Source organism: Amycolatopsis sp. NPDC052450 (assembly GCF_044547565.1).
Classification (GTDB): Bacteria; Actinomycetota; Actinomycetes; order Mycobacteriales; family Pseudonocardiaceae; genus Amycolatopsis.
This window is the reverse complement of record NZ_JBIUAQ010000035.1, coordinates 1-57,671: the sequence shown is the minus strand read 5'-3', so window position 1 is coordinate 57,671 and position 57,671 is coordinate 1. Positions and strand designations below refer to the sequence as shown.

Here is a 57,671-nt window from a genome sequence, read left to right as displayed (position 1 = left end):
CAACGAACCGACCCCGCAGGACGCGTTCTGGCAGAACGTCCGCGACACCGACGATGTGGTCGACGGCGACCTCCGCGGTCCCGTGGGCGCGACGGTCGGCGGCGGCCGGTTCCGGCCCGAAGCGACGATCTTCGCCAGCTCCCAGCGGCTCGACAACGGCTCCGGCGCGATCCGGCCCGCCGCGGCCTGGTCGGGAGCGCCGTGGCCCGGCGCCGTCGGCGGCGGTGGCGGCACGGCCGCGCTTCCCACCGGTGGTGGCGGCGGTATTCCGGTGTTCGGCCAGTACAACCCGTCCGCGGGCAATCCGGGCGACTCCATGTTCACCTCGGGCGGGCGGAGCCCCATCCAGGTACCGAGCCGCCGGGTCGACACCTCGCCGGTCGCCGACCGGCGCTGGAGCGACGAACCGGAGCCGGTCGTGGTGCCGTCGCGGATGAACACCGCGGGCGGCGGCTACACCACGCCCGACCACTCTGGCGCCGTGCCGGTGCAACCGGGACCGTCGACACCGCGTCCGCGCCGCGTCGACCCGGAAGTCGTCGCGGGCAAGCCGGTTTACGTGCTGTACCGCCCTTCGCGCGGGCTCGAGGTCCGCGAGGAAGTCCGCGACACAGACCACGCAGTGGGTCGGTGACCCATGCCGATCCGGACCAACCGCGGGCGCACCGCGGTCTACCGCAGACTGTGGGGCTGGCCGCTGCGCTCGCCCCGCCACCTCATCGGCACGCTGGTGATCCTCGCGGTGGTGCTCACCGCCGTGGGCATCCTGCTGCCCAAGGCCATCGACAAACCAGGGCAGACGGCAGGCAGGCCGGGTTCGTCGGCGACCAGTACCTCGCGTCCGGGCGTCGCGGCGCCGGTGACCGTGACGTCGACGCTGCCGCCGAGGATCACCACCCAGCCGCCGCCGTCTTCCGCGCCGGTCGACCAGGACGGGGTCCGGGTAGCCAAGGAGTGGGTGACGGCATGGGCGAACCATCCAGACGGCACGACGACCGAGCAGTGGCTGAACGGACTGAAGCCGTACACCACCGAGGAATACCTGGCCGGGGAACTGACCACGGTGGAGCCCGCGAACATCACCGCGACCAGGGTCTCCGGGGAGCCGCAGGTCGCGTCCTCGCTCGCCGGATCGATGGAGGTCGACGTCCCGACGGACGGGCCCAAGGTCCGGGTCACCGTCGTCAAGACGAACCCGGGGTGGCGAGTCACCAAGTTCACGCAAGCGGGCTGACCCGATGAAGATCGGGATCATCGTCGGCGTGCTGATCGCCGCGGTCTTCGCCGCGGTGGTCACCACGAGCAAGGTCACCGAGGTGGTGACCGACCACATGGAGGCCCAGGCGGGCGGCGTCGTCAAGACCTCTTGTGACGCGTCGATCGGGCCGACCCTGCCGGGGCAGGCCGACCGCGGTTCTTCGGACGTGAACAAACTCGACGAAGAACAGAAGGGGATCGTCGCGCTGATCATCTCGATCGGCAAGCAGCGGACGCTGTCCCCGCGGGCGTGGCAGGTGGCGATCCAGGCCGGGATGACCGAGTCGAAGCTGCGCAACCTGACCTACGGCGACCGCGACTCGCTCGGCATCTTCCAGATGCGGCCGTCGATGGGCTGGGGCACCGTCGCGCAGGTCACCGACCCGCCCTACCAGGTCAACAAGTTCTACGACGTGCTGCTCGCGGTGCCGGACTGGGAGAACATGCGTCCCGGTGACGCCGCGCAGCGGGTGGAGCGGTCCGGCTTCCCCGACCGGTACCACAACTGGGAGCCGATGGCGGCCCTCCTCGTGCAGAACGAGGGCCAGATCGTCGACGTCGTCGGCTGCGGTTCGAGCGTCGGCAGCGTGGTTCCGCCGAGCCAGGCCGCCGCGCAGGCCATCAAGTTCGCGCTCGCCGAACAGGGCAAGCCGTACGTCTGGGGCGCCACCGGGCCGAACAGCTACGACTGTTCCGGGTTGATGCTGCGGGCGTACGAGTCGGCCGGGATCATCATCCCGCGTGTTTCGCGGGACCAGTACAAGGGCGGCGCGATGCTGCCGGTCCGCCAGGCGCAGCCGGGCGACCTGCTGTTCCTCGCCACCGTGCCGTCGAATCCGGCGACCATCCACCACGTGATGATGTACCTGGGCGACGGCAAGATCGTCGAGGCGCAGCAGACCGGGGTGCCGGTGCACATCCGGGACTTCTCCTTCGACGAGGCCGAAGTGGTCGCGCAGGCGGTCCGTCCTGGCGTTTAGCATGGTGAAAGCGTGGTATCGCGATCGCGAGACCATCGGATTCACCCGAAGTGGCGGCCTGTCCACCGGCAAGCGGCCGCACACTGGCAGAGGATGAAGAACGTGGCACGGAAATTCGGAAGGCGAGGCAAGCCCGCGGCGGCCAACGGCCCGGAGGTCGATCCCCGCGATCTTTTCGGTACCGCCCAGCCCGCGCGGCACGCCGCCCGGCCGGCGTCGAGCACACCGTTGGCCGACCAGCTGAACCAAGGCTGGCCGGGCGTCGACCCCGGTTACGTCGTGTTGCCGCGTTCGCTGGCCGAGGGGATGTCTCTGCCCTGGCAACAGCAGATGGCCGCCCTGCTGGCCCAGTTCCATCACGAGAACGCCCGCCTCGCCTGGCCGATCTACCGTGTCGTCCCGTCGCGCTACGAAAAGCTCGTCGACCTCGACGAGGAACAGCTGGCGGAGGCCGGCTACCTGGTCGAGATGGACACCGAAGGCGAGATGATCTACCGCGAGCGCAGCGGCCGGAAGATCGAAGACCCGGCGAACACCACGGTGCTCGTCTCGTGCCTCGACCCGATCCCGAAGCCCGCACAACGCCAGGCGCCTCCGCCGCCTTCGCAGGCCGCGCCGCCCGCGACCGGGCAACCGCCGCGCGCCCCGGCGCCGATGAACATCGGACCCGCGCCGGTGTGGCGCACGGTCACCCCGTCCGTGCCTCCCGCCCCTCCTGCTCCTCCGTCCGGTGGGCCTTCCGCGCCGCTGGGCGGGTCTGTGCCGCCTGCTCCGCCTGCTTCGGCCGCTCCGCCTGCTTCGGCTGGTGGGCCGCCTGCGCAGTCTGGCGGATCGCCTGCTCCGTCCGGGGGGTCGCCGCTGCCGGGCGGCCAAGCGGTACCTCCGGCGCCGGCTCAGCCCTCTGCGCCCGGTGGGCCTCAGGCATCCCCGCCTGCCTCGCCTCCGGCTCTGCCTCAGCCCACTCGGATGCAGTCTCCGGCGACCAACCAGACTCCGCCTCCGCCTCCGCCTCCGCCGATGACCGCGCCTCCGGCCACTCCGGAAGCGCAGTCCGCCGCGCCGTCCCAAGCCGAACCGGAGCCGCCCGTCACGACTCCGCCGTCGTCCGCGATCGCCCCACCTCTATCGCAGCCCGCTTCGCCTCCGCCGGAACCCGCGACCCCGCCGCGCGGCGTCCCGATGAACCGTGGCTGGTTCGACGAGCTCGCCGAGAACGCGCCGGAAAGCTCGAAGGTGGACCAGCCAGAGGGCGCCGAGTTCGGCCCGACCGGTGATCCGACGGAGATCCCGTACCGCTATCGCAAGTGATGACAGGACGTCCGGGTGATGTCACGCTTGTCGTATGTCGAGCGACCCGAACCCGGATCAGGGCTGGTACTTCAACACCAAGACGAACCAGGTCGAGCACCTGGAACGAGGCCGGAGCGTCGACCTCCTGGGCCCGTACCCGGACGAGGCGACGGCCCGGCGCGCCCTGGACATCGCCAAGGAACGCACGCGGCAGGCCGACGCCGAGGACGCCAAATGGAACGGTGACTGATCCTCGGCTAGAACGGTTAGAACAAGGGTGTCTCAGGTACCTACGAGGGTTCCGGCCGCGGTTGGTGCCAGGCCCGGTCCGTGAAGGCCTCCTTGAGGGACTCTGGGTCCCTCAAGGAGGCCTTCACGGACTCGGTAATCGCCACGTTCGTCCCACGAGTACCAGTGGTCACAGCGCCCGCGCGTGAAGGCCCCCTTCCCTCGGCTCAACCGAGGAAACTCGACCTTCATGTCTTCCCCAGTACATGAAGGCCCCTTCCTTGCGCCAGGCGCAAGGAAGGGGGCCTTCATGTACTTCGCGAAGGCAAGGTCACAGGTGTCGAGCCGGTCAAGCCCTCGTGAGTGGTTAGGACGGTTCGAACCGTCCTCCACACTCGCTCGTGCACCAAGACCGGTCGCCGACGATGAAGGATTCGGGACACTCAACGTCCCGAATCCTTCATCGTCGGCCACTCGCCCGCGCCCGTGATCAGGCGGGAGAGCAAGGGACCTTTGCTAGCGTCGCTTAGCGTATGCAACCAAGCGATAGCAAAGGTCCCTTGCTCCCTCCGCCGCTAAACCAGCAGGTCAGGCGTCTTGCCGCGCCAAAGCCGGGCCCAGCACGAACTCCGGGTCCACCTGCGCTGTGAGGTCTTCCCCGGCCCGCCCGCTGCCCCACGCCCGCGCGTTGCGGAGGTGGAACTCGACGCCTTGCCGCTGGTAGCGCGCCCAGTCGCGTTGCTCGCCGTCGACGGTCGCGAGCATCGAGTCCAGCGTCGCGAGGTTGTGCGGCTCGAGTTCGCCGATGGGGCGTGCGCGGCCGCGTTCGGCGGCGCGGACGTGCCGCGAGTTCTCCATCCAGCCCAGCAGGGCGTCGCCGACCTCTTCGCGCAGGAACTCGATGTCCTCGTCTTCGGTGACCTTGTTGCCCACGACGACCAGCCGCACGCCGAAGTCGCGCGCGTAGTCGGCGTATTGCCGGTACACGCCGACGCTGCGCACGGTCGGTTCGCACACCAGGAACGTCACGTCGAACCGGGTGAACAGGCCGGACGCGAACGCGTCGGCGCCGGCGGTCATGTCCATGACCACGTATTCGCCCGCGTCGTCGATCATGTGGTTCAGCAGCAGTTCCGCCGCGCCGACCTTCGAGTGGTAGCACGCGACGCCGAGGTCGTCCTCGTCGAACTGCCCGGTGACGCCGAGCCGCACCCCACCGAACTCGCGGAAGCACGCTTGGAAGATCGGGTTGTCTTCGAACGGCCGGACCAGCCGTGACCCGCGTCCCGGCGGGGTCGTCTTGATCATCGAGGCCGCGTCGGCGATCCGCGGGTTGTCGCCGCGCAGGTATTCCTTGATCAGGCCCATGTTGTCGCCCAGCGTCGGCCACGCGATGGCCTCTTCCTCGCTCGCGCCGAGCGCGACGGCGAGGTGCTGGTTGATGTCCGCGTCGATCGCCAGTACCGGTTTCCCGCCGCCGGCCAGGTACGCGGTGAACAGTGACGCCAGCGTGGTCTTCCCGCTGCCGCCCTTCCCGACGAACGCGATCTTCACGCCACGGACCTTCCTGTCGTTTTGAAAAGGGTATCGGTTTTCATTTCGGCCCGTAACGTACACCCGACCGGCCCGCACCCGAACGGGCGATCAACGGCGCCGGATCGGGATAGGGTTGGGTGGTGCCTCCACTCGTGATCAGGACACACGCGGCAGGAGGGGACTTCGGTCACCTTCGAGCCGAGTTTTCGCTGCCGGAGTCGTTCGGGCCCGACGTGCTCGCCGAGGCGGAGGCGGCGGTCGTCGACCCGCTCGAGTCGGCGGGGGAACGCGAGGACGCCACCGGTCTGCCCTTCGTCACCATCGATCCGCCCGGTTCGAAGGATCTCGACCAGGCGGTGCTGATCGAGCGCGCCGAGGGCGGCGGGTTCCGTGTCCACTACGCGATCGCCGATCTGGCCGCGTTCATCCCGCCGGGTGGCGCGCTCGACAAGGAGGCGCGCCGTCGCGGGCAGACGCTCTACCTGCCCGACGGGAACGTCCCGCTGCACCCGCCGGTGCTGTCCGAGGGCGCGGCGAGCCTGCTGCCGGGGGAGACCCGGCCGGCGGTGCTGTGGACCATCGACGTCGACGCGGGCGGCGAGCCGACGGCGACCAACGTCCGCCGGGCGCTGGTCCGGTCCACCGAACAGTTCGACTACGAGACCGTCCAGGCTTCGATCGACGCGGGCGAACCGCATCCGTCGGTCGCCGCGTTGCCGGAGCTGGGCCGCCTTCGCCGCGAGCTCGCGATCCGGCGCGGCGCGGTCGAGCTGCAGTTGCCGGAGCAGGAGATCAGCGGCGATCCCGACGGCGGCTGGGCGCTGATCCAGCGGCCGCGCAACGACGTCGACGCGTGGAACGCCGAGATTTCGCTGCTCACCGGGATGGCCGCGGCCAAGATCATGATCGGCGCCGGGATCGGGGTCCTGCGCACGCTGCCCCAGCCCGACGCCGAAGCGGTCGAATGGCTGCGCCGGTCCGCGCAGGCGCTGAACATCGACTGGCCCGAGGGCAAGAGCGTGTCGGAGTTCCTGGCCGCGCTCGACCCCGGCCAGCCCGCATCCATGGCACTTTTCGCCGACACCACAAGGCTTTTGCGCGGCGCCGGGTACACCGCGTTCGACGGCGAACTGCCCGCTTTGACCACGCACGCCGGGATCGGCGGCGCGTACGCCCACGTCACCGCGCCGATCCGGCGGCTGGTCGACCGGTTCGCCACCGAGATCTGCCTCGCCGTGAGCGCCGGTCGCGAAGTGCCCGAATGGGTCCGCGCGGCGCTTTCGGAGGTGCCGGAGCAGATGACCGCGTCCGACACGCTGGCGGCGAAGGTCGAACGTGCCTGCATCGACCAGGTCGAGGCGTGGGTCATGGTCGAGCACATCGGCGAGGAGTTCGACGCGATCGTGCTGCGGGCCGACGAGACCAAGTCGGAGATCCTGATCGAGAATCCGCCGGTGATGGGCAAGTGCGCGGGCGCGAAGCCGCCCGAAGGCGAGCGGATCCGGGTCCGGCTCACGGCGGTGGACGTCGACAAGCGGAAACTGTCCTTCGAGCGCGCATGATCGACGATCTCGGCGAAGTGGTCCCGCTGCGCGAACCGGCGTCGCGGGTGGTGTCGCTCGTGCCGTCGCTGACCGAGGCCGTCGAGGTGAGTGCGCCGGGACGGCTCGCGGGCGCCACGGATTACTGCACCCATCCGGTCGATCTGAACGTCCCGAGGGTGGGCGGCTCGAAGTACCCGAACGTGGACAAGGTGCTCGAACTCGAGCCGGACCTGGTGCTGGCCAACTCCGAGGAGAACCGGCCGGAAGACGTGGAACGCTTACGTGCCAACGGGATTCCGGTCTGGGTGATGGAGGCGTCGGCGACCGTGCCCGGTGCGCTCGCCTCGATCCGGCGGATCCTGACGCAGGCCTACGACCTCGCGGAGCCGGAGTGGCTGGTCGAGGCCGAAGCGATCTGGCGGGAGACGCTGCCGGAGCGGTTCCGGGCGGTGGTGCCGGTCTGGCGGAAGCCGTGGATCGTGCTCGGCAGGGACACCTTCGGCGGCGACGTCCTGCATCGCGTCGGGATCGGCAACGTCTACGCGGACGACGAAGAGCGCTACCCGCGTCCGAAGCTCGACGAGCTCCAAGCGCGCTTCGCGGACGGAGACGCGAACCTGCTCGTGCTGCCCGACGAGCCGTACGAGTTCACCGCGGACGACGGCCCCGAAGCGTTCCCCGCCGCGAAGCACGTGCTGGTCTCCGGGCGCTACCTGACCTGGTACGGCCCTTCGCTCGTCGAAGCCCACTCCCACCTCACGCAACTAGTCACCTGGTTGCGATAGTTCGCGCACGAACCATCGCAACCAGGTGCCGAATTGCGAGGGGGATCAGAGGGTCAGGCCGGTCAGGACGGTGACGCGTTCTTCGGTGAAGTCCGCCATCGCCGACGCGGGGCCCTCACGGCCGACGCCGGAGTCCTTCACGCCGCCGTAGGGCATCTGGTCGGCGCGGAAGCTCGGCACGTCGCCGACGAGCACGCCGCCGACACGCAGCTTCGCGGACACGTCGAACGCCGTCGGCAGGTCACGCGTGAACACGCCCGCCTGAAGACCGAAGCGCGAGTCGTTGATCCGGCGCACCCCGTCTTCCACCGACTCCACGCGCGTGATCGACACAACCGGCCCGAAGACCTCGTCGGCCATCACCGACGCGTCCTCCGGCACGTTCGCGAGCACCGTCGGCTCGACGGTCGCGCCGTCGCGCTTCCCGCCGGTCAGCAGCTCGCCACCGGCGTCGACGGCCGCGGCGATCCACGACTCCACCCGGGAAGCGGCGGCGGTGTTGATCAGCGGCCCGACGTCCACGCCGTCCGTCCGCGGGTTGCCGGTCCCGAGCGCGCGCACCTGCTCCAGCACCTTCGCGCGAAGCTCGTCGTAAACGTGGGCGTGGGCGTACACGCGCTGCACCGAGATGCACGACTGGCCCGCCTGGTACATCGCGAACGTCGCGATCCGCTGCGCCGCGAAGTCCAGATCCGTCCAATCAGGACAGACGAGCACCGCCGCGTTGCCGCCGAGTTCGAGCGCGACGTGTTTGCGCGGCACGCTGTCGCGGATGCCCCAGCCCACCGGCACGGAACCGGTGAACGACACGACCGGCAGTCGCGGGTCCGAAACCAGCTTGGCCGATTCCTCGTTGCTGACCGGGAGAATCGACCAGCTCCCGGCGGGCAGGCCGGTCTCGGCGAGGATCTCGCCGAGCAGCAACGCGGTCAGCGGGGTCGCGGGCGCGGGCTTGAGCACGATCGGCGCGCCGACCGCGATCGCCGGCGCGACCTTGTGCGCCACCAGGTTCAGCGGGAAGTTGAACGGCGTGATGCCCAGCACCGGCCCCTTGGGCACGCGGCGGACCAGCGCGAGCCGTCCGGTGCCGCCCGGGTCGGTGTCGAGTCGCTGCAGGTCCCCGGAGAACCGGCGGGCCTCCTCGGCGGCCCAGCGGAACGTCGACGCCGCGCGTCCGACCTCGCCGCGCGCCCACTTCAGCGGCTTGCCCGACTCGGCGGTGATCAGCTGCGCCAGCTCTTCGGACCGCTCACCCAGAACTCGGGACACGTGGTCCAACGCGCCCGCCCGGACATGCGCGGGCAGCGTCGCGAACTCGTCGGAGACGTCGTGCGCCGCCTGCACGGCGGTCTCGATGTCCAAAGTGGACGGAACGTGGTGCGACCCGGCCTCGCTCCCGTCGAAGGAGTGACGGACGACGACGGTTTCGCCGTTGGTGACCGGCTTTCCGGCTACCCAGTAAGGGAATGTGGTCACTTGGAAGCCTCCGTGCGGACAGCGTGCTCGAGGACGGACAGGCCCTCGTCGAGCAGTTCGGTGGACAGGGACAGTGGCGGCAGCAGGCGGACGACGTTGCCGTAAGTGCCGCAGGTGAGGACGACGACGCCTGCCTGGTGGCAGGCCTGCGCGATCCGCTTGGTCAGGTCGGCGTCGGGGTCGGTGGTGCCCGGCTTCACGAACTCGGCGGCCAGCATCGCGCCGCGGCCGCGGACGTCGCCGATCACGCCGGTCTCCTCGGCCAGCGCACGCAGCCGCGGCAGCACCGTGTCCTCGATGCGCTTCGCCGACGCCGCGAGGTTCTCCTGGCGCATGACCTCGATCGACCCGAGCGCCGCGGCGCACGCGATCGGGTTGCCGCCGTAGGTTCCGCCGAGCCCGCCCGGCGGGACGGCGTCGAGCAGTTCCGCGCGGCCGGTGACGGCGGCGAGCGGCAGCCCGCCCGCGATGCCCTTGGCGGTGGCGATCAGGTCGGGGACGACGTCTTCGTGCGTGGACGCGAACCACTCGCCGGTGCGGCAGAAGCCGGTCTGCACCTCGTCCGCGACGAACACGACGCCGTTTTCGGTGCACCAGCGGGAAAGCGCGGGCAAGAAGCCGGGAGCGGGCTCGATGAAGCCGCCTTCACCCTGCACCGGTTCCAGCACGACGGCCGCGACCTGGTCGCCGCCGATCTGCTTCTCGATGCGGTCGATGGCGATCCGCGCGGCTTCGGGACCGGACAGCCCGTCGCGGTACGGGTACGAGCCGGGCACGCGGTAGACCTCGGGCGCGAACGGGCCGAATCCGTGCTTGTAGGGGATGGATTTCGCGGTCAGCGCCATCGTCAGGTTGGTACGGCCGTGGTAGGCGTGGTCGAACACGACGACGGCCTGACGTCCGGTCGCGGCGCGGGCGATCTTCACCGCGTTCTCGACGGCTTCGGCGCCGGAGTTGAACAGCACCGAACGCTTCTCGTGGGTGCCCGGCGTCAGCTTGTCGAGTGCCTCGCACACCTCGACGTAACCCTCGTACGGCGTGACCATGAAACACGTGTGCGTGAACCGGCCGACCTGCTCGCGGACGCGGTCCACGACGGCGGGGGCGGCGTGGCCGACGTTGGTCACCGCGATGCCGGAACCGAAGTCGATCAGGACGTTGCCGTCGGCGTCGGTGAGCAGGCCGCCCTCGGCGGAGGTGACGTAGACGGGCAGCACCGAACTCACGCCCGCGGCGACGACGGCGGCGCGTCGCTCTTGCAGGGCGCGCGAGGCGGGGCCGGGGATCTCGGTGCGCAGCCTGCGCTGGGTTTCGGTGGTGACGGTCACGGCCAGACTCCTGCGGACGCGAGGGACGGGGTCGCCCTCCAGAATGAGAGCCCGGCCCCTCCGCGTCAGCTCGACATCTTGTCGATATCGAGGCGTAGAGTTGGACAACATGGCACTGACCCTCGCCGCACTGGCGGCCGAACGCCCGCTCGGCCTGCGGGTGCGCGCGGCGGAGGCCGGGCTCGACCGGCCGATCGGCTGGGTCCACCCCACCGAACTGACCGATCCGCAGGCCTTCCTCGAAGGCGGCGAACTCCTGCTGACCACCGGCCTCGCCCTCGATGAGACCACGTCGCCCGGATACGTCCGGCGGCTAGTCGACGCCGGCGTGGCGGGGCTCGGTTTCGGCGTCGGCCTCAGCCACGACAGCATCCCTCAGTCCCTTGTGGACACCGCGGAAGAGGTCGGGCTGCCGGTGCTCGAAGTGCCGAGGAAGACGCCGTTCATCGCGATCACGCGGGCGGTCTCCCGTGCGGTCGCCGCCGACGAGTACGCCTCGCTCGTGCGTACCGGCAAGGGGCAGCAGGAGCTGACCAGGACGGCCGTCGGGAAGGGCGGTCCCGGTGGCGTGGTGCGCAAACTGGCGAAGCTCGTCGACGGCTGGGTGCTCCTGCTCGACTCCTCGGGCGCGGTCACCGAAGCTTCGCCTTCCGCGCGACCCTTCGCTGACGAACTCCAGGACGACTTCGCGCGGCTGCGCGCGGGCACGCTGGTGACGGTGGCGGGGGAGTACGAAGTCGTCCTGCAGACGCTCGACACCCGAGCTCGGGGAGTGCTCGCCGTCGGCACCCACGAGCCGCTCGATGCCGCGGGGCAGCACATCGTCAACACCGCGGTGTCCTTGCTTTCCCTTGCCCTGGAACAGAACCGCGAGCACGTCGGTGCCCTGCGACGGCTGAGGTCGGGGACGATCGACCTGCTCGCCGCCGGGCACGCCGAACTCGCCACGCGCACGATGAAGTCACTCTGGGGTGGTGTCCCGGAAGCGCCGTGGTCCGTGCTGGCCGTCGCCGGTCCCGCGGGCGCGCGCCGGTCGCTCGCCGACACGCTCGACGCCGAAGTGTCCGGGGAGTCGGTGTTCTTCGGCGAGTCCGGGGCGTTCGTGGTCGCGCTCGGCGACGCGGAAACCGTCACCCGGCTGGTCTCCCGGATCGGCGGACTGCACGCCGGACTGTCCGAGCCGGTGTCCATAGTGGACTTCACAGCCGGGCTCCGGCAGGCGAAACAGGCGGCGGAAGCGGCGAAGGCCGAACGTTCCCCGTTGGTCCGGTTCGCCGAGCACGCCGGGCGCGGTTTCCTGGAGATGGTCGATTCCCAAGCGGCGCAAGCGTTTTCGGACAGTCTGCTGGCGCCGCTGCGGCAGCATGACGAAACCGGCCGGGGCGAGCTGGTCGCCTCACTGACCTGCTGGCTCGAACACCACGGTCACTGGGATCTGGCGTCCGCGCGGCTCGGCGTCCACCGGCACACGTTGCGCAACCGCATGCGCAAGGTCGCCGAACTGACCGGCCGCGACCTCGATTCGCCCGGTGTGCGCGCCGAATTCTGGCTCGCGCTGCAGGTCAGCGCTCGGACCTGACCAGGGCGATCGGCGAGTCCCCGCAGCGCCGCAGGTGTGTGCCGTTCTCCGTCGTGGCCGGCTCGGCGCCGGCGGACCACCAGGCCGGGACGTCGACGTCGCGCACCAGGGAACCGGTCGCCTGCCGCGCGTTGTTCGACACGATCACCCGGCCCTGTGCGTTGACCAGCGCCGCGCGGCCGCCGAGCGCGCGCAGTTTCGGCTGCAGCAGGCGCTCGACCTCGCGCACGTAGATGTCCGCGCCGACGACCCCCGCGAACTCCCCGTCGCGCTGGACGGGAACCGTGAAGGTCAGCGTGTATTCGTCTGTGCAGAGATAATCGACGTACGGGCCGTTGATGTGGCGGCGGCCGGTGTCACGCGGGACGGTGAACCACGACTGCCGGGTGTAGTCCAGGAAGTTCTCGCTGTCCGGATCGAGGCTGATGACCAGTTGCGCCGGCTCGGCGTCGCCGGTCTCGGTCCACCATTCGAAGGCGAATTCCTGATCGGCCAGTGCGTTCGGCGCGCTGATGAACCCGGCACCGACGACGAGGCCGCCGAGGACGTCGAAGACCTGCGGCCGGAGGCGGGTCAGGTCTCCGGCGGTGGTGCCGGCGGATGTGGCCAGGAGCCCTTCGGCGCCGGCCAGTACCGGCTTCAGCCTGCCGAAGACATCCTCGACCAGGGCGGATACCTGTTCGACGACCTCGGAACCGGCGGACGGTGTGTCGTTCACGATGCTCACCTCGGATGCGCGGATGCCGCAGCTTAAGGGGCCAGAAGGTCTAAATGCACGTCCGCCAGCCGGTCTATCGCTTCAAGGATGTGCTCCTCGGTGAGCTTTCTGGCCAGCTCGCCGTCTCCCTGCGCGATGGCGGCGGCGATCGCGCGGTGTTCGGCGTAGGCGTTCTCGCGGGTTCCGTGCGGCTCGAGCGGCAGCCACAGCAGTCCGCCTCGTTCGCTCTGCAACTGCACTTCTTCTCTGGTCAGCCGTGGCGATTGGGCGGCCGCGGCGACTTCGAGATGGAACTGGCGCTCGGCGCGCGATGCCTCCGCGCCGGTGGCGGTGCGGATGTCCTCGGTCGCCAGTTCGAGCCGCTCGATGTCCTCGGGCAAACTCCGCTCGGCGGCGAGTTTGGCCGCGGCGCCCGCGATGGCGAGATAGTGATCGCCGACGTCACGAAGCTCGGACAGCGAAACCGTGCGAAGGCGCTCTCGCCACGAAGCGGCCGAAGGGTTGGCAGGCGTCTTCACGAAGCTTCCGCCGCCTCGGCCGCGTCGCGTCTCCACGAGCCCCTGTTGCCGCAAGGCCACGAGTGCTTCGCGAACCGTCACGGTGGAGACGCCGAACTGGGAGGCCAGCTCGGCTTCGCTCGGCAGCTGCTCCGAGTCGGCCAGCAGCCCGAGAGTGATGGCGTCGACCAGCCGCGCGGTGACCGCTTCCGCCCGGCCGATCTGGTCGAGCGGCGCGAACATCGCTGACCGCGCGCTGTGCGACATCCCCTTACGCATGGTGGCCCTTCGCCCGTACCGCTACCCGATGGAACCAATCTTGCCCCATCGCCTTGTCATTTAACATCTGGACTTATATGTTTTAGCTCCCGCGCCGCCCCACAAGGGAGCAAGGGACCTTTGCTATCGCCTCACGCCCCCAGGCCCAGTAGCCAGGAGCTCTCGTGCAGCAGTTGAAGCACTTCATCGGCGGTGAGTACAGCGGATCCGCGTCGGGCCAGGTCGCCGACATCGTCGATCCCGTCACCGGCCGCCCGTATCGCACCGCCGCCGTCGCCGGCCCCGAAGACGTCGACCGCGCGCTCGAGGTCGCGGCCGCCGCCTTCGAAACCTGGCGCGGCACCACGCCCGCGCGGCGCCAGCTCGCGCTGCTGAAGATCGCCGACGCCGTCGAAGCACGCGCGGACGGTCTCGTACTGGTCGAATCGGCGAACACCGGCAAGCCGATCGCGCTCACCGCGGCCGAGGAACTGCCGATGATCGTCGACCAGTTGCGGTTCTTCGCGGGGGCCGCGCGTGTCCTCGAAGGACGGTCTGCGGGCGAGTACATGGAAGGGCATACCTCTTTCGTCCGCCGAGAGCCGATCGGCGTGTGCGCGCAGGTTACGCCGTGGAACTATCCGCTCCTCATGGCGGTCTGGAAGATCGCCCCCGCGCTCGCCGCGGGGAACACCGTGGTGCTCAAACCGGCCGACACGACACCCGCGTCGACCCTGCTCCTCGCCGAGATCTGCGCCGAATTCCTGCCGCCCGGCGTGCTCAACGTGATCTGCGGCGACCGCGACACCGGGCGCGCGCTCGTCGAGCACGAGATCCCCGCGATGGTGTCCATCACCGGTTCCGTCCGTGCTGGGATCGAAGTCGCCGCTTCGGCCGCGAAGGACGTGAAGCGCGTACACCTCGAGCTCGGCGGCAAAGCGCCCGTAGTGGTCTTCGCCGACGCCGACATCGAAGCGGCCGCAGAGGGTATCGCCGCCGCTGGGTACTTCAACGCGGGCCAGGACTGCACCGCGGCGACACGCGTCCTGGTCGCCGAGGAGATCCACGACGCTTTCGTCGCGGCGCTCACCCGGCAGGCGCGGGCGACGACCACCGGCAAACCCGACGACCCGTCGGCCACCTACGGGCCGCTGAACAACGCGGCCCAGTTCGAGCGGGTCGCCGGTTTCGTCGACCGGCTGCCCGCGCACGCGACGGTCCACTGTGGAGGTAAGCGGCATGGGGACGAGGGTTACTTCTACGAACCGACGGTGATCTCCGGCGTCCGGCAGGACGACGAGATAAGCCAGACGGAGGTCTTCGGCCCCATCATCACCGTGCAGCGTTTCAAGACCGAAGCCGACGCACTCGCCGCGGCCAACGGCGTCGACTACGCGCTCGCGTCGTCGGTGTGGACCACCGACCACCAGCGGGCGATGCGGCTGGCCGGAAAGCTCGACTTCGGCTGCGTGTGGATCAACACGCATATCCCGCTGGTCGCCGAAATGCCGCACGGCGGCTTCAAGAAGTCCGGCTACGGCAAGGACCTCTCGCTCTACGGCCTCGAGGACTACACCCGCGTCAAGCACGTGATGAGCGCGCTGTGACGACCACCGAAAGGCACGCCATGCCTCATCAAGCGCCCACCGCCGCCGCGGGGGAGCAAGGGACCTTTGCTATCACTTCCGCGGGTGGAGGCGACATTCCGGCCATCCGGCTGCGCGGGCTGCGCAAGGAGTTCGGCCAGGTCCACGCGGTCGACGGCGTCGACCTCGACATCCCGCCCGGCGAGTTCTTCTCGATGCTCGGCCCGTCCGGCTCCGGCAAGACGACCGTGCTCCGCATGATCGCCGGCTTCGAGCTCCCGACGGCGGGCACGATCGAACTGCACGGCCGCGACGTCAGCCGCCTCGCACCCTTCGACCGCGACGTCAACACCGTCTTCCAGGACTACGCGCTCTTCCCGCACATGACCGTGCAGCAGAACGTCGAGTACGGCCTCCGGGTGAAGCGCGTCCCCCGCGCGGAGCGACGTCAGCGCGCGAAGGAGGCTCTCGACACCGTCCGGCTCGGCGAGTTCGGCGAGCGCAAACCCGACCAGCTCTCCGGCGGCCAGCGTCAGCGCGTCGCGCTCGCCAGGGCCTTGGTCAACCGGCCGAAGGTGCTCCTGCTCGACGAACCACTCGGCGCCCTCGACCTGAAACTGCGCCACACCATGCAGACCGAGCTGAAACAGATCCAGCGCGACGTCGGCATCACCTTCATCTTCGTCACCCACGACCAGGACGAGGCGTTGACGATGAGCGACCGCATCGCGGTGTTCAACGCCGGCCGCATCGAACAGGTCGGCTCACCGGTCGAGGTCTACGAGCGGCCCGCGTCGCCGTTCGTCGCCGGTTTCGTCGGCACCTCGAACCTGCTCAGCGGCGGCGGCGCCGAGAACATCATCGGCAAACCCGGTGTGTTCAGCATCCGCCCCGAAAAGATCCGCGTCGACGCCGATCTCTCGAAATCCGCGGATGTCGGCGAAATCAGCGCCACCGGCACCGTCACCAACACCGTCTACGCCGGCGCGACCGTGCGCTACGAGGTCACCCTCGACGCCGGCGGCCAGCTCTCCGTGGTCCGGCAGAACACCGCCGAACCCGCGGACTTCGAGGGCGGCCGCGTCCGCCTGAGCTGGCGGCACGAACACAGCTTCCGAGTCCCCGAAGCCGGTTAGCCTCCCCAGCACCGAAAGGTTGTTCAATGAAGAACAGGAAACTCGCGCTCGCCGGCCTGCTCGGCGCCGGCCTGCTCGTGGCCGCCTGCGGAACGTCCGGATCCAGTTCCACCGCGGCCGCGCCCGGCGGGCAGGGCTTCACCCCGCCGAAGCTCGACGCGCTCGCGCAGCTCGGCCAGCCGGAAGGCCAGGTCAACGTGCTGGCCTGGCCCGGGTACGCGGAGAACGGCTCCAACGACCCGGCCGTCGACTGGGTCACCGGCTTCGAGAAGGAGACCGGCTGCAAAGTCAACGTCAAGGCGTTCGGCACCTCCGACGAGGCCGTGAGCCTGATGAAGACCGGACAGTACGACGTCATCTCCGCCTCCGGTGACGCTTCGCTGCGGCTTATCGCGTCCGGGGACGTCGAACCGGTGAACACCGCGCTCGTGCCGAACTACGCCGACGTCTTCGACTTCCTCAAGAACCGCCCGTGGAACAGCGTCAACAATGTCTCCTACGGCGTGCCGCACGGCTGGGGCGCGAACCTGCTCACCTGGCGCACCGACAAGGTGAACCCGGCGCCGACGTCCTGGTCGGTCATGTTCGACGCGAACAGCCCGTACAAGGGCAAGATCACCGCCTACGACTCGCCGATCTACATCGCCGACGCCGCGCTGTACCTGCAGACGCACAAACCCGAACTCGGCATCAAGAACCCGTACGCCTTGGACGACAAGCAGTTCCAGGCCGCCGTCGACCTGCTCAAGCAGCAGCGCCCGATGGTCGCGGAGTACTGGTCGGACTACCTGAAGGAGAGCCAGGCGCTCAAGAGCGGCGACGCGGTCGTCGGCACCGCATGGCAGGTGACGGTGAACCTGACCAAGAGCGAGGGCGCCCCGGTCGAATCGGTGCTGCCGTCCGAAGGCGCGACCGGCTGGTCGGACACCTGGATGGTGTCGGCGAAGTCGCCGCACAAGACGTGCTCCTACAAGTGGCTGAACCACATCGTCAGCCCCAAGGCCAACGCACAGGTGGCCGAGTACTTCGGTGAATCGCCCTCGAACCCCAAGGCGTGCGCCGAAACCAAGAACAAGGCGCACTGCGAGACCTTCCACGCCGGTGACGCCGCGTACGCCTCGAAGATCCAGTACTGGACGACGCCGATCACGCAGTGCCTCGACGGCCGCACCGACGTCAAGTGCAAGGACTACGGCGAGTGGACCCGCGCCTGGACCGAGATCAAGGGCTGACTCCCGAACTCCGGGAGCGGACGGTGGTGCCCCCCAACGCCGTCCGCTCCCGGTCCCATCCCTGGCGGAGACGATGACGACCACACTCGATTCACCGAGGCGGAAAACCTCCGCCTTCCTGTACCGCAAACCCAAGCTGCGACTGGGAATCCTGCTCTCGGCGCCGATGCTGTGGCTCGGCCTCGCCTACCTCGGCGCACTCGCCGCGTTGTTCGTGACCGCGTTCTGGAGCACCGACGTCTTCACCGGTCAGGTCGTGACCGAGTGGTCGCTGAACAACTTCGTCACCCTCTTCAGCGACGCGGTGTACCGCACGATCACCCTCCGGACGGTCGGGATCGCCGCGGTGGTCACCGTGGTGACCGCGATCATCGCCTTCCCGATGGCGTTCTACATGGCCAAATTCGCCTCGCCGAGGGCGCGGCGGCTCCTGGTGATCGCCGTCATGACGCCGCTGTGGGCGAGCTACCTGGTGAAGGCCTACGCGTGGCGAACCATGTTGTCCGGCAACGGTGTCCTGCACTGGCTGCTGAACCCGTTCGGCCTCGACACCCCAGGCTATGGCGTGCTCGCGACCGTGATCACCCTGTCGTACCTGTGGCTGCCGTACATGATCCTGCCGATCTACGCGGGCCTGGAACGGCTGCCGAACTCCCTGGTGGACGCGTCCGGCGACCTCGGCGCCCGGCCGTTCCGGACCTTCCGCTCGGTGGTGCTGCCGGTGACGTTCCCGGCCGTCGTCGCCGGCTCGATCTTCACGTTCTCGTTGTCGCTGGGCGACTACATCGCGGTGAAGATCGTCGGCGGCACGTCGCAGATGCTCGGCAACGTCGTCTACGACAACATCGGCGCGGCCAACAACCTGCCGTTCGCGGCGACCGTCGCGACCGTACCCGTGGTGATCATGCTCGCCTACCTCGCCGCCGTGCGCCGCACGGGCGCGCTGGACAACCTGTAGGAGCGCGCGATGCGGCTTTCCCGGACGACCAAATACCTGCTGCTGTCGGCGCTCGTGCTCGGCCTCGCGGTGATCTACTTCCCGCTGCTGGTGGTCCTGCTCAATTCCTTCAACGCGGACACCACCTTCGGCTGGCCGCCGTCGAGCTTCACCCTCGAATGGTGGGGCCGCGCCGCCGAGAACGAAGGCGCGCTGAACGCGCTGTGGACGAGTGTCCGAGCAGGACTCGCGGCCACCGCGATCGCCTTGGTACTCGGCACGATGGCGGCTTTCGCGCTGCAGAAGTACCGCTTCTTCGGCCGCAACCAGGTGTCGCTGCTGATCATCCTGCCGATCGCGCTGCCCGGCATCGTCACCGGTATCGCGCTGAACAACGCCTTCCGCACGATCCTCGGCATCGACCTCGGCCTGTTCACCGCGATCGTCGCGCACGCGACGTTCTGCATCGTGGTGGTGTTCAACAACGTCGTCGCGCGCCTGCGGCGCATGGGCGGCAACCTCGAAGAGGCGTCGATGGACCTCGGCGCCGATGGCCTCACGACGTTCCGCCTGGTGACCTTCCCGATGCTGCGGTCGGCCCTCCTGGCAGGCGGCCTGCTCGCCTTCGCGCTGTCGTTCGACGAAATCATCGTCACGACGTTCACCCTCGGCACCGGCCTGGAAACCCTGCCGATCTGGATCCTGAACAACCTGTTCCGGCCCAACCAGGCACCGATCGTCAACGTCGTGGCGGCGGTCCTGATCCTGGCCTCGACGGTTCCGGTCTATCTGGCGCAACGGCTTTCCGGCGACACGACCTCCGGCGGACGTTTGTAGACAGCGAAACGCCGGTGCGGCCTTTGCGGGCCGCACCGGCGTTCTCGAGTTCACTCAGTACCGACGGTCTTCGATCGCTCCTGTCGCTCCGTTGTAGGTGATGTAACCGAACTGGAAGTCGCTGCGCTTACCGGTCGGGATGTTGTACTCGCCACTGGTCGGGAAACCGAGATACGACGTTTCCCAGCCAAGGTCCCGCCAGCGAAGACGGATCATTCCCTTGACCTCCCAGGCGACGTTCGTTCCCGCACGCCAGTAGATCGAGTGCGCGAAGCCGCCCTGGGCGAAGTGGTTGTACTTACCCCTACTGCCCGGCGTCCAGGTCTCGTCGGTGGTCGGATAGCCGACACCGGTTTGCCAGCCGGTCGCCGCGAAGCGGTCGCGGACATATCCATGCACTTCGAAGGCATCGGTCGATGGTGACCAGTAGATCGAACCGTTCCCGCTGAAGTGGGTGTACCGGCCGACGCCGTCCGGCGTGGCCACCTCGTCGGTGGTCGGATAGCCGAAGAACACCTCCCAGCCCAGCGAACGCCATTTCTGCCAGATCCGGCCCATCACGTAGTGCGCGCCGGTCGCCGCGGTCCAGTAGATCGAAGCGTTGTTGTTGTTGAAGTGGTTGACGCGCCCGATGCCGTCCGGCGTGGTCAGCTGGTCGGTGGTCGGGAAACCGAGTGGCCCGGCTTCACCGTTGTTCGCCTGCCACTTCGTGCGGATCTCGCCATGGATGGCCATGGCGCCGATGCTGGAGTTCCAGTAGATCGATGCGTCACCGGTGAGCGGACCACCCACGAAGTCGTTGTAGCGGCCGTTGCCCGCCCTGGCCACGAGTTCATCGGTTTTCGGCGACCCCAGGTAGGCATGGGCGCCGAGCGTGACGTACTTGGTCAGGATCTCGCCGGCGACGGCTTTGACGCCGTGCTGCTCCGTCCAATACAGACGACCGGAAGCGTACTGCTGCCAATGGCCGTCACCCTCGATGAGTTCCAGTCCCACCGGAGCGCCCATCAGCGTCCGGATGGGAGCCTCGTCCGCGTAGCGCTTCTGGATCGGGGTCTGGTACTCGGCGCGGAGGGTGAGTCCCGCGACGGGCATCTGGACTTGACGGACCGGCTCGATGCTCTGGTTGTCCGGCCACTTGACGAAGTTCGCCGCGTCCAGGGATTTGGGAGGAGCGGAGATCTGGACGGAGGAGTTCACGGTCACCAGCCGGTTGGCGCTCTCGTTCCCCCCGATCTGGACCCGCGCCGGACGACTGCCGGCGACGGCCAACCGGGCCGTCCGTGGGTTGACGGTGTACCGCTGACTCGTGATCACGCCTCGGCTGTTCTCCGCCGTCGCGGTGACCACGACACGGGTGTCGGTCTCGTTCGGGAAGCCGAACGAGAAGGTCGGGCCCGTGCCAGTGCGCAGCGTGGTGTATTCGCAGGCGTTGTTCTGGGGACAGCGCATCCGGTCGGCTCGCCACTTCACGGTCAGCGGTCCATCGGTGGGATCCTCGGCCGAAGAAACACCCGAGGAGACTGTTTCGCCGCCGGAATAGACGGTGTTCGGGTCAGGAGCCGCGAGCGAGAGCGCAGGGGTGGCTTCACCGGGAACGAAGGTCTGGCTGGTGTTCGTCACCGCACCGTGCGCGTCGCTCACTGTGAGACCGACCGTCACCGGGTCGCCGGTCGAGTACGTGTGTTCCACGACCTGCCCGTTACCGCTGGTGCCGTCCCCGAAGGTCCATTGGTAGTCGAGGGTGTCCAGGTCCGGGTCGCTCGACCCTCCCGCGTCGAGTGAGATCTTCTTCGTGGCCGGCGTCACGGTTCCGGTGAACGCCGCGACCGGAGCCCTGTTCGCCGGCTTGTAGCTCAACCTTCGCAGTTTGGAAGATGCGGAGTCGGCCAGCACGATGTCGCCGTTCGGTGCCGTCAGAACGGAGACCGGATCGCCGATGTCGGAGGCTATCGCGTTGATCGCCTGGGTGACCTTCCCCCCGAAGTCGAACGCGAAAGTCGAAAGCGTGTGACCGCTCTTGTTGGCTACGAAATAAAGTCCCCGATAAGCCTCAGGATACGAAGTTCCGGTGTAGGGAAGTCCGCCGACGAGGGTATCCGTGGCTCCCTGGTTCACCTCACTGACTGGTGCGGAGTTCGCGACTTTAGCGCATTCCGGGAGATCGCGATAGCCAGGTGTACGCGTGGTCCCTTCCCAGCACGGCCACTTCAAGTTCTGGCCGGGGAAGGCGAGATTCGCTTCGCTACGGGCCGCCCAGCCGATGTCGGTGACGACGACGCCGCCTCGCGGATCCAACGCGATCCGGGGATCGCGCAGTCCGCTCGTGTAGTTCCGGCTACGCCAGGACGTCGGAGCTCCCGGATCGTAGAACGGGTTGTCCACCCGCCCTTTGCCGTCCGTACCGACACGAAGCACCTTGCCCGTTGGTTGATCCGGGTCCAGCGCTCGCAGGGCGAACTTGTCCACGTTGTCCTTGGTCGCACCGGCCGGAGCCTGAACGGCCGCGTTGTCCCCGACGGCGACCCAGAGGACTTCGCCGCCGGGATCCGCGACAATGTCTTGGATTCCCTTGCTGTCGGCGGTGACCGGAAACTCCAGGACGGGGGTCTCGTCCAGGAGCCCAGTCGGGGCGCCCACACCGTCCGCCCGCCATTTGCTGAGGCGGAACACCTGGGTGGACGTACTGCTCGTAAGTGCCCGAGTGGTATAGACCGTTCGGCTGGTGGTGAAGTCCGGCGCCACCGCGATGCCCGTGAGGCCGAGCGAACCAGCGGTATACACCGGAAGTGAGGCGATCTGTACCGGCTGGCCGCCTCGCGGTACCAGCTGTACCGACCCCAGTCGGCCGGTGGTCAGCGCGCTTCCGTCCGGGAGATAGGCGGCGTCGGTGAGATCTCCGGCCTGCTGGCCGGTGGGTGTGTCGATCAGGGCGAACCCCGTGGGGAGTGCCGGTGCGGCTTGTGCCGGGGGCGCCGTGGTGACCACGGTGCCGAGCAGCACCGTGGCGGCCGCGGAGACGACCAGGGATCTTCGAGTCCGCATTGGACCTTCCTTCTCCGAATACGGAGAGTGCCATGCGCGGAAAGTGCTCACGAACGCACAAAAAATCGCGACAGCGCGACAGAGTTGCCTATTCTGTAACGCGACGCGACCTTCCGCCCCCAGCGCCCTCGTTTTCTGGCTATGAGCACGCCGGACGCTAGCGGCTGGTCAGGGCGTCGTCATTCGACCGAAAGTGTGATTCGATCGTTGCTCGTGAATATCTGTGATCTAGCTCATCTTCGGCTAACGGCTATTCAACACGATCGAACGCCTGATCGATGACCGATCGGTCAGGCACGCGTGTCCATTCGGCCACGGCCATTTGGCCCAAAATCGGTAAAAGGCCTTGCCGGACGTCTCGTCGCCCAGCAATATCAACTGGCCGACCTGCTCTGAAGGAGCCGAGGGTTGTCCTGAGCGGGCATCCCAAGGGGGGAAGTCATGAAGCGGTTCCGTCGTGGACCTGTCCTGCGCGCAAGACTCCGGGTGACGCTCGCGTTGCTGCTGATCGTCGCACTCGTGGCGACGCTGGGGCCGGCGGCTTCGCAGCGGTTTCCGTCGTCGGATGAGGCGGGTGCGTCGGCTGCGGCGGATGCCCCGAAGCAAGAATCGGGGTCCGCCGAAGGCGTCGCGGACCGACCGACCCCCGACAGCGCCGCCGCGCCCGCGATCAATCGGGCGGCGGCCACTTCGCTTCAGTCGAAGTACCCGCCGATCGTCTTTCCCGAGCCCGCCTCCGACAAGCGCAGCAACGCCAAGGTCGTACCGCCTCCTGCCAACTCGGTGCGTGGGTTCGACGCACAGGCCAGCAAGGAACTGCCACAGCAGCGCGCGACGCACAGCAGCGTTTACGACAACCCCGACGGTACGCAGACCACCGTCTACGGCCAGGATCCGCTGAACTTTCCGCTGCCTGGGGGCGGGTTCGCCCCCGTCGACACTCGCGCCGTCCCCGACCAGGCAGGCGGATGGCGCAAGGCGGGCGATGAGCTTCAAGTCCATATGGGACAGACGAGCGGCTCGATGCGGGTGAACGACGGCGCCGGGCACGAGGCCGCCTTCAACCTCCTGGGTGCGCGGGCGACGGCCGGTCGCGCGGAAGGCAACGCGGTCGGTTACCCCGACATCCTGCCGAACGCCGACATGCGGGTCGAGTTCACCGCGGGCGCGGCCAAGGAGTGGTTCGTCCTCAAGACCCCCGACGCTCCTCATGCCTGGGAGTTCGCGCTGGATCTGAAAGGACTCGAGGCGAGGATCGTCGATGGCCAGGTGGTCTTCGTCGACCAGGTGGGTGCGGTCGTCCTGCGCGTCCCGGCGGGTTACATGCTCGACTCCAGTCGTCAGGAAAGCGGTGAGCCCGCGACCTCCTATGGCGTCACCTACCGGCTCGGGAGCCGTGATGGCAAACAGATCCTCCGGGTGGAACTCGATTCCGCGTGGCTGCGAGACCCGGCCAGGGTCTACCCCGTGCGGGTCGATCCCACCGTGGTCAAGGAATCGGTCAGCACCGGCAACCTCGTGGTGGAGAACGGCACCCGGTTCACCAATCTCAGTGAGTTGCGCATCGGCCGCAGCGGCGGCAAGACCGCTTCGAGCTACCTGCGGTTCGGCGGCATCGGCGGAGATCTGAGGGACAACCGGATCTTCGGTGCCCAGCTGCAGCTGACCAACTTCTGGTCCGGCTCCTGTACGCCCCGCCCGATGACCGTGCACCCGGTCACCGCGGACTGGGGTTCCGCCGGCACGCCCCCATTCGGCGGTGCGCTGGGTGGCGGGGTCTTCTCACACGGGTACATGGCCCCCTTGGCGACCAGATCGAACTGCCCCACCGCCCACGAACTGATCGACCTGGGCGCCGGCGGCCGGGACCTCGTCCAGCAGTGGGCGGGCGGTGCTCCGAACCATGGCCTCACCCTTCAGGCGCCGACGGACCCGGCGGCGTGGAAACGTTTCACCGGCTTCGGCACGGCCAACCCCCCGCGTCTGTATGTGACGCACTCGCCTTACAACGCCGACTACCGCATCGACCGTGCTACGCCGGAACCGCCGGTCACCCGCGCGACCCCGGGCAAGGTCAAGATCACCGTGACGAACCGCGGCGCGCAGGCCTGGTCGCGCAACGACTTCGCGCTGGGTTACCGCGTCTACGACCGGAGTGGTAACCCGCTCGGATCCCAGATCGCGGCCGAGCTTCCCGGTGACGTGGCGCGTGGCGCTTCCGTCACACTCGACGCGGAGATCAAGCCGATCGGGGTGGGCAGCTATCTCCTCGACTTCAGCATGCTCCGCAAGCCCGGTGACCACTTCACCGATCACCAGGTCGCGCCCGCTCGGATCGGCCTCGACGTGTACGACGTGCCGCCGTTCATCAAGCAGCAGTACCCGCCCAACGGCGCCTCCGTCCAGACGCTGACCCCGCAGTTGTGGGCGAGCGGTATCGACGTCGACCCGCCTGCTGGCAGCACTCTGAAGTACCGGTTCGAGGTTTGCGAAAAGGGAGCGGACGACAACCCGGTCAACTGCTTCAGCTCGGCACACCAGACCAGTCCGACGTGGACGGTGCCGGACAAGAAGTTGTTCTGGAACAAGATCTACCTCTGGCGCTCGTTCGCGTTCGACGGCACCAGCGAGAGCGAGGCGCTGCCGTTCAGTGCCATCTTGAGCGCCGTCCCGCAGCCTGCGATCACCTCGCATATGGCCATGACCCCGCACAGCGGGACCGACCGTGACTTCGACCCGATGGTCGGCAACCACCACTCCAGTGCGATCGATGTCCAGATGCCGACGGCAGGCCCCGGCTTGAGCGTCATCCGGACCTACAACACCCTGGATCCCCGTCGCGACCACTGGTTCGGCACGGGATGGGCGACGAAGTACGACATGCGGGTGGTCCGGGACTACGTGGGGAACGCCCTGGTCACCTATCCCGACGGCCAGCAGTTGCGGTTCGGACTGAACCCTGACGGCAGCTACGCGCCGCCACAGGGCCGGTTCGCCGCCTTCAAGGCCGAACCGGACGGCGGCTGGTCGTTGACCGACAAGTCGGCGACCACGTATCGCTTCGACTCCGCGGGCAAGCTGACCGGTTACACCGACGGCGTCGGGCGCGGTGTCAGGATCTACTGGGAGGGTGACGCCCTCACCCGTGCACTCGATCTGGCCAGCGGGCGGCAACTGGTCTTCCGGATCCAGGACCGCAAGGTCGCCGAGGTGTTCGCGACCGAGGTCAATGGCCAGATCCGGAATTGGAAGTACACCTACGAGGGCAACCGGTTGCGAGCGGTCGAAGACCCCTTGGCGAACGTCACCCGCTACGACTACGCCGATCAGTCCAGGTTCCGCACGGTCGTCAATGACACGGCACCGGACGGGTACTGGCGATTGGGCGATCAGGGCGGAGAGACCGCCGTCAGCCAGGTGGCGCTCAACCGGGGCAAGGACAACGGCAAGTACAAGAACGTCGTGCTCGGGACGGCGGGAGCGGTGCCGGGTTCGGCCGACACCGCGGCGACCTTCAACGGGTCGAGCTCGGTGTTGCAACTCCCGGACGGGGCGGTCAAGAAGAGCAGGGATCTCTCCGTCGGGCTGTGGTTCAAGACCAGTGGTTCCGGTGTCCTGCTGGGCTACCAGCAGAGCGAGATCTCGGGTTCGCTGCAGAACGCCTACACACCCGCGTTGTATGTCGGGACGAACGGAAAGCTCTACGGGCAGTTCGCGGACGGCACGACCGCGCCGATGAGCACTTCCGGTGTGGTCAACGACAACAAGTGGCACCACGTGGTGCTTTCCGGATCGCTGGCGACACAACGGCTCTATCTCGACGGTATCCAGGTCGCGACCAAGCAGGGCGTGATCGATCACGGCAATCAGACCAAGACGTACGTGGGCGCCGGCTTCGTCTCCGGTAACTGGCCTGCCAAGCCCGGCAACGACCACGGGTACTTCGCCGGAGCGATCGACGAGGTGGCCGTCTACACCAAACCCTTGGGGGACAACGCGGTCCGGGAGCAGTTCCAGGCCGCTCAGCCGTCCGAAGGGCTCAGCAAGATCACTCTGCCCAGCGGCAAGATCGCCGCCGAGGTGGAATACGACACGGTCAGCGAGCGGGTGAAGAGCTACACCGACCGCAACGGCGGGACTTGGCGGCTCGGCGTGCCGGTGATCACCGGTGAAGAGAACAATCTGATCCGCACCGTTCAGTTCGCCGATCCGGGGAACCGCAACCACACCTTCGACTACGACCCGGTTCGGGGCCGGATTCTGCGGACGGTCACCCCGTTGGGGCTCGGGGTCCGTCCGGAAGACCAGCTCGGGCAGCCCGCCGGGGAAGTCGGCTACGGGATCCGAACCTACGACTACGACGACGACGGCAACCAGAACACCATCGTCTCCGAGAACCTCAACGAGGTCACGCTCGGATTCGACCAGCGGGGGAACGTGCTCAGCAAGCGGACGTGCCTGATGCCCGGCCGCTGCCAGACCGAGTACTTCGGCTACCACTTCAGCCCGGACAACCCGCTCGATCCTCGTAACGACAAGGTCGTCTGGAGCCGGGACGGAAGGTCCACGAACGCCGAGGACAACCGGTATCTGACCACGTACCTCTACAACGCCAAGGGTGACCTGGCCGGCCAGAAGATGCCCGATGGCGGCGAGGTCGTGCACAGCTACACCACGGGTACCGAGCAGCCGCTCGACGACGTGGGCGTCCCGGTGCCTGCCGACCTGTTGTTGTCGACGGTGAGCGCGACGGGTGAGAGCACGAACTTCCGGTACTACAGCACCGGTGATCTCGGCGAGATCCAGCAAGCGTCCGGAATGCGGACACGATTCGTCTACGACGCGGCCGGACGGCGGACCTCTTCCACGATCTATGTGGACGCGTACCCCGACGGCATCACGACCACTTATGAATACGACGCGCTTTCGCGAGTGAAGGCCGAGACAGGGCCCGAGACCACGAACGCCGTCACCGGTGTCAAGCATCGTGCCCGGACGGTCACGTCCTACGACAAGGACGGGAACATCGAGCGCGAGGAGGTTTCGGACCTCGCCGGCGGCGACCCGGCCCGCGTCACCACCCGGGAGTACGACGATCGTGGCCGTCTCGTTCACCTCGTCAACCCGGAGGGTAAAGGGACGCGGTACGGCTTCGACGTCTTCGGCAACCGGATGTTCGAAATCGACGCGAGCGGTGTGAAGAAGTCCTACGCCTATACGGCTCGCAATGAAGTCGCCGAGGTGCGCCTGCACGACTGGCACGGGGGCGTGGTCGACCCGGCCGGCGGGGACGGCCGTCCCGGTGATGGGGAAGGGGACACCGATCCGGTGAATTCGAAGCCGACGGTGCTCGAGTCCTTCCGGTACGACGAGTCCGGACGGCAGATCCTGCACGTCGATGCGATGGGCCGTACGACGCGGAACAACTACTACGCCAACGATCTGGTCGCACAGGTCGTAGCGGAGGGCTACCGGGATCCGGTCACCGGCTACGTTCGCGACCTCGTTCTGGAGAACAACAGCTATGACGGCGCAGGGAACCTGACCAAGCAGACCACGGCCGGAAACCGGACCACGACCTACGACTACGACACGGTCAACAGGCTCACACAGTCGATCGAGGACCCCGACGGACTCGACCGCAGCACGAGGTTCACCTACGACCGCAGCGGCAATGTGACCCGCACCGAGAAGTCCGGTGATCCCTCGAACACCGGCGGCGGACAGGTGAACACCGCTGAGATCACCGAATTCGAGTACAACGCCTCCGGCCAGCGGACCAAACAGACTGTCCACAATGGACAGGAACTGCTGATCACCACCTGGAACTATGACGAACGCGGCATGCCGGTGTCGGTCACCGATCCTCGTGGGAACCAGTCGTCGTCCCAGTACACCACGACGATGGCGTACGACCAGCTGGCCAGGCCCATCCGGGCCACCGGTCCGCGAGTCCGCGTGGAGTCGAACGGTGGCGCGCCGGCGGACGCGCAAGCGACCATGGTCACCGGGTACGACACCTTCGGTTCGGTTACGCACACGAAGGACCCGCTCGGCCGGGTGACCACGGCGGAGTACGACAAAATCGGGCAGCTGGTGAAGGCGAGCCTGCCGTCGTACACGCCGCCCGGCGCCACGGCGGCGATCACACCGACCAAGGAGATCCGGTACGACGCCGTGGGGCGCGTGATCAAGCAGATCGACGCCCGGCAGCACACGACCGAACTGCGGTACGACCAGTTGGGAAGGCTGCTGGAGCGGCAGGACCCGCAGGCCGAGGGCACGGCCAGTGGCGTCTGGAAGTACTCGTACACACTGACCGGTCTGCCGCTGTCGGCCACGTCGCCGACCGGTGCGGAGGTCAAGGCGACCTACGACGAGTTGGGTCGCAAGGTCACGTCGACCGCGGTGGAGCGGTTCCCGGACCTGACCTCGTACACCACGAAGTACCGGTACGACGACGCAGGCAACATCGTTCTGGTCGAAAACCCCGCGGGTGAGAAGACCAAGAGCACCTACGACAAGCTGAACCAGCTGATCGCCGTGGTCGACCCGGCGGAGATCACCACCCAGCGCGGGTATGACCGGCAGGGCCGTCTGGTCCGGGCAAGCGACGGTGCGGGCGCCACGAAACGACTCAACTACGACCTGGCGGGCCGCATGGTCGCCGAGTTCGACGTTGACGCACAGTGGACGGGCAGCCAGCCCGCACTGCGGGAGCGCAAGTTCACCTACGACCCCGCCGGCAACATGCGGACGTCGGAGGACTGGGAGAAGCGGGTCACCACGTTCAGCTACGACGCGGCGAACCGGCTGTCGGGCCAGATCGAGCCCGTCGCGGACGGGAAGACGATCACGACGTCGTTCGGCTACGACGCGGCCGGAAACCGCACCAGGTTCACCGACGGCCGATCGAACAAGACCGTCTTCACCTACAACAGCCTGAACCTGCCGGAGTCGGTGATCGAGCCGTCCACCGCCGCACACCCCGCGGCGGCGGATCGGACCTGGACGCAGTCCTACGACGCCACGGGCAACGCGACCCGGCTGACCGCGCCCGGGAACGTGAACCGCGACCGGACGTTCGACGCGCTGAACCGGATGCTCACGGAGACCGGCTCGGGCGCCGAGACGCAGACCACCGGCAAGACACGGACTTACGACGCCGACGGTCGTGTGCGGGTGGCGGGAAGCAACGCGTACACCTACAACGACCGCGGGGGTCTGCTGACCGCGACCGGCACCGCCGGCGCGTCGTCCTTCGAGTACGACAACGCCGGGCGCGTCATCACCCGGAAGGACGCCGCCGGTACCACTGGTTACGGCTATCTCAAGGGCCGTCTTGACTCCGTGACCGACGGCGCGACCGGCGGCAAGCTGACCTACGGCTACAACGAAGCCGGCAAGATCAAGACGGTCGACTACGGTGCCGGTCGCGTCCGGACCTACGACTACGACAACCTGGCACGGCCGAAGTCCGATGTCCTGAAGGAAGCGAACGGCACGGTCCTCTCGTCGATCGCCTACACCTACGACCCGAACGACCGGGTCAAGACGAAGACGACCGCGGGATTGGCCGGCTCCGGCCAGAACAGCTACTCGTACGACTTCCAGGGGCGCATGCTTTCCTGGACGGACCCGGCGGGTAAGTCGACCGAGTACGGCTGGGACGACTCGGGCAACCGGGTCAAGGCGGGTGACAAGAACGCGACCTACGACGAGCGGAACCGTGTCCTCGCCGACGGCGACTACACGTACGCCTACTCGCCGCGCGGCTCACTGAGCTCACGGACGTCGTCCGGAATGGAGGAGAAGTACTCCTTCGACGCCTTCGACCGGCTGGTCAAGTTCGGCTCGACCGAGTACACCTACGACGACTTCGACCGGCTCGCCACCCGAGGCGGACAGAAGTTCTCGTATGCGGGCATGGAGCGGGACACGGTCAGCGATGGTGTTTCGCGCTTCGGCCGCGGTCCGGATGGCTCCTTGGTGTCGCTCTCGCAGGGAACCGATTCCCGGCTCACGCTTTCCGACCGGCACGGCGATGTCGTCGGCGCGTTGGCGCCCGCGTCCGGAGGAGTCGTCGACTCGACGGCGTACGACCCGTACGGCAAACGGATCGCGTCGACAGGTGTGCAACGTTCTGTCGGCTTCCAGGGCGACTGGACGGATCCCGACAACGGGAATGTCAACATGGGGGCGCGGTGGTACCAGCCGGGTTCCGGCACCTTCGCCTCCCGCGACAGCATCGCGCTTCCGTTCTCGCCGTCGATCAGCGCGAACAGGTACTCGTATGTGCTGGGCTCCCCGCTGAACTACTTCGACCCGGATGGTCACGGTTGGTTCAGTGACCTGTGGGACAAGGCGGGCACCATCGTGCACACCGCGCTGGACGTGGCGGGCATGATCCCCGGTATCGGTGAGATCGCCGACCTCGCGAACGCCGCGATCTACGCGGCCGAGGGTGACTGGGAGAACGCGGCTTGGTCGGCGGCGGGCGCGATCCCGTTCGGTGGTAACGCCGCGACCGCGGCGAAGTGGGCTCGGAAGGCGGGCGACTTCATCGGTAATGGCCGGCGGGCGGGCCGTCATGCCGACGATGCGGTCGGTCTCGGTCGTCGTTATGGCGATGATGTCGCTGGTGCTGCTCGCCGGGGTGCTGATGATGCCGCGTCGGCTGCTGCTCGGAAGGCTTCGGCTGTTGCGGCTGCTCGTAAGGCGGCTGCTGCGGCTGCCGCGGCTGCGGCTCGGCGGGCTGCGGCGATTTTGGCGAAGAAGAAGGCGGCTGCGGCTGCTGCGCGTGGTGCTGCGGAGCGGACGGCGAAGCGGAATCCGATTCCGTCGTTGAAGGCGGCGTTGAAGCCGGTGTTCAAGGGGACGGATTTGGTGTCGTCGTCTCCGTTGATGCCTGCTCGGGTGGTGCAGGCGTTCAAGGCGGATGTGCAGGATGCCGGCCGGGTTTTTGATTTTTTCAAGAAGCAGGTGGTGGGGGACGGGGCTGTCGTTCAGAACGTCGCGGAGACGGTGACGGCGGTGTCGGAGGTTGCTCAGTCGGGTGCTTCTCCTGATGATCTTTTGTCTGCTCTGGGTGGTTTGGCTGGGCGGAACAAGGGCCGGGGTAAGCATCATGACGAGTCGTCTGGTGGTTCGGCTACGAGTTGTGTGAACAGTTTTGATCCGAACACTTTGGTGGTGATGGGTGACGGGTCTCGTAAGCCGATCAAGGATGTGAGGGTCGGGGACAAGGTTCTGGCGAAGGATCCGACGACGGGGCGTTCCGCGGTTCGGGTGGTGACGGATGCCCGTTCGCATGCGAGTCAGCGGACGTTGGTGGAGGTCGGTGTCGCGAGTGAGGCCGGTCGTGGGTCGGTGGTGGCGACGGATGAGCATCCGTTCTGGGTGGCCTCGGAGAAGCGGTGGTCGAACGCTGTTGAGCTGAAGGCCGGTCATCGGTTGGAGACCGGTGATCACCGGGATGCCACTGTCACGGGGACGCGGTCGTGGTCTGAGACGCGGCGGGTCTACAACCTGACCGTCGATGGCGACCACACCTACTACGTCCTCGCAGGCCAGACACCAGTACTCACGCACAATGCTGATACCAGCTGCCTGCTTACCTCAGCTCGAAAGGCGCGGGACGATCTAGCGGATGAGGTAGGCGCGAGTAAAGCTACCGTTACGGGAGGGGGCGATCTCGCAACAGGTCGTACGGCCGCTGGGTGTAATAGCAATCCAACGGGATGCGCGGAGGACGATGTTGTGCGCAAACTTGGCATTGAACCGAAATCTGTTCAGTTCACTGAAGCCATCCGTCCGCGTACGGGAAAGCAAGTGCCAATCTGTGATCGTTGCCAGGGAACGTTTGATCAGTCTCAATTCCCGTCCGGTACACTGGTGAAGCCTGGTGGAGCTTGGGGAATCGAGGTTATTCCGTGAATATTGTGTCTCTTGCGCTGATTGAATCTATCCGCTGGGTCTCACTACGGACTGCGTCAGGTGATGGGCGCAATCTGCCGCAGGTATTTCGATCGCTTGCTAGTGCGACCTCATTGGCAGAGGCTGAGTCTGCGTATTGGAATATCGACAATGAAGTTATCGTCCAAGGTGAAATTTATGAAGCTGCCGAGGCTGCGCTCGAGATCGCCTTGTCGATGTCGTCGACCGTGCCGCCCGGCCCTGTTCGTAAGTGTCTGGCTGAGCTGATTCAGCAGATTGTGTTTAGTCAGCCGCATTCATCTGAGGTCAAAGAAGGAAACCGTGAAATTATAGCGCGTTGCCTATCTCTTGCGGCGGAGGCGACTTGGGTATTTTATGGATGGCTATCTGATTTAGATCAGGATGTTCGAGAGTGCGCTCTGCTTACTCTGCACCGAGTTGAAAATAATGACGCCAGAAAGTCGACCGTATTTGCCCGATATCGCGAGTGTGATAAATCACGAGGCGTTCAGAAGATTTTTTTGCAAATAGATAAAGGGGTTCTGTAGAAGTGCTTTCCCTGTGGCGCGGCCCGTAGGGGGTTGATCATGCTGCGGCTGCTGCGCGTGGTGCTGCGGAGCGGACGGCGAAGCGGAATCCGATTCCGTCGTTGAAGGCGGCGTTGAAGCCGGTGTTCAAGGGGACGGATTTGGTGTCGTCGTCTCCGTTGATGCCTGCTCGGGTGGTGCAGGCGTTCAAGTCGGATGTGCAGGATGCCGGCCGGGTTTTTGATTTTTTCAAGAAGCAGGTGGTGGGGGACGGGGCTGTCGTTCAGAACGTCGCGGAGACGGTGACGGCGGTGTCGGAGGTTGCTCAGTCGGGTGCTTCTCCTGATGATGCTCTGTCTGCTCTGGGTGGTTTGGCTGGGCGGAACAAGGGCCGGGGTAAGCATCATGACGAGTCGTCTGGTGGTTCGGCTACGAGTTGTGTGTCGAACAGTTTTGATCCGAACACGCTGGTGGTGATGGGTGACGGGTCTCGTAAGCCGATCAAGGATGTGAGGGTCGGGGACAAGGTTCTGGCGAAGGATCCGACGACGGGGCGTTCCGCGGTTCGGGTGGTGACGGATGCGCGGTCGCATGCGAGCCAGCGGACGTTGGTGGAGGTCGGTGTCGCGAGTGGTGCCGGTCGTGGGTCTGTGGTGGCGACTGATGAGCATCCGTTCTGGGTGGAGTCGGAGAAGCGGTGGTCGAACGCTGTTGATCTGAAGGCCGGCCATCGGTTGGAGACCGGTGATCACCGGGATGCGACGGTTACGGGGACGCGGTCGTGGTCGGAGACGCGGCGGGTCTACAACCTGACCGTCGATGGCGACCACACCTACTACGTCCTCGCAGGTCAGACACCCGTTTTGACGCACAACTGCGGTGGTAGCAAATCATCACATCTCGTTGGAAAGGGCGATGACCCCGGTGTTCCGGAGCTCGTCGCCGAGATCAATAGTCGCTATCCGGGGCACGTTCTGGCTCAAGGTATTGATATCAATGGTCCTGACGGGAAAACGCTGACAGACTTTGATATCGTGACTCGAAACGCAGTTGTTCAGGTCAAGACCGGCGGTGGCAAGGGTGCGCTGTCCCAGGCGGAGGTCACGCAAGGGCTTACTGATCTTCCTGTGGTTGTGTACCTTCCGCAAGGGCGAGGTAGTGTGGTCAAGAGTCTCGAAAAAGCCGGATTTATGGTCACAAGGGACAAGAATGTCTTGATGGACGTTCTTAGGCCGTAGCGCTGGCTGGTGGTTGAGTTTTAAGTGAAGAAGAAGGAGTCAGGGTGCGCCCGACCATTGTCCTGCTAGCAGGCTCGGATTCTCGGCGTGAACTCGAGAGGCGGTTGCGGAGAGCGGGATCCTACACTGAAGGGGATGTCTTCGATCACCTTGATGTGGGTGAATGCCGATTTGGTATCGATTTATCGAATCGCGTACTATCTGATTACGCTGAACCAGAGTTAAAAGAGCTGGTCGACCGACTTGGCGAATTTGATTCAATTCTTGTAGAGTATTCGGATGTGTCCTGTTTGCGACCTCTGCTTAAATCGGTGCTCGCGGGTCTGACCGGTTTTATTGACACAAATTTTGGCGAACTTATCGACTATGTCGACGTTCTGGAACGATTTGACCGGGAGCCTTCCTGGGACTGGAGTGTTCCCCAGCCTGGTTGAGGCTTACTTGTTGAACTCGACATGTCACAGTTGGTGCTGGCCTGGCAGGAGTACGGGCCTGGCCGAGAAACCCCGACTCAGGAGACTTGGTTACGTTGACTGAAAAGTGTTCGTCCCAGCCCGGGTGTCGGCAGTATCCCGGATTCGCTACCGCGTGACCGGCTGCCTCCCCGGCTCTCTTGAACCCCGCTTCGGTGACTCGGGCAATCGAGGGCCGCGGCTCAAGTGGTGACTGCTGACCGTTCGCATGCGAGCAAGCGGATGTTGGTCGAGGTCGGTGTCGCGAGTGAGGCCGGTCGTGGGTCTGTGGTGGCGACGGATGAGCATCCGTTCTGGGTGGCCTCGGAGAAGCGGTGGTCGAACGCTCTTGATCTGAAGGCCGGTCATCGGCTGGAGACCGGGGATCATCGGGACGCGACAGTTACGGGGACGCGGTCGTGGTCTGAGACGCGGCGGGTCTACAACCTGACCGTCGATGGCGACCACACCTACTACGTCCTCGCAGGCCAGACGCCAGTCCTCACTCACAACTGCGACCTCACGGCCTACGCCGATAGCCTGCGGCCCAAGTTTCACAAGGACACCGGGCCGTTCTTCGTGGCGATATATACGTCTCCGTTAGGCAGACTTACTTGGGACATTCTGGTCATGAACTGACTCCGATTCCCGGCGGCGAGGTGGATTTCCTCGTACGGCAAATCACTCCGGAGGGCGGCCGCTATCATTCGGGATGTGCTGAGACTATGTGTCTCATTAAGGCTGAGGAAGCCGAGGGTGGGGCTGGAACCAGAGGAGGCGTGTTCGAAGTGGTGAAGGTGAGATGCCTGAATTCTCCGCCAGGTGGCGCGCACGGCACCCCGGCCAGCCCGTGCCCGACGGTCTGCCAGTCTAGACTAGATCGCCAGGGAATCAGCTACCGAGGGAAATAATGTGAGTAGGCAGCATCTCCGCGTTAATCGATTCGGATTCGCCGAGTACGAAGACATGCTTGAACTCTCCCTTAGCGTGGACATCTCAGACCTGGCGGGGGTTTTGGATTCAATCGTGGAGCTCGTCTTCTCGGAGGAAAGCGAATTCCTTGATTCGCTGACAGATGAGGTCCAAGCGAATTTTGTTGTCCCTTTGGGAATGTCTGCGAAGATGCTGGTGGGCGGAGAGTGTTCGGCGATGGAGTTCATCTCGGCGGCTAGCACTGTGAGATATTGCGCCGAACCGCATATGGCAGAGTTCCCGGACGAACTCGTGCAGATGTTGTCTCGACTGCCTGGATGACGAGGGCGAAGGAAAGGCCCTGCCGCGTGGGTTGGCGGGGCTTGCGGAGTGCCGTGACACTTGAAGGAGTTCCTGGTACCGCTGCCTTGCAGACGACGTCGACTCAAGCGTCTTGATCAAACCGCTCTGAAGGAATCCGTCGCTTCCCGAAGCGCCGCCAGCATTCCCGGATCCGTCACCGCGTGTCCCGCCGCTTCCACCAGTTCCAGCTTCGAGTCCGGCCAAGCCCGGTGCAGCTCGTAAGCCGTCGTCGGCGGGCACACCGCGTCGTACCGCCCCTGCACGATCACGCCAGGAATTCCGGCGAGTTTCCCGGCTTCCCGGATCAGCTGCCCTTCCTCAAGCCACGCGCCATGGCAGAAGTAGTGCAGCGCCAGCCGAGCGAACGTGACCGCGAAGTCCGGCGACGCGTACTGGTTGTGGAAGGCCGGATCCGGGCGCAGGCAGACGATCGCGCCTTCCCACGTGCTCCAGGCGATGGCGGCACGTTCCCGGATCGCCTGATCGGGGTGATAGACGAGTTCGCGGTACGCCGACAAGGGGTCGTCGCGGCGGTCTTCGGGGATCGGCGCGAGGAAGGCTTCCCACTCGCGGGGGAAGAGGTTCGCGGCGCCGCCGTTGTAGATCCAGTCGAGCTCGCTGCCGCGGACGGTGAAAACGCCGCGCAGGATGATCTCGCTGACGCGGCTCGGGTGGGTTTCGGCGTAGGCGAGGGCGAGGGTCGCGCCCCACGAGCCGCCGAAGAGCTGCCACTGGTCGAGATTCAGCCGTTCGCGCAGTTTTTCCATGTCCGAGACGAGGTGCCAGAGGGTGTTGACGGACAGGTCGACGTCCGGCTTGCCGATATGCGGCGTGCTGCGTCCGGCCCCGCGCTGGTCGAACAGGATGATCCGGTACGCCTCGGGGTCGAAATGCCGCCTGGCCATGGAGGAGATGCCGCTACCAGGGCCTCCGTGCAGGACGACCACGGGTTTGCCGTCCGGGTTCCCGGCTTCCTGGCAGTAGATCCGGTGCCCGTCGCCGACGTCGAGCATGCCCTCGGCGCGCACATGGATCGGCGGGTACAGGTCATCCATAAGGACACTCTGCCTGAATCGGCGAGTATCCGAAGGGTGGGGGCCCGCCCCCGCCGCCGGGCTGAGCGGGCCCCCGGTCTTCGGTCGCGTCAGCAGCCCGCCGTGGCGGCCACGTTCGCGAATCCCTTCCCGGCACCGGTCACCTTGTTGCTCGCGCACACCTTGTTCCCCGTCGCGGCCTTCACGAGATAGAAGCCGTACGCGTAGGAGGACTGCACGTCCGCAGTGTTGCCGGAGAAGGTGTTGCCGCGGCCCCAGCCGTCCAGCTGGACATGGACCTCGAAGCCGCCGTAGGTCGCGTCGTGCACGAAGACCTTGCTGCCCCGGTTGTCCGCGACCACGTAGTTGTTGCCCTTCATGTCCACCCAGCTGTCGGCGAAGTGCTCGCCGCTCTGCCCGGTCCCGTCGAAGACGTTGCCGCGCAGTTCGCCGCCGGTGGTGCCTTCCTTGATGTCGATCGACTCGGCCCGCACGTTCGGGCCGATCTTGTTGTTCAGCGCCTTGTTGCGGTCGCTCCGATCGGGCGTCCCGCCCGGCCAGTTGCCCTTCGCGGAACCGAAGTAGATGCCTTCGCCGTAGCCCGCGTACTCGCGGCCGGTGTCGGTCACCTCGGAGTTCTTCACGACGTTGTCGGTGCTCGTGTACTGGAAATGGATACCTTCGTGGCCGACGCCGACGACCTTGATGCCGTCGACGACGGTGCTCTTGACGCCCGTCGCCATCAGGCCCTTCTGGCCACCGGTGAGGGTGAAACCGGTCAGGTTCCAGTAGCTGCCGGTGAGTTCGAGCGTGCGTCCCGCCGAGGCCTTGATGACCGCGCTTCGCGGCCCCTTCAGCGTGATGCGGCTGCTGGAAGTCCCGCTCTTCGCCGCCTTGAAGTTGCCCGCGAAGGTCGTGTCGGCCGCGAGTTCGATGACGGTGCCCGGAGTGACCGAAGCAAGCGCCGCCGTCAGCTGCTCCGAAGTCCCTACGCGGACCGTCGCGGCCTGTGCGGGGTACGCCGCCAGCGTCGACAGCAAGACGGCACCGGTCGCAATGGCCAGAACCCGCTCACGAACACGCATCCGTGGTCCTCCTCGTCGAGGGATCGAAACTCGGTCGTGGCGGCGACGGGCTAGACGTTAAGCCTCTTTACGAATGTGCGTCAAGGACATGATTCAAGTTCATGTATGTGAACGACTAAAGGAGGGTCGTCGTGCACGGCCCACCCGAAAAGAGAGCAAGGGACCTTTGCTAACGCGCCCCTCGGCGGGCGGGGGTGTGTGGAAATAGGGACATTGAGTGTCCCTATTTCCACACACCCTGTACTCCGCGTAGCGGTGCTGACTGACTGTGTGGATTCGGTGCGTTGGACGACCGAAATCCACACAGTCGTCACCGAGGAAAGCAAGGGACCTTTGCTATCGCCCGTCCTCGACGGGAGTGATAGCAAAGGTTCCTTGCTCTCTTTTCGCAGGTCAGAGGCGGATCAGTCGTGGAACGAGTGTTCCGGAGCGGGGAACTCGCCTCGCCGGACGTCCTCCGCGAACGCTGACGCGGCCCCGGCCAGTACGCCGGCGAGGTCTGCGTACTTCTTCACGAAGCGAGGGGTCTTGCCGCGTCGCAGTCCGGCCATGTCCTGCCAGACGAGCACCTGCGCGTCGCAGTCCGGCCCGGCGCCGATGCCGACGGTCGGGATCTTCAGTTCGTGCGTGATCCGCTTCGCGGCTTCGGCGGGCACCATCTCCATGACGACCGCGAAGGCGCCGGCTTCCTCCAGGGCGAGAGCGTCGGCGAGCAGTGCTTCGGCCGCTTCGCCGCGTCCCTGGACCCGGTAGCCGCCCAGATTGTGTTCACTCTGCGGTGTGAATCCGATATGTCCCATCACCGGGACCCCGGCCGACGTCAGTGCCTCGACGTGCGGAGCGAATTTCCGTCCGCCTTCGAGTTTCACCGCGTGCGCGCGGCCTTCCTTCATGAATCGCACCGAGGTTTCCAGTGCTTGCTGCGGCGAGAGCTGATACGAGCCGAACGGCAGATCGGCGACGACCAGCGCCCGCTTCACCGACCGGGTGACCGCGCGAACCAGCGGAAGCAGTTCCTCCACGGTCACCGGAAGCGAAGTGTCGTAACCGAAGACGTTGTTCGACGCGGAATCCCCGACGAGCAGCACGGGAATGCCCACTTCGTCGAACAGCGCGGCGGTGTACATGTCGTAGGCGGTGAGCATCGGCCAGGTTTCGCCGCGCTCCTTCATGTCGCGAAGGTGATGTACGCGGACTTTCTTCCCAGAGGCGGGCTGGGGCGCCGCGCCGGTCCCGTACGGGGCGGCTAGCTCGCCGGAATCCTTTTCGGTGGCAGACATCCTTGTCGACCGTCCTTCCCTCGAGGCCTCGAAGAGGTCCCCGGGTCGTGGAGCTGAACAGGCCAAGCGTGACATGCGGATATGTCCGTCCCAAGGCCCTGCGACCAGCTTCACACCACGGCGTCACGCCCGCGGATGAGGAAATTCAGACCAGAGGATGATGATCGTTGACAACCACACAGGGTTGTGTGACGTCAAGTAGTACAGCTGTCGATCACCTGTGTGTAGCGCGAAGGGCCAGAATGGGAAACCCAGTGAGCCGAGTCTCGCCGTGGAAGGCGAGGGCCGGCGGAATCGTCGCCACCCTCGTGCAGTCCGCGGCCGTGTTCTCGGTGATCCTCCTGCTCGCCGGCGGCGTGAAGGGGCCGGTGCTCAAGACGGGTGACGTCGCCTTCTCGGCACTGAGCATCCCGACGAACGCGAGTCTCGTGATCGTTCTGCTGCTCGTCGTCCTCGGCGCCGCGCTCCGCCGCCGCAAACGCGCCGCGCTCTACACGCTGCTGCTGTTCCAGGTCGGTGGCCTGGCGGTGACGCTGGCCTTCCAGGCCGCTCTGCTTTGGTGGCCCGAGCTGCTGAAACTGGGGCCGTGGCAGGTCCGGCACATTCCGCACCAGGTGTGGGTGCTGGCCGTCGTCGACCTGATCTCGATCGGCATGATCGTTTTTCTCTGGATGCTGCGTCCCGCGTTCCCCGCCCGGCTCGCGCCGGGTGCTTGGCGCGACGGCTTCACGGTGCTTTTCGGCGGTTTGGCCGCGGTCATTCTCGTCGGCTGGGGCTTGAGCGAAGCCTTTCCCGGCCGGCTCGCCGACACCTGGGCGCGGTTCGCCTGGGTCGTCAACCACACGACCGGTGAGAACATCCAGCTACGCCGGGTCGGCATCGGCGAAGGACCGGCCTGGCTCGACCTCGTGCTCGACCTCAGCGCGACGGCCGTCGCCACGGCGGCGTTGTACACGCTGTTCCGTGGCGTGCGTAGCCGTCGCTTGAGGACGGATGAGGAAGAACTGCGCGTACGTCGCCTTCTGGCCGAACACGGCGAAGACGACTCTCTGGGCTATTTCGCCACGAGGCGCGAGAAGAGTGTCGTCTTCTCGCCCAACGGCCGCGCCGCCGTGGCCTATCGCGTGCTCGCGGGCACCAGTGTCGCGAGCGCGGATCCCATCGGTGATCCCGACGCCTGGCCCGACGCGGTCCGCGCCTGGCTGAACGAGGCACGCACCTACGGCTGGACCCCCGGTGTGCTCGGCGCGAGCGAACGCGGCGCGAAGGTCTATGCCGACGCGGGTCTGCGCGCGCTGGAAATCGGTGACGAAGCGGTCCTCGACGTGCGTGACTTCAGCCTCGCAGGGCCGGAACGCCGCTCGGTCCGCCAAGCGGTCAAACGGATCGAACGCGCCGGGTACACCACGAAAGTCCGGCGCCACAGCGAAATCCCGGCCGGCGAAATGGCGAGGCTGTTGCTGCAAGCGCAGCAGTGGCGGGGCGCGGAGACCGAACGCGGGTTCTCGATGGCGCTCGGCAGGCTCGGCGATCCGAGCGACGGCCGAAGCGTGATGGTGGAAGCGTACGACGCCGAGGGCGAGCTTCGCGGCATGCTGTCGTTCGTGCCGTGGGGCCGTCGCGGCCTTTCCCTTGATCTGATGCGGCGTGACCGCGACGCCGAAAACGGGCTCAACGAATACATGATCGCCGAGGTCGTGGCGGCCAGTTCGCACATTGGCGCACAACGGATTTCGCTGAACTTCGCGATGTTCCGCGCGGTCTTCTCCGAGGGGGAGCGGATCGGCGCGGGCCCGGTGCTGCGCGCCTGGCGCGGCGTGCTCAGCATGGCGTCGCGGTTCTTCCAGCTGGAATCGCTCTACCGGTCCAACGCCAAGTACGGCCCGGAGTGGGAGCCGCGATTCCTGTGCTACTCCTCGGCTCGACGGCTGCCGCGGGTCGGCATCGTCGCCGGTGCGCTCGAAGGATTCGTCCCCACCGGACGGTCGGCTCGGGCGTTGAAACTGGAGACGGTCACCGATGAATTCGTGGCCGAGGTCCACCGCATCGAAGCGAACGCGGCCACTCCCGCGCCGAAACAGGTGCGGCGGCCCGACCAGGTTCGCGTGCGGATGGCGAAACTGGATCGCTTGCGGGAAGCCGGGATCGACCCCTATCCGGTCGGTTTCGCCCGGGAGGATCTGCTCGGCGACGTCGTCTCGAAGTTCGGCGATCTGAGCCCGGACACCAACACCGGCCACCGGGTCCGCGTCGCGGGGCGGGTGCTCGCGATGCGCAACCTCGGCGGGCTCTGCTTCGCGCGGGTCAAGGACTTCAGCGGCGAAATCCAGCTCATGCTCGACGCCTCCGTGCTCGACCTCGGCGGCTGGCGGCGGGGCGTCGACCTCGGCGACCACGTCGGCGTGAGCGGGCAGGTCGTGACGTCGCGGCGCGGTGAACTCTCGGTGCTCGTCGACGAGTGGACCGTCACGGCGAAGAGCCTGCATCCCCTGCCGGACAAGCGAAAGGGCCTCACCGACCCGGAGACGCGGGTGCGGCAGCGCTACCTCGACCTCGCGGTGAACCCGGATTCGACAGCGATGCTGCGAATGCGCTCGACCGTGGTGCGCGCCGTGCGGGAACGGCTGCACCAGGGCGACTACCTCGAAGTCGAGACGCCGATGCTGCAGACCGTGCACGGCGGCGCCAACGCCCGCCCGTTCATCACGCACATCAACGCCTACGACATGCGGATGTACCTGCGGATCGCCCCGGAGCTCTATCTGAAGCGACTGTGCGTGGCCGGGGTCGAGCGCGTTTTCGAACTCAACCGGAACTTCCGCAACGAAGGCGTCGACGCGACGCACAACCCCGAATTCACCATGCTGGAGGCGTATCAGGCGTACGCCGACTACAACACGATGCGGACGCTGACGCGGGAACTCGTGCAGTGCGCCGCGGAAGCCGCGTACGGCGCGCAGGTCGTTCGCCGTCCGGGGCCGGACGGGACGGTCGTCGAGTACGACATCTCCGGTGACTGGCCGGTGATCCCGGTCCACGAAGCCGTTTCGGCCGTGCTCGGGGAGAAGATCGACGCGGGCACCTCGGTCGCCGACCTCCAGCGGTTCTGCCGCGCGGCGGGAGTGCCGGTGAACGAGGACGCCGGGCACGGCGACCTCGTGCTGAAGGCGCACGAGCATCTGGTCGAAGGCGCGACCGTACTGCCGACGTTCTACACCGACTACCCGACCGACGTCTCGCCGCTGACCCGGCAACATCGCGTCGATCCGCGGCTGGCCGAGCGGTGGGACCTGATCGCGTTCGGCTCCGAGGTCGGCACGGCCTACACCGAGCTGACCGACCCGCTCGAGCAACGGCGACGGCTGGAGGCCCAGTCGCTGCGCGCGGCGAGCGGGGACGTCGAGGCGATGGAGCTGGACGAAGACTTCCTGCTCGCGCTCGAACACGGCATGCCGCCGACCGGCGGGCTCGGTATCGGCGTCGACCGGCTGCTGATGATGCTGACCGGGGCGTCGATCCGGCAGACGGTGCTGTTCCCGTTCGTCCGCCCGCAGGGCTAGCGGGGGAGCAAGGGACCTTTGCTATCGCTTCTCTCGACGTCGAGAGAAGCGATAGCAAAGGTCCCTTGCTCTCTTCCGGGCCGAATCGCCGCAAAAAGCCGGTGCCGGATGCCATGATCCCCTTCCCAACGGAAGGAGCCACCATGGCTGGAAACGTTCCCCCGGTCGCCGACGAGCGCGAAGGTCTCCTCGCGTACCTCGAGCAGCAGCGACACGTCCTGCGGATCGCGGTGCACGGGCTCACCGAAGAACAGGCCAGAGCCGTCCCGACCAAAAGCTCACTGAGCGTCGGCGGCCTGATCAAGCACACCGCGACCGTCGAAGACGGCTGGATCGACATCCTTCTCCAGAAGCCCTCGAAGCCGATGGACGAGACGATGAAGGAGTACGAAGCCGGTTACGTGATGACCCCGGACGAGACGGTCGAAAGCGTCCTCGCGCGCTACGACGAGGTCGCCCGCCGCACGGCGGACGTCATCGCCGATATCGCCGACCTCGGCCAGCCGGTCCCGGTGCCGAAGGGTGTGCCCTGGTACCCGCAGGACGTCGACGCGTGGTCGGTCCGCTGGGTGCTGCTCCACCTCATCGAGGAGACCGCGCGGCACGCCGGGCACGCCGACATCATTCGCGAGCACATCGACGGCGCGACGGCGATCCCGTTGATGGCCGCCGCGGAAGGCTGGCCGGAGACGCCTTGGCTCAAGCCCTGGTCGCCTGCCCAAAGCGACTAGAACCCGAGCGACTGGAACCCCAAGCGACTGGAACTCCAAACGACTAGAACAGCGTCGGTTCGTCCGCCAAAGCGCCTTCGATGACCAGCATCCGGCGCTTGGTGGCGACCCCGCCGCGCGCGGAGAACCCGCCGTCCTTGCCGCCCGCGGCGAGCACACGGTGGCACGGCACGATGATCGGGAACGGGTTCCGGCCCATCGCCTGCCCCACGGCCTGTGCCCCGCCGGGCATGCCGAGGATGTTCGCGATGTCGCCGTACGTCAGCGTCTTGCCCGCGGGGATCGTGCGGATGAACTCGTACACCCGGTGATGGAAGTCCGGTACTCCTTCGTAATCGAGCTCGACACCGGTGAGATCCGTGCGTTTGCCGTCCATCAACGAGACGATCCCGTCGATCGCGTGCTGGACCTCGCCCGGCGGCGTGGATTCGGCCGCTTCGGGAAGGCGCGTGGTCAGTCGCGCCCTCGTCTTCTCTTCACTGCCCTCGGGAAGCTGGACCGCGACGACCCCGCGTTCGCTCCACGCGATGCCGCAGTCGCCGATCGCGGTGCCGAACACGGAGTAGCCCGGTGCCGTCATGTGCCCAGGGTACGAGACCGGTCCGACAGTTTTCGGGTTCACCACCATGCCGCGGTGCCGCGGGAGCGGCGGCTGCGGTAGGAGTATGGGCATGAGCGACCTCGTGCTTGATCACCTCGTGTACGCCGGGCCGGACCTCGAAGAGGCCGTCGCGCGCGTCGCCGAGCTGACCGGCGTCACGCCTGTACGCGGCGGAAGGCATATCGGTTTCGGTACGGCCAACTACCTGGCCGATCTGGGTGCCGGTGCCTATCTCGAGGTGGTCGGCCCCGACCCGGATCAACCCGAGCACGTCGGACCGCGCCCGTTCGGCGTCGACGAGCTGACCGCGCCCGCCCTGGTCACCTGGGCCGCACGTGTCGAAGGTATCGACGAAGCGATCGCCGAAGCATGCGAACGCGGCTACGACCCGGGCGAAGCGTCCGAGATGTCGCGGACCACCGACGACGGCGAACTGCTGACCTGGCGGCTCACCGGTGCGGGCGGTCTCGACGGACTCGCGCCGTTCCTCATCGACTGGGGGAGCACCCCGCATCCGACGACGCGGGGCCTTCCGTCCATTCCGCTGCTCATGGTCACCGGCGTCCATCCCGAGCCGGCCGCGGTCGAAGCCGCGGTCCGCGCACTCGGGATGGACATGCTCGTCCGGCGTGACACGAAGCCCGGCCTGGTGGCCGTGCTGACGAACTCAGCCGGGAAGCAGGTCGCGCTGAGCTGAGCGGGCCACGACGGTTCCCTCGCGCCAGCCGTTGGTCATCGGCAGCCGCCGGTCCCGCCCGAACGCCTTGAACGTGATCTTGGTGCCCGGCGGGTACTGGCGGCGCTTGTATTCGGCCTTGTCGACCATCCGCACCACGCGGTCGATGGTCTCCGGCTCGAAGCCCGCGTCGACCAGGTCGACGTAACCGCGGTCGCCCTCGATGTAGTCGTCGAGGATGTCGTCGAGCATCAGGTAGTCGGGCAGCGAGTCGCTGTCCAACTGACCCGGCCGCAGCTCGGCCGACGGCGGTTTGGTGATCGAGTTCTCCGGGATCGGCGGGGTTTCGCCGTTCTTCTCGGCTTCCGCGTTACGCCACTTGGCCAGATGCCAGACGTGGGTCTTGAACAGGTCCTTGATCGGCGCGAAGGCCCCGACGGCGTCGCCGTAGATCGTCGAGTAGCCGACGGCGAGTTCGGTCTTGTTGCCGGTGGCGAGCACCAGATGACCGTCCTGATTGGACAGTGCCATCAGCAGCATGCCGCGGACACGGGCCTGGATGTTCTCTTCGGCGAGGCCGGTCAGCTGAAGCTGCTCCACGTAGACCTTGACCATGTCCGCGATCGGCTCGACGCGGTAGTGCGCGCCGATGCGTCGGGCGAGGTCTTCGGCGTCGCCCTTCGAGTGCTCCGAGGAGTACTCCGAAGGCATCGAAACGCCGTAGACGTTGTCGCCGCCCAGCGCGTCGGCGGCCAGCGCCGCCACGACCGCCGAGTCGATGCCGCCGGAGAATCCGAACGTCACCGACGAGAAGCCGTTCTTGTGCACGTAGTCGCGCAGGCCGACGACCAGCGCGTGCCACACCTCGGCTTCGTCCGACAGTGGCTCGCTGATCGCGGACTCGGTGCGCGCGCTGTACGCCGGAACCGGGTCCTCGCTGAGCACGCGGCGCTTGACCCGCAGGCCTTCGAACTCGCCCTCGGCGGTGTGCCCACCCGACTCGAGGTCCGTGTCGACGACGAGCAGGTGCTCGACGAACTGCGGCGCGCGCGCCAGCAGCCGGCCGTCCGCGCCGACCACGATCGAGTCGCCGTCGAAGACGAGGTCGTCCTGCCCGCCGATCTGGTTCGTGTACACCAGCGGCGCGCCGGCCTCGGCCGCGCGGCGGGCGATGAGCGGCAGGCGGATGTCGTCCTTCGCACGCTCGTAAGGCGAAGCGTTGGGCGCGACCACGAGGTCCACGCCGGCCTTGCCCAGCGCGGAGATCGGACCGCCGTCCTGCCAGACGTCCTCGCAGATCACCATGCCGACGTCGACGCCGTGGAAGCGGACGACTTCGAGATCGTGGCCCGGCTTGAACCAGCGGTGCTCGTCGAAGACGCCGTAGTTGGGCAAGTGGTGCTTGAACTGACGGGCGACCACCTCGCCGCGGTACAGCGCGGCCGCCGCGTCGCGCGGGCCGGTCTCGTCCAGGTCGAGGTACCCGACGTAGGTGAGCACCTCACCGCATCCGGCGTCTTCGAGCCGCTTGGCGAGCGCTTCGACCATCTGCTTCGAGGCAGAGGCGAAGGTCGGGCGGAGGGAGAGGTCCTCGACGGGGTAGCCGGTGAGGGACATCTCCGGGAAGACGACGATGTGGGCGCCTGCTTCGGCGGCTTTGCGAGTCCACTCGACGGTGAGCTCGGCGTTGCCTTCGAGGTCCCCGACGGTGGTGTTGACCTGGGCCAGTGCGATGCGCAGTTGCGGCATGCCGACATTCTCACCCACCGGCGTCCGCGGGGACGACTGGATGTGCCGAATCGCCCACCTGGGGACGGCCGGGCGAAAAGAGAGCGGGGGACCTTTGCTATCGCTCTCCGGAAGAGAGTGATAGCAAAGGTCCCCCGCTCCCTCTGCTCAGGACCGCGCGCTACTTGCGCTTGATCATGCTCCGCACCTTCTTGATGGTCTGCTCGAAGTCGGAGTCGAACGGGTTGTCGTGCACCAGGTAGGTCCACGTCGTGTTCGCCCGCCGCACGCCCGCGTCACCGAGGTCGATCCCGTTCTCGGTGATCTCGGCCTCCTCGAGCGTCTTCGCCGCCCGCTCGGCCGCCTCCGGGATGATCTTGTGGAACTCGGGGATCGCCGCGCGGTGGAACTCGTCGATCGGCGTCTCCCGCGCCAGCGCCCGCAGGTGGATGCTCTCCCGCACGTCCGTCAGGAACGCCAGGTGGTCCGACCACAGCTGGTCGATGTGGAACAGCAGCACCTCCCGGCACAGCTGGTGAACGCGGGCCTCGTCGTCGACGGCCTCCGACAGCTCCTTGAACTTCTCCGGATGCGCCTTCTCCAGCACCTCCGCCGCGTGCGCGGTCCGCAGCACCTTGTCCCGGTGCTCGAGCAGCTCGCCGCGCTGCCGCTCGATCAGCCGCGTGTAGCGCCAGGTGTTCCGGTGGATCTCCAGGTCGACACCCTCGGCGACGCGCTGGGCGTGGTTGATCTGCCGCAGCGCCGCCGGGTCGACGATCTCGCCGCTGCCCACGTCGGAGCTGATGCCTTCGGGGATGTCCGGCGCGTTCGACAGCACGAGTTCGTCGTTCAGGCTGGCGAAAAACACCGCGCTGCCCGGGTCGCCCTGTCGTCCGGACCGGCCGCGCAGCTGACCGTCGAGCCTGCTCGACGGGTAGCGGGCGGTGCCGATGACGTGCAGGCCGCCCAGTTCGACGACCTCGTCGCGGCCGTCGCCGTCCTTGCCGCCCAGCCGGATGTCGGTACCGCGACCGGCCATCTGGGTCGAGACGGTGACCGCGCCCTTCTTGCCGGCGTCGGCGATGATCTCGGCTTCCTCGGCGTCGTTGCGCGCGTTGAGCACGACGCATTCGAGGTCGGCCTTCGCCAGCTTCTCGGCCAGTTCTTCGGATTCGGCGACGTCCTGGGTGCCGACGAGGATCGGCCGCCCGGTCTCGTGCACGCGCCGGATCTCCTCCTCGATCGCGCGCAGCTTCTGCGACGGCGACCCGAAGATCCGGTCCTCCTGGTCTTCGCGGATGTTCGGCGTGTTCGGCGGGATGACCGCGACCTCGAGCTTGTAGAACTCGCGCAGCTGCTCGGCGACCGCGACCGCGGTACCGGTCATCCCCGCGACCTCGGGATACCGCGCGAGCAGCGCCTGCACGGTGATCGAGTCCAGGATCTCGCCCCGGTCGGTCGCCTTGACCTGCTCCTTCGCCTCGACGGCGGCCTGGAGGCCGTCCGGCCAGCGCTGCAGTTCGGCGACGCGGCCGCGTGCGGCGTTGATCAGCTGCACCTTGCCGTCGCGTACCAGGTAGTCGACGTCGCGGGTGAGCAGCGCGTGCGCGTGCAGCGCCACGTTCACCGCGGGCAGCCTGTCCGAGCCCGTCTCGTCGTAGAGGTTGATGTCGTCGCCGAGCGCCTTCTCGACCACCGACGCGCCCGCCTTGGTCAGCCAGGCGTTGCGGCCGTCGGCGTCGGTCTCGTAGTGCAGGCCGAGCCGCAGCCGCCGCACGATGTTCGCGACCTCTTCGTCGGCGTCGGTGTGGTCGATCGATCCCGCCATCACCAGCGGCACGCGGGCCTCGTCGACCAGCACGGAGTCCGCTTCGTCGACGATCGCCACCTCGGGCTCACGCTGGACCAGGTCCTCTTCGCGGGTCACCAGGCGGTCGCGAAGCACGTCGAAGCCGATCTCGCTGACGGCGCCGTACGTGACTTCCTTCGCGTACGCCTCGCGGCGCTCGTCGCGGGAGTGAGCGGGCTCGATCCAGCCGACGGATACGCCGAGCAGGTCGTAGATCGGGCCCATCCACTCCGCGTCACGACGGGCGAGGTAATCGTTCACCGTGACGACGTGGACGTGCTTCCCGCGCAGGGCGTACCCGGCGCCGGCCAGCGCACCGGCCAGCGTCTTGCCCTCACCGGTCTCCATCTGCACGATATGCCCGCTGAGCAGGCCCATCGTGCCCAGCAGCTGGACGTCGAAGGCACGCTCGCCGAGGGCCCGCCGCGCGGCCTCACGCCCGAGCGCGCAGACCTCGACCAGCTGGTCGTTGCCGAAGGAAGCGGCGTCGCGAAGCTTGCCGGCCCGCTCTGTCAGCTCCTCGTCGGAGAGCTTCTCCAACTCGGGCTCGAGCTTCTCGATGGCCGGCAGCAGCGCTTCGTAGCGGGTCAGCTCGACGCTGCCCGGCCGCTGGATGATCCGGCGCAGCTTCTTGCCCACCCGGCTGATCAGTGCTGCCACCCCTGTGCTCCCGTCTGCTCTTCTGCCGTCCGCACTCGTATCACCAACGCGGTGGTGGTGCGGCCGAGTTCCACGGCCGATGGCACGATCCAACCGTGTTCACTCATGTCAGCGCCAGGTCCCGTGCCCGTCGATTCGCCGCGATCACGCTGTCCGGCCTGCTCGCCGTCACTTCCGCCGCGTGCTCGTCGGGAGAGGGTAGAACCCAGCCGCCGCCTCCGGCCACCGAGTCGCACGCTCCGACCGGGCCGGTGCCGCCCGGCCTCGAGAAGTTTTACGGACAGAGCCTGACCTGGGCCGACTGTGCACCCTACGCGACATCCGATGACGCGAAAGCGGCGTTTCGAGTGAAGGACGCACAATGCGCCCGGTTGACCGTCCCGCTCGACTACGCGAAACCTGAAGGCGACTCGATCACGCTCGGCCTCCTGCGCCGGAAGGCACTGGAAACCGACGAAAGGATTGGGGCGCTCGTGGTCAATCCCGGCGGCCCCGGCGCTTCCGGGATGGCCGCCGCGGCCGGTCTCGCCTCCCGGACGGCGACGAACGCGCTGGGCAAACGCTTCGACATCGTCGGTTTCGACCCGCGCGGCATCGGCGCGAGCCAGCCGCAGATCCGCTGCCTGACCGACACCGAACGCGACGCGGACCGGGCGGACGACAGCGAGACGGACGGGTCACCCGAGGGAGTGAAAAAGCAGGAGACCGAGTCCCAGTACTTCGCGGCCAAGTGCGCCGAGCGGACCGAACACGGCCCCTCGATGCTCGCGAACGTGGGCACCCGTGACGTCGTCAAGGACATGGACGTCCTGCGGTCGGTCCTCGGTGATCCGAAACTGAACTACCTCGGCTACTCCTACGGGACGCGGATCGGATCCGCCTACGCGGAGGCGTTCCCGGCGAACGTCCGCGCGCTCGTGCTCGACGGGGCCGTCGACCCGGAACAGGACGCGGTGGAGTCGCTCGTCGCGCAGGGACAGGGCTTCGGCAAGGCGTTCGGGGAGTTCTCGAACTGGTGTGCCGCGCGCGAGGACTGCGCGCTGGGGCGCGACGCCGCCGGCGTGACGAAGGCGTTCCAGGACCTGGTGCGGCCGCTGATCGACTTCCCGGTGCCGGTCGGGGACGGCCGGAAACTGTCGTACGAGGACGCGACGACAGGGGTGATACAGGCCCTCTACCAGGAAGATCTCTGGGAACCGCTGAACACCGCGCTCAACGACCTGAAGCGCCAGCGCGGCGACGGCCTCGAGAAACTGGCCGACCTCTACAACGAACGCGGCGCCGACGGCCGCTACGGGACGACGCAGGACGCGTTCGTCGCGATCAGGTGCGTCGACGACCCGCGGGTCACCGATCCGGCGAAGCTCCTCGATGCGCAGAAGCGATACGCGCAGGCGGCGCCGTTCCTCGACGACGGCAAACCGGACGGTTCCGCGCGCGACGCCTGCGCCTTCTGGCCCGTGCCGAACACCTCGGAGCCGCACCTGCCCAACGTCGAAGGTTTGCCGAAGACGCTGGTCATCTCGACGACGAACGACCCGGCGACCCCGTATCAGGCGGGCGTCAACCTCGCGAAAGCGATCAAGGGAGCTTTGCTGACGTTCGAGGGCAACCAGCACACGGTGTTCCTCCAGGGCGTCTCGTGCGTCGACAAGATCGGCATCGATTACCTGGTGGACGGCGCCCTGCCGGACGAAGGCACCCGCTGCACCGCCAAGTAACGAGTTCGGCGCGAAGGCCCCTGACCGGCCGGGACGCTGCGAAGATCGCGAGATGAGCCTTCGCCGCGTTCCGGCCGTGCTCGCTGTCGCCGTGCTGGTCACTTCCTGCACGACGCAGCAGCCGCAGCCCGCGCCGACGGCGCCTCCGACGACCACCGCGTCACCGGCTCCGGACCCGAAGGCGCTTGAGAAGTTCACTCAGCAGGAGCTGACGTGGGGTGCGTGCGCGTCTTTCGCGGACAAGGCGTTCGACTGCGCGAAGCTCACCGTGCCACTCGACTACCTGAAGCCGGACGGCGAGACGATCTCGATCGGCGTTCTCCGGCACAAGACGAAGAAGGTCGAAAGGCGGATCGGCTCCCTCGTACTCAATCCCGGCGGTCCCGGTGGATCAGGCGTCTCCGCTGCCGCGCGGATCGCGAAGTCCCGGCCGGCGGCGGCACTCGCCGAGCGATTCGACATCGTCGGATTCGATCCGCGCGGTGTCGGGATCAGCGATCCGAAGCTCGTCTGCCTCACCGACGCCGAACGCGACGCGGACCGCGCCGAGGACTCCGAAAGCGACTCGACGCCCAACGGGATCGCGAAGCAACTCGCCGACGCCAGGACGTACGCCGCGAAGTGTGCCGAGCGCACGAAGCACGGTAAGGAGCTGCTCGCCAACATCGGGACCAGGGATGTCGTCCGCGATCTAGACGTTTTGCGCTCGGCCCTCGGCGACGAGAAACTCACCTACCTGGGCTTTTCGTACGGGACGCAGATCGGGACCGCCTATGCCGAGGCCTATCCGGACAAGGTGCGGGCGCTGCTCCTCGACGGTGCGGTGGATCCCGAACTCGACACCGCGGAATCGCTGGTCACGCAGATGGCGGGCTTCCAGAACACGTTCGCCGAATTCGGCAAGTGGTGCGTCGCTCGCGAGGACTGCGCGCTCGGCCGTGACGCGAATGCGGTGACGAAGGTCTTCCAGGACCTGGTCCGGCCGCTGATTGCCGAACCGGTGCCCGCGGGGACTCGCAAGCTCTCCTTCGAGGACGCCATCACCGGGACCAGTGCCGCGTTGTACTCGGCTGACGCGTGGAAGTTCCTCAACGACGGGCTCGCCGAGTTGAAGCGGGGGAGCGGCAAAACCCTGGTCGCGCTCGCCGACAACTACTACGGCCGAGAGACGGACGGCCGGTACACCGGGATCCTCGACGTGTACTTCGCGGTCCGCTGCGTCGACAGCACCCGGATCGCCGACAGGCGCGTCATCGAGGGCGCTCACCAGCGGATGCTCCAGGGCGCGCCGTTCCTCGCCGGCGGCACCCCGGACATGAGTGAACTCGACATCTGCTCGGTGTGGCCGGTGCCCGCCACCTCCGAGGTCCACAAGCCGGACATCGACGGCCTGCCGCGGCCGCTGGTCATCTCGACCACCGACGACCCGGCGACCCCGTACGAGTCCGGTGTGAACCTGGCCCGAGACCTCAAGGGAGCTTTGCTGACGTTCGAGGGCGCGCAGCACACCGTCTTCCTCGACGGCAACGAGTGCGTCGACAGCGCCGGGTTCGCGTACTTGATCGACGGCGAACTACCCGCTCCCGACACCCGCTGCTCCTAGCGGGGGAGCAAGGGACCTTTGCTATCGCCGACCCCGCTGACCTGGCCTTTCCCGCCGAAGAGAGCAGGGGACCTTTGCTATCGCCCGCCCCCGATGACCACCGAGTTATGCCTGGCCAACGCCAACTCCAACATCACCGCGAACTCCTCCGGCTTCGTCGGCGGCACCTGCAGCCACACCCGCACCAGCCGCCGCGGCTCGTCCCGCGAAATCCACAGCTTCACGAACACGTCCGACTTGATCTCCGGCACGATCCCGCCGATCACCGCGGCCGGGACCTTCGCGGCGATCCGGAACGAATCGGTGTCCTGTACCCGCTCCCACCGCTCGCCCCGCAGGTCGGTCGCCCCGGTCAGCAGCCGCCGAAGCCCGCCTTCAGCCCCGAGCATCGCTTCAGGCGTGTACGGCGCCGAAGCCGGAATCACTCGCTCTCCACCAGGCCCGCTGAGCGTGATCTCCGAGCCGGACAGCCGGTACTTGACCTTCCTCCGACCGGAGTCGTCCTGCAGGTCGGCATTACCGACCGCGCCACCCTCGAGGCTGACCTCGCCGTCGAGCCCGCGCACCGGCAGCCCGGTGACGACGCCGTTCACTCCGAGCGTGAACCGCACGCTGCGCAACGAGACGAGGGAGTCGGCCGCCGCGCTCACGTAGTCCTGGGCAGGCGGCAACGGGGGTGAGCCCGCGCAGCCGCCGATGAGCCCGATCGTGAGCAGCAGCGCCGGCACGAGGTGACGGCAGCGCATGGCCAAGAGCCTATGGCCTTGGCCCGAACCTTGCGCACAGTGTCCTTCCAGCCGCTTCCGCCGGGGGCCGTCGCCGATGACGCTGTATCCGTGCAACCTGAGACCCGGCTCCACCGCGCGTGGTTCGTCGCCGCCGCCGCTTTCATCGCCCTGCTCGCCGCCGCCGGTTTCCGCGCGGCTCCCGGCGTGCTCATCGACCCGCTTCACAACGAGTTCGGCTGGTCGCGCGCGACGATCGCGTCGGCCGTCTCCGTGAACCTCGTGCTTTACGGCCTCTTCTCGCCCTTCGCGGCAGCTCTCATGGAGCGCTTCGGTATGCGACGCGTCGCCTCGACGGCGTTGTGCGTCGTCGCGATCGGCGCGGGCGGCACGGTGTTCATGAACGCGAGCTGGCAGCTCATCCTCTGCTGGGGTGTCCTGGTCGGCGTCGGCACCGGCTCGATGGCGATGAGTTTCGCCGCGACGGTCGCCGCCCGCTGGTTCGTCCGCAGCCGCGGCGTCGTCACCGGGGTCCTCACCGCGGCGGGCGCCACCGGCCAGCTGATCTTCCTCCCGATCGTGGCCAACCTCGCCGTCGACGAAGGCTGGCGCACGGCGTCGCTCGTCATCGCCATCGCCGCACTGGCCGTTGTGCCCGTCGTCCTCCTGGTGGTTCGCGATCACCCGTCCGACGTCGGAATGACCGCTTACGGCGCGAAGCCCGGCGAAGACGCCCCTGTCGCCCGCACGGGTGGTTCCGTCCGCCGCGCGCTCTCGGTGCTCGGCTCGGCAGCACGCACGAGGACGTTCTGGCTGCTCGCCGTCGGCTTCGCGATCTGCGGCGCCACGACGAACGGCCTGGTCAGCACCCATTTCGTCCCCGCGGCGCACGACCACGGCATGCCACAGACGACCGCCGCCGGCCTGCTCGCCCTCGTCGGGATCTTCGACGTCGCGGGCACGATCGCCTCCGGCTGGCTCACCGACCGGGTGGACCCGCGGATCCTGCTCGGCGTCTACTACGCCCTTCGCGGCGTTTCGCTCGCCCTGCTCCCGCAGTTGCTGAGCGGAACGGTGGAACCGAGCATGTGGGCGTTCATCGTCTTCTACGGACTCGACTGGGTGGCGACGGTCCCGCCCACCGTCGCGCTCTGCGTCCGGCAATACGGCGCCGCCGGGCCGATCGTCTTCGGCTGGGTCTTCGCCAGCCACCAGCTCGGCGCTGGTCTGGCGGCTTTCGGCGCCGGCGCGATCCGCGATTCGTCGGGCAGCTACGCGCTCGCCTGGTACATCGCGGCAGGCCTCGCCGTGCTGGCTTCGGTCGCTTCGCTGTCGATTTCCAAGGCGACCAAACCCGAACCGGTCCTCGTGGGGTGATCCACCACTTCCGGTCGATCGGCGCGTCGCGAAACATGTCGTTAACACGTTCTCGTTAGGGTGCGGCCATGGATCGCCAGCAGGAGTTCGTGCTCCGTACCTTGGAAGAGCGCGACATCCGTTTCGTCAGGCTCTGGTTCACGGATGTGCTGGGGTTCCTCAAGTCCGTCGCGGTGGCGCCGGCCGAACTCGAGGGCGCCTTCAGCGAGGGCATCGGCTTCGACGGATCGGCCATCGAAGGGTTCGCTCGTGTCTACGAATCCGACATGGTCGCGAAGCCCGACCCGGCCACGTTCCAAGTCCTGCCCTGGGAGACCCCGGACGGCGGCCCGTACTCGGCGCGCATGTTCTGCGACATCGCGATGCCGGACGGCTCACCCTCCTGGGCGGACCCCCGGCACGTCCTGCGCAGGCAGCTCTCGAAGGCGGCCGAAGCGGGTTTCACCTGCTACGTCCACCCCGAAATCGAGTTCTTCCTGCTCGCGAGCCTGCCGGACGACGGCAGCGAACCCGAGCCTGCGGACAACGGCGGCTACTTCGACCAGGCCAGCCACGCGACGGCGACGCATTTCCGCCGCCACGCCATCGAGACGCTCGAAGCGATGGGGATCTCGGTCGAGTTCAGCCACCACGAGGGCGCGCCGGGCCAGCAGGAGATCGATCTCCGGTACGCCGACGCGCTGACCATGGCCGACAACGTGATGACCTTCCGGTACGTCGTCAAGGAGGTCGCGCTCACCCAAGGTGTCCGCGCGACGTTCATGCCGAAGCCGTTCACCGACCAGCCGGGTTCCGGGATGCACACCCACGTGAGCCTGTTCGAAGGTGATCGCAACGCCTTCTACGACGCCGAAGACCCGTACGAGTTGTCAGCGACGGGTAAAGCTTTCGTGGCGGGGCTGTTGCACCACGCGAAGGAGATCTCGGCGGTCACCAACCAGTGGGTGAACTCCTACAAACGGCTGATCAGCGGCAGTGAAGCCCCGACGACCGTCTCCTGGGGCCGCGCGAACCGCTCCGCGCTGGTCCGGGTGCCGATGTACTCGCCCGGCAAGGCGTCGTCACGCCGCGTGGAGATCCGCACACTGGACTCCGCGTGCAACCCCTACCTGGCGTACTCGGTCATCCTGGCCGCGGGCCTCAAGGGCATCGAGAAGGGTTACGAGCTCCCTCCGCCCGCCGAGGACAACATCTGGCAGCTCTCGGACGCCGAACGTCGCGCGGCCGGATACGCCCAGCTCCCGCAGAACCTCGGCGAGGCGCTGTCCGAGATGGAGAAATCGGAACTTCTGCCCGAAGCGCTCGGAGAGCACGTTTACGACTTCTTCCTGCGCAACAAACGTGTTGAATGGGATAACTACCGCAGCGCGGTGACCCCGTACGAGCTGCGGACCCTGCTTCCGGTTCTCTAGACGAAGGAGACCTGATGGTGCGGCGACCGGTGTTCAGAGTTCTGACGACCTTGGTCGCCGTGACCATCGCGGCAACAGCCGCGCCGGCGGCATCCGCCGCCGGGAGGCCTCTCGATCTCGACGCCGCCGACATCCCCGCTCTTCAGGCCCGGATGTCCTCCGGACGGCTGACCGCGGTCGGTCTGACCTCGGCTTATCTCGACCGCATCCACAAGGTCGACCGGAAGGTGAACGCGGTCATCGCGGTCAATCCGGCCGCGATCGCGCAAGCCGCGGAGAGCGACGTCCGGCGTCGCGCCGGCAAGACGCGCGGGCCGCTGGACGGCATCCCGGTCCTGGTGAAGGACAACGTCGACACCCGCTCCATGCAGACGACGGCGGGTTCGCGCGCACTGCGCAGCAAGCCCGCGAAGGACGCGACCCTGATCCGCCGTCTGCGTGACGCGGGCGCGGTGGTCCTCGGCAAGGCGAACCTGTCCGAGTGGGCGAACTTCCGCGCCGCCAAACCCACTTCCGGGTGGTCAGGCGTCGGTGGGCAGACGAACAACCCGTATGTGCTCGATCGCAACCCCTGTGGGTCGTCCGCCGGTTCCGCCGCGGGTGTCGCCGCGTCGCTCGCCCAGGTCGCCATCGGCAGCGAGACCGACGGCTCGATCGTCTGCCCGGCCGGGATGACCTCGACGGTGGGGCACAAACCGAGCCTCGGCCTGGTCAGCCGCACCGGGGTGGTGCCGATCTCGGCCGAACAGGACACCGCCGGCCCGATGGCCAGGCACGTCGTCGACGTCGCGCTGACCCTGTCCGCCCTTCAAGGCCGTGACCCGAGCGACCCGGCCACCGGCGCGTACCCGCCGAACCAGCCGACCGACTACGCCGCACACCTCCGTCCCGGCGTGCTGAAGGGTTCCCGGATCGGGCTCTGGCGTCTGCCGGTCCTCGGTCCGGACGTCGACGCCGTGCTGACGCGAACCAGGAACTCGCTGGTCAAGGCAGGTGCCGAGGTCGTCGAGGTGACGCCGCCGTACCAGGCCAGGCTCGGTGAACTGGAGTTCCCGGCCCTGCTCACCGAGTTCCACCGGGACATCGACCGCTACCTGGCCACGCGCCCCGAAGGCCCGCGGGACCTCGCCGCGCTGATCGACTACAACCGCTCCGACCCGCTGGAGCAGACCTGTTTCGCCGGGCAGGAACTCTTCGAACAGGCGCTCGCCGCGCCCGGCCCGTCCGATCCCGGCTACCTGGCGATCCGCCGCGAGCTCACCGACCTGGCGAAACGCTCGATCGACGAGACGCTCACCAAGTACCGCCTGGACGCGATCGCCGCGCCCACGAACCCGCCCGCCTGGAAGACCGACTGCAAGACCGGCGACAACGACGTGATCCCGTCGTCGACGCCGGCCGCCGTCTCGGGCTACCCCGCGGTGACCGTGCCCGCCGGTTTCGTCGGCGAGCTCCCGGTGGGTGTCTCGTTCATGGCGGGGCAGTGGACGGACGCCCGAGTGCTCGCCTACGCGGCGGACTTCGAACGCGTCGCACCCGTCCGCAAACCGCCCCGCTACCTGAAGACCGTCGGATGAGGGTGGTTCACACCGGCTGACCTGCGGCGATGTCGTTAAGTGACCCCCCTGTTTTCAGGGGGTTCCGGGGCATGTAATCTTCTCTTCGTCGCCAGGAACACCGGGCCGCCGGGGCCGAAAGCCCCGAGGCAAGGAACCAGGGCCGAGCGGGTTGACACCGCGAACCGGACCAGGTAATGTTCAGCGTCGGCCCACGAGCGGCCGCCGACCCCCTACGACTAACAGCGTAGGATTCGGCATGCTCGACCAAAAGCTTGTGAATATCGCTTTGAAACAAAGCGTGTTGCTTGAGAACTCAACAGTGTGCTAGTGAACTAAGCCAGTAGAGCTTATGTATTTGAACCTCGTTTGAGGTTCCTTTGAGAGCATTATTTT

At 67.1% G+C, this 57,671-nt stretch carries 40 protein-coding genes (1 of these 40 running past the window's edge); 27 read left to right on the top strand and 13 right to left on the bottom strand.

What is annotated here, in order from left to right; genetic code table 11:
- The 5 genes from ACIHAO_RS36555 to ACIHAO_RS36535 form a co-directional block, all read left to right on the top strand.
- Positions 1–634: the final stretch of a magnesium transporter gene (locus tag ACIHAO_RS36555; RefSeq protein ID WP_396565802.1), read on the top strand. The gene continues 1,532 nt to the left of window position 1, outside the view; the window shows 634 of its 2,166 coding nt (coding positions 1,533–2,166); its start codon lies beyond the left edge, outside the window; it ends in the stop codon at positions 632–634.
- A 3-nt stretch (positions 635–637) separates the two neighbouring features.
- Positions 638–1,234 carry a hypothetical protein gene (locus ACIHAO_RS36550; RefSeq protein WP_396565800.1) on the top strand — a complete coding sequence of 199 codons (597 nt, stop codon included), beginning with the start codon at positions 638–640 and terminating at the stop codon, positions 1,232–1,234.
- A gap of 4 nt (positions 1,235–1,238) precedes the next feature.
- Positions 1,239–2,237, top strand: coding sequence for a C40 family peptidase (locus ACIHAO_RS36545; protein ID WP_396565798.1), 999 nt, complete (start codon positions 1,239–1,241; stop codon positions 2,235–2,237).
- Positions 2,238–2,339: 102 nt separating this feature from the next.
- The gene (locus ACIHAO_RS36540; RefSeq protein ID WP_396565796.1) at positions 2,340–3,545 is read left to right on the top strand and encodes a hypothetical protein; all 1,206 of its coding nucleotides are present in this window, start codon (positions 2,340–2,342) and stop codon (positions 3,543–3,545) included.
- Positions 3,546–3,579: 34 nt separating this feature from the next.
- Entirely contained in the window at positions 3,580–3,777 is a 198-nt protein-coding gene (locus ACIHAO_RS36535) for a hypothetical protein (RefSeq protein ID WP_076163388.1), read from the top strand.
- 566 nt (positions 3,778–4,343) lie between these two features.
- Here ACIHAO_RS36535 and ACIHAO_RS36530 read toward each other — a convergent pair.
- Entirely contained in the window at positions 4,344–5,309 is a 966-nt protein-coding gene (locus ACIHAO_RS36530; RefSeq protein ID WP_396565793.1) for an AAA family ATPase, read from the bottom strand.
- Between the two features lie 134 nt (positions 5,310–5,443).
- Between ACIHAO_RS36530 and ACIHAO_RS36525 the strand changes: the two genes are divergently transcribed.
- The gene (locus ACIHAO_RS36525) at positions 5,444–6,853 is read left to right on the top strand and encodes an RNB domain-containing ribonuclease (RefSeq protein ID WP_396565853.1); all 1,410 of its coding nucleotides are present in this window, start codon (positions 5,444–5,446) and stop codon (positions 6,851–6,853) included.
- Positions 6,850–7,620 carry a helical backbone metal receptor gene (locus tag ACIHAO_RS36520; protein ID WP_396565791.1) on the top strand — a complete coding sequence of 257 codons (771 nt, stop codon included), beginning with the start codon at positions 6,850–6,852 and terminating at the stop codon, positions 7,618–7,620. The genes ACIHAO_RS36525 and ACIHAO_RS36520 overlap by 4 nt, the downstream gene beginning before the upstream one ends.
- A gap of 45 nt (positions 7,621–7,665) precedes the next feature.
- Here the strand turns inward: ACIHAO_RS36520 and ACIHAO_RS36515 are convergent, their stop codons facing one another.
- Both ACIHAO_RS36515 and gabT read right to left on the bottom strand, forming a co-directional pair.
- The gene (locus ACIHAO_RS36515; protein ID WP_396565789.1) at positions 7,666–9,096 is read right to left on the bottom strand and encodes an aldehyde dehydrogenase family protein; all 1,431 of its coding nucleotides are present in this window, start codon (positions 9,094–9,096) and stop codon (positions 7,666–7,668) included.
- Positions 9,093–10,424: a 4-aminobutyrate--2-oxoglutarate transaminase gene (gene gabT, locus ACIHAO_RS36510; RefSeq protein ID WP_396565787.1), complete on the bottom strand. Its 1,332-nt coding sequence runs from the start codon at positions 10,422–10,424 to the stop codon at positions 9,093–9,095. Before gabT ends, ACIHAO_RS36515 begins: the two co-directional genes overlap by 4 nt.
- Positions 10,425–10,533: 109 nt before the next feature.
- Between gabT and ACIHAO_RS36505 the strand changes: the two genes are divergently transcribed.
- Positions 10,534–12,003, top strand: coding sequence for a PucR family transcriptional regulator (locus ACIHAO_RS36505; RefSeq protein ID WP_396565785.1), 1,470 nt, complete (start codon positions 10,534–10,536; stop codon positions 12,001–12,003).
- Here ACIHAO_RS36505 and ACIHAO_RS36500 read toward each other — a convergent pair.
- Positions 11,987–12,721 carry a cache domain-containing protein gene (locus ACIHAO_RS36500; protein ID WP_396565783.1) on the bottom strand — a complete coding sequence of 245 codons (735 nt, stop codon included), beginning with the start codon at positions 12,719–12,721 and terminating at the stop codon, positions 11,987–11,989. The two genes, ACIHAO_RS36505 and ACIHAO_RS36500, sit on opposite strands and share 17 nt — an antisense overlap.
- Before the next feature lie 32 nt (positions 12,722–12,753).
- Positions 12,754–13,497 (bottom strand): FadR/GntR family transcriptional regulator, encoded by a 744-nt coding sequence (locus ACIHAO_RS36495; protein WP_396565781.1) that lies wholly within the window; start codon positions 13,495–13,497, stop codon positions 12,754–12,756.
- A 164-nt stretch (positions 13,498–13,661) separates the two neighbouring features.
- Between ACIHAO_RS36495 and ACIHAO_RS36490 the strand changes: the two genes are divergently transcribed.
- The 5 genes from ACIHAO_RS36490 to ACIHAO_RS36470 all read left to right on the top strand — a co-directional run bounded on the left by ACIHAO_RS36490 (position 13,662) and on the right by ACIHAO_RS36470 (position 19,204).
- Entirely contained in the window at positions 13,662–15,083 is a 1,422-nt protein-coding gene (locus ACIHAO_RS36490) for a gamma-aminobutyraldehyde dehydrogenase (RefSeq protein WP_396565779.1), read from the top strand.
- 20 nt (positions 15,084–15,103) lie between these two features.
- Positions 15,104–16,198 (top strand): ABC transporter ATP-binding protein, encoded by a 1,095-nt coding sequence (locus ACIHAO_RS36485; protein ID WP_396565851.1) that lies wholly within the window; start codon positions 15,104–15,106, stop codon positions 16,196–16,198.
- Positions 16,199–16,224: 26 nt separating this feature from the next.
- Positions 16,225–17,430 (top strand): ABC transporter substrate-binding protein, encoded by a 1,206-nt coding sequence (locus ACIHAO_RS36480; protein WP_396565777.1) that lies wholly within the window; start codon positions 16,225–16,227, stop codon positions 17,428–17,430.
- Positions 17,431–17,503: 73 nt separating this feature from the next.
- Complete coding sequence (locus tag ACIHAO_RS36475) at positions 17,504–18,388, top strand: ABC transporter permease (RefSeq protein WP_396565775.1); 885 nt, start codon at positions 17,504–17,506, stop codon at positions 18,386–18,388.
- Between the two features lie 9 nt (positions 18,389–18,397).
- The gene (locus ACIHAO_RS36470) at positions 18,398–19,204 is read left to right on the top strand and encodes an ABC transporter permease (RefSeq protein WP_396565773.1); all 807 of its coding nucleotides are present in this window, start codon (positions 18,398–18,400) and stop codon (positions 19,202–19,204) included.
- Positions 19,205–19,258: 54 nt separating this feature from the next.
- Here the strand turns inward: ACIHAO_RS36470 and ACIHAO_RS36465 are convergent, their stop codons facing one another.
- A complete protein-coding gene (locus tag ACIHAO_RS36465) occupies positions 19,259–22,249 on the bottom strand; it encodes a PQQ-dependent sugar dehydrogenase (protein ID WP_396565771.1) in 2,991 nt (996 codons plus the stop codon).
- Between the two features lie 441 nt (positions 22,250–22,690).
- Here ACIHAO_RS36465 and ACIHAO_RS36460 point away from each other — a divergent pair, with 441 nt between their 5' ends.
- The 6 genes from ACIHAO_RS36460 (at position 22,691) to ACIHAO_RS36435 (ending at position 35,656) form a co-directional block, all read left to right on the top strand.
- On the top strand, positions 22,691–32,185 hold the full coding sequence (locus ACIHAO_RS36460) for an RHS repeat-associated core domain-containing protein (protein ID WP_396565769.1): 9,495 nt from the start codon (positions 22,691–22,693) through the stop codon (positions 32,183–32,185).
- Positions 32,182–32,733 carry a hypothetical protein gene (locus ACIHAO_RS36455; RefSeq protein WP_396565767.1) on the top strand — a complete coding sequence of 184 codons (552 nt, stop codon included), beginning with the start codon at positions 32,182–32,184 and terminating at the stop codon, positions 32,731–32,733. The genes ACIHAO_RS36460 and ACIHAO_RS36455 overlap by 4 nt, the downstream gene beginning before the upstream one ends.
- 101 nt (positions 32,734–32,834) lie before the next feature.
- On the top strand, positions 32,835–33,950 hold the full coding sequence (locus ACIHAO_RS36450; protein WP_396565765.1) for a polymorphic toxin-type HINT domain-containing protein: 1,116 nt from the start codon (positions 32,835–32,837) through the stop codon (positions 33,948–33,950).
- 44 nt (positions 33,951–33,994) lie between these two features.
- Positions 33,995–34,384 carry a hypothetical protein gene (locus ACIHAO_RS36445; RefSeq protein WP_396565763.1) on the top strand — a complete coding sequence of 130 codons (390 nt, stop codon included), beginning with the start codon at positions 33,995–33,997 and terminating at the stop codon, positions 34,382–34,384.
- Positions 34,385–34,645: 261 nt separating this feature from the next.
- Positions 34,646–35,041 (top strand): polymorphic toxin-type HINT domain-containing protein, encoded by a 396-nt coding sequence (locus ACIHAO_RS36440; RefSeq protein WP_396565761.1) that lies wholly within the window; start codon positions 34,646–34,648, stop codon positions 35,039–35,041.
- Between the two features lie 348 nt (positions 35,042–35,389).
- Positions 35,390–35,656 (top strand): hypothetical protein, encoded by a 267-nt coding sequence (locus tag ACIHAO_RS36435; protein ID WP_396565759.1) that lies wholly within the window; start codon positions 35,390–35,392, stop codon positions 35,654–35,656.
- A 116-nt stretch (positions 35,657–35,772) separates the two neighbouring features.
- Here the strand turns inward: ACIHAO_RS36435 and pip are convergent, their stop codons facing one another.
- From pip to panB, 3 genes are all read right to left on the bottom strand, one after another.
- Positions 35,773–36,732, bottom strand: coding sequence for a prolyl aminopeptidase (gene pip, locus ACIHAO_RS36430; RefSeq protein ID WP_396565758.1), 960 nt, complete (start codon positions 36,730–36,732; stop codon positions 35,773–35,775).
- 89 nt (positions 36,733–36,821) lie between these two features.
- Positions 36,822–37,796, bottom strand: coding sequence for a hypothetical protein (locus ACIHAO_RS36425; RefSeq protein ID WP_396565756.1), 975 nt, complete (start codon positions 37,794–37,796; stop codon positions 36,822–36,824).
- A 404-nt stretch (positions 37,797–38,200) separates the two neighbouring features.
- A complete protein-coding gene (gene panB, locus ACIHAO_RS36420) occupies positions 38,201–39,076 on the bottom strand; it encodes a 3-methyl-2-oxobutanoate hydroxymethyltransferase (protein ID WP_396565754.1) in 876 nt (291 codons plus the stop codon).
- 242 nt (positions 39,077–39,318) lie between these two features.
- On the opposite strand from panB, the gene lysX reads away from it, so the two are divergent.
- Positions 39,319–42,636, top strand: a complete 3,318-nt coding sequence (gene lysX / locus ACIHAO_RS36415) for a bifunctional lysylphosphatidylglycerol synthetase/lysine--tRNA ligase LysX (RefSeq protein ID WP_396565752.1) — start codon at positions 39,319–39,321, stop codon at positions 42,634–42,636.
- Between the two features lie 143 nt (positions 42,637–42,779).
- The gene (locus ACIHAO_RS36410; RefSeq protein WP_396565750.1) at positions 42,780–43,367 is read left to right on the top strand and encodes a DinB family protein; all 588 of its coding nucleotides are present in this window, start codon (positions 42,780–42,782) and stop codon (positions 43,365–43,367) included.
- 43 nt (positions 43,368–43,410) lie between these two features.
- Here ACIHAO_RS36410 and ACIHAO_RS36405 read toward each other — a convergent pair whose 3' ends face one another.
- Positions 43,411–43,947, bottom strand: coding sequence for a methylated-DNA--[protein]-cysteine S-methyltransferase (locus tag ACIHAO_RS36405; protein WP_396565748.1), 537 nt, complete (start codon positions 43,945–43,947; stop codon positions 43,411–43,413).
- A gap of 91 nt (positions 43,948–44,038) precedes the next feature.
- Between ACIHAO_RS36405 and ACIHAO_RS36400 the strand changes: the two genes are divergently transcribed.
- Positions 44,039–44,665 (top strand): VOC family protein, encoded by a 627-nt coding sequence (locus tag ACIHAO_RS36400; RefSeq protein ID WP_396565746.1) that lies wholly within the window; start codon positions 44,039–44,041, stop codon positions 44,663–44,665.
- On the opposite strand, the gene ACIHAO_RS36395 is transcribed toward ACIHAO_RS36400, so the two are convergent.
- Together ACIHAO_RS36395 and secA2 are read right to left on the bottom strand one after the other, a co-directional pair.
- Positions 44,636–46,393 carry an NAD+ synthase gene (locus ACIHAO_RS36395; RefSeq protein ID WP_396565744.1) on the bottom strand — a complete coding sequence of 586 codons (1,758 nt, stop codon included), beginning with the start codon at positions 46,391–46,393 and terminating at the stop codon, positions 44,636–44,638. The two genes, ACIHAO_RS36400 and ACIHAO_RS36395, sit on opposite strands and share 30 nt — an antisense overlap.
- A 160-nt stretch (positions 46,394–46,553) precedes the next feature.
- On the bottom strand, positions 46,554–48,881 hold the full coding sequence (secA2, locus tag ACIHAO_RS36390; protein ID WP_396565742.1) for an accessory Sec system translocase SecA2: 2,328 nt from the start codon (positions 48,879–48,881) through the stop codon (positions 46,554–46,556).
- A 149-nt stretch (positions 48,882–49,030) separates the two neighbouring features.
- Between secA2 and ACIHAO_RS36385 the strand changes: the two genes are divergently transcribed.
- Positions 49,031–50,602 (top strand): alpha/beta hydrolase, encoded by a 1,572-nt coding sequence (locus ACIHAO_RS36385; protein ID WP_396565849.1) that lies wholly within the window; start codon positions 49,031–49,033, stop codon positions 50,600–50,602.
- Between the two features lie 52 nt (positions 50,603–50,654).
- On the top strand, positions 50,655–52,205 hold the full coding sequence (locus tag ACIHAO_RS36380) for an alpha/beta hydrolase (protein ID WP_396565740.1): 1,551 nt from the start codon (positions 50,655–50,657) through the stop codon (positions 52,203–52,205).
- Between the two features lie 77 nt (positions 52,206–52,282).
- Here ACIHAO_RS36380 and ACIHAO_RS36375 read toward each other — a convergent pair whose 3' ends face one another.
- A complete protein-coding gene (locus tag ACIHAO_RS36375; RefSeq protein WP_396565737.1) occupies positions 52,283–52,951 on the bottom strand; it encodes an LppX_LprAFG lipoprotein in 669 nt (222 codons plus the stop codon).
- A 90-nt stretch (positions 52,952–53,041) separates the two neighbouring features.
- Here ACIHAO_RS36375 and ACIHAO_RS36370 point away from each other — a divergent pair, with 90 nt between their 5' ends.
- The 3 genes from ACIHAO_RS36370 to ACIHAO_RS36360 all read left to right on the top strand — a co-directional run bounded on the left by ACIHAO_RS36370 (position 53,042) and on the right by ACIHAO_RS36360 (position 57,296).
- A complete protein-coding gene (locus ACIHAO_RS36370; RefSeq protein ID WP_396565735.1) occupies positions 53,042–54,307 on the top strand; it encodes an MFS transporter in 1,266 nt (421 codons plus the stop codon).
- A gap of 68 nt (positions 54,308–54,375) precedes the next feature.
- Entirely contained in the window at positions 54,376–55,719 is a 1,344-nt protein-coding gene (gene glnA / locus ACIHAO_RS36365; protein WP_396565733.1) for a type I glutamate--ammonia ligase, read from the top strand.
- Positions 55,720–55,733: 14 nt separating this feature from the next.
- On the top strand, positions 55,734–57,296 hold the full coding sequence (locus tag ACIHAO_RS36360; protein WP_396565731.1) for an amidase: 1,563 nt from the start codon (positions 55,734–55,736) through the stop codon (positions 57,294–57,296).
- The last annotated feature ends 375 nt before the right edge of the window (positions 57,297–57,671 follow it).

What these genes read in the sequence shown, in the direction of transcription:
- ACIHAO_RS36550 (WP_396565800.1), top strand. Translation starts at nt 638, where the DNA reads ATGCCGATCCGGACCAACCGCGGGCGCACCGCGGTCTACCGCAGACTG.
- ACIHAO_RS36545 (WP_396565798.1), top strand. Translation starts at nt 1,239, where the DNA reads ATGAAGATCGGGATCATCGTCGGCGTGCTGATCGCCGCGGTCTTCGCC.
- ACIHAO_RS36535 (WP_076163388.1), top strand. Translation starts at nt 3,580, where the DNA reads ATGTCGAGCGACCCGAACCCGGATCAGGGCTGGTACTTCAACACCAAG.
- ACIHAO_RS36520 (WP_396565791.1), top strand. Translation starts at nt 6,850, where the DNA reads ATGATCGACGATCTCGGCGAAGTGGTCCCGCTGCGCGAACCGGCGTCG.
- ACIHAO_RS36505 (WP_396565785.1), top strand. Translation starts at nt 10,534, where the DNA reads ATGGCACTGACCCTCGCCGCACTGGCGGCCGAACGCCCGCTCGGCCTG.
- ACIHAO_RS36495 (WP_396565781.1), bottom strand. Translation starts at nt 13,497, where the DNA reads ATGCGTAAGGGGATGTCGCACAGCGCGCGGTCAGCGATGTTCGCGCCG.
- ACIHAO_RS36485 (WP_396565851.1), top strand. Translation starts at nt 15,104, where the DNA reads ATGCCTCATCAAGCGCCCACCGCCGCCGCGGGGGAGCAAGGGACCTTT.
- ACIHAO_RS36480 (WP_396565777.1), top strand. Translation starts at nt 16,225, where the DNA reads ATGAAGAACAGGAAACTCGCGCTCGCCGGCCTGCTCGGCGCCGGCCTG.
- ACIHAO_RS36475 (WP_396565775.1), top strand. Translation starts at nt 17,504, where the DNA reads ATGACGACCACACTCGATTCACCGAGGCGGAAAACCTCCGCCTTCCTG.
- ACIHAO_RS36470 (WP_396565773.1), top strand. Translation starts at nt 18,398, where the DNA reads ATGCGGCTTTCCCGGACGACCAAATACCTGCTGCTGTCGGCGCTCGTG.
- ACIHAO_RS36465 (WP_396565771.1), bottom strand. Translation starts at nt 22,249, where the DNA reads ATGCGGACTCGAAGATCCCTGGTCGTCTCCGCGGCCGCCACGGTGCTG.
- ACIHAO_RS36460 (WP_396565769.1), top strand. Translation starts at nt 22,691, where the DNA reads ATGAAGCGGTTCCGTCGTGGACCTGTCCTGCGCGCAAGACTCCGGGTG.
- ACIHAO_RS36440 (WP_396565761.1), top strand. Translation starts at nt 34,646, where the DNA reads ATGTTGGTCGAGGTCGGTGTCGCGAGTGAGGCCGGTCGTGGGTCTGTG.
- pip (WP_396565758.1), bottom strand. Translation starts at nt 36,732, where the DNA reads ATGGATGACCTGTACCCGCCGATCCATGTGCGCGCCGAGGGCATGCTC.
- ACIHAO_RS36425 (WP_396565756.1), bottom strand. Translation starts at nt 37,796, where the DNA reads ATGCGTGTTCGTGAGCGGGTTCTGGCCATTGCGACCGGTGCCGTCTTG.
- panB (WP_396565754.1), bottom strand. Translation starts at nt 39,076, where the DNA reads ATGTCTGCCACCGAAAAGGATTCCGGCGAGCTAGCCGCCCCGTACGGG.
- lysX (WP_396565752.1), top strand. Translation starts at nt 39,319, where the DNA reads ATGGGAAACCCAGTGAGCCGAGTCTCGCCGTGGAAGGCGAGGGCCGGC.
- ACIHAO_RS36410 (WP_396565750.1), top strand. Translation starts at nt 42,780, where the DNA reads ATGGCTGGAAACGTTCCCCCGGTCGCCGACGAGCGCGAAGGTCTCCTC.
- ACIHAO_RS36405 (WP_396565748.1), bottom strand. Translation starts at nt 43,947, where the DNA reads ATGACGGCACCGGGCTACTCCGTGTTCGGCACCGCGATCGGCGACTGC.
- ACIHAO_RS36400 (WP_396565746.1), top strand. Translation starts at nt 44,039, where the DNA reads ATGAGCGACCTCGTGCTTGATCACCTCGTGTACGCCGGGCCGGACCTC.
- ACIHAO_RS36395 (WP_396565744.1), bottom strand. Translation starts at nt 46,393, where the DNA reads ATGCCGCAACTGCGCATCGCACTGGCCCAGGTCAACACCACCGTCGGG.
- ACIHAO_RS36380 (WP_396565740.1), top strand. Translation starts at nt 50,655, where the DNA reads ATGAGCCTTCGCCGCGTTCCGGCCGTGCTCGCTGTCGCCGTGCTGGTC.
- ACIHAO_RS36375 (WP_396565737.1), bottom strand. Translation starts at nt 52,951, where the DNA reads ATGCGCTGCCGTCACCTCGTGCCGGCGCTGCTGCTCACGATCGGGCTC.
- glnA (WP_396565733.1), top strand. Translation starts at nt 54,376, where the DNA reads ATGGATCGCCAGCAGGAGTTCGTGCTCCGTACCTTGGAAGAGCGCGAC.
- ACIHAO_RS36360 (WP_396565731.1), top strand. Translation starts at nt 55,734, where the DNA reads ATGGTGCGGCGACCGGTGTTCAGAGTTCTGACGACCTTGGTCGCCGTG.